Annotated in this window: 42 protein-coding genes and 1 pseudogene (1 of these 43 cut by a window edge); 18 read left to right on the forward strand and 25 right to left on the reverse strand. The window is 71.0% G+C overall.

Annotated features, from left to right (window positions below; genetic code table 11):
• Both ACWGDB_RS23355 and ACWGDB_RS23360 read right to left on the reverse strand, forming a co-directional pair.
• Positions 1-710 carry the 5' portion of a pyridoxal-phosphate dependent enzyme gene (locus ACWGDB_RS23355; protein ID WP_453824166.1) on the reverse strand. The gene continues 634 nt to the left of window position 1, outside the view, so only the first 710 of its 1,344 coding nucleotides appear in the window; the start codon lies at positions 708-710; its stop codon lies beyond the left edge, outside the window.
• Complete coding sequence (locus tag ACWGDB_RS23360) at positions 707-2,191, reverse strand: Y4yA family PLP-dependent enzyme (protein ID WP_453824167.1); 1,485 nt, start codon at positions 2,189-2,191, stop codon at positions 707-709. Before ACWGDB_RS23360 ends, ACWGDB_RS23355 begins: the two co-directional genes overlap by 4 nt.
• Before the next feature lie 259 nt (positions 2,192-2,450).
• Here ACWGDB_RS23360 and ACWGDB_RS23365 point away from each other — a divergent pair, with 259 nt between their 5' ends.
• On the forward strand, positions 2,451-2,948 hold the full coding sequence (locus ACWGDB_RS23365; RefSeq protein ID WP_453824168.1) for a hypothetical protein: 498 nt from the start codon (positions 2,451-2,453) through the stop codon (positions 2,946-2,948).
• Positions 2,949-2,987: 39 nt separating this feature from the next.
• Here the strand turns inward: ACWGDB_RS23365 and ACWGDB_RS23370 are convergent, their stop codons facing one another.
• The 4 genes from ACWGDB_RS23370 to ACWGDB_RS23385 all read right to left on the reverse strand — a co-directional run bounded on the left by ACWGDB_RS23370 (position 2,988) and on the right by ACWGDB_RS23385 (position 7,281).
• Positions 2,988-3,398 (reverse strand): VOC family protein, encoded by a 411-nt coding sequence (locus ACWGDB_RS23370; protein ID WP_328429504.1) that lies wholly within the window; start codon positions 3,396-3,398, stop codon positions 2,988-2,990.
• Between the two features lie 100 nt (positions 3,399-3,498).
• Positions 3,499-5,424, reverse strand: a complete 1,926-nt coding sequence (htpG, locus tag ACWGDB_RS23375) for a molecular chaperone HtpG (protein WP_453824169.1) — start codon at positions 5,422-5,424, stop codon at positions 3,499-3,501.
• Positions 5,425-5,522: 98 nt separating this feature from the next.
• Entirely contained in the window at positions 5,523-6,263 is a 741-nt protein-coding gene (locus tag ACWGDB_RS23380) for a class F sortase (protein WP_453824170.1), read from the reverse strand.
• A gap of 139 nt (positions 6,264-6,402) precedes the next feature.
• A complete protein-coding gene (locus tag ACWGDB_RS23385; RefSeq protein ID WP_453824171.1) occupies positions 6,403-7,281 on the reverse strand; it encodes a hypothetical protein in 879 nt (292 codons plus the stop codon).
• A gap of 223 nt (positions 7,282-7,504) precedes the next feature.
• Between ACWGDB_RS23385 and ACWGDB_RS23390 the strand changes: the two genes are divergently transcribed.
• Positions 7,505-8,599: an acyltransferase family protein gene (locus ACWGDB_RS23390; protein WP_453824172.1), complete on the forward strand. Its 1,095-nt coding sequence runs from the start codon at positions 7,505-7,507 to the stop codon at positions 8,597-8,599.
• A 9-nt stretch (positions 8,600-8,608) separates the two neighbouring features.
• On the opposite strand, the gene ACWGDB_RS23395 is transcribed toward ACWGDB_RS23390, so the two are convergent.
• The 3 genes from ACWGDB_RS23395 to ACWGDB_RS23405 all read right to left on the reverse strand — a co-directional run bounded on the left by ACWGDB_RS23395 (position 8,609) and on the right by ACWGDB_RS23405 (position 12,200).
• On the reverse strand, positions 8,609-9,205 hold the full coding sequence (locus tag ACWGDB_RS23395; RefSeq protein WP_383598601.1) for a TetR/AcrR family transcriptional regulator: 597 nt from the start codon (positions 9,203-9,205) through the stop codon (positions 8,609-8,611).
• Positions 9,206-9,224: 19 nt separating this feature from the next.
• Positions 9,225-11,288, reverse strand: coding sequence for a galactose-binding domain-containing protein (locus ACWGDB_RS23400; RefSeq protein ID WP_453824173.1), 2,064 nt, complete (start codon positions 11,286-11,288; stop codon positions 9,225-9,227).
• Between the two features lie 135 nt (positions 11,289-11,423).
• Positions 11,424-12,200, reverse strand: a complete 777-nt coding sequence (locus tag ACWGDB_RS23405) for a class I SAM-dependent methyltransferase (protein ID WP_453824174.1) — start codon at positions 12,198-12,200, stop codon at positions 11,424-11,426.
• Positions 12,201-12,437: 237 nt separating this feature from the next.
• Here ACWGDB_RS23405 and ACWGDB_RS23410 point away from each other — a divergent pair, with 237 nt between their 5' ends.
• Positions 12,438-14,381, forward strand: coding sequence for a glycoside hydrolase family 5 protein (locus ACWGDB_RS23410; RefSeq protein ID WP_453824175.1), 1,944 nt, complete (start codon positions 12,438-12,440; stop codon positions 14,379-14,381).
• Between the two features lie 30 nt (positions 14,382-14,411).
• Positions 14,412-15,113, forward strand: a complete 702-nt coding sequence (locus ACWGDB_RS23415; protein ID WP_453824176.1) for a CPBP family intramembrane glutamic endopeptidase — start codon at positions 14,412-14,414, stop codon at positions 15,111-15,113.
• Positions 15,114-15,117: 4 nt separating this feature from the next.
• Here ACWGDB_RS23415 and lpdA read toward each other — a convergent pair whose 3' ends face one another.
• The 4 genes from lpdA to ACWGDB_RS23435 all read right to left on the reverse strand — a co-directional run bounded on the left by lpdA (position 15,118) and on the right by ACWGDB_RS23435 (position 21,657).
• Positions 15,118-16,530 carry a dihydrolipoyl dehydrogenase gene (lpdA, locus tag ACWGDB_RS23420; protein ID WP_453824177.1) on the reverse strand — a complete coding sequence of 471 codons (1,413 nt, stop codon included), beginning with the start codon at positions 16,528-16,530 and terminating at the stop codon, positions 15,118-15,120.
• A gap of 175 nt (positions 16,531-16,705) precedes the next feature.
• Positions 16,706-17,569: an SCO2400 family protein gene (locus tag ACWGDB_RS23425; protein WP_453824178.1), complete on the reverse strand. Its 864-nt coding sequence runs from the start codon at positions 17,567-17,569 to the stop codon at positions 16,706-16,708.
• Between the two features lie 173 nt (positions 17,570-17,742).
• Positions 17,743-20,931 (reverse strand): amidohydrolase family protein, encoded by a 3,189-nt coding sequence (locus ACWGDB_RS23430; protein WP_453824179.1) that lies wholly within the window; start codon positions 20,929-20,931, stop codon positions 17,743-17,745.
• Positions 20,932-21,066: 135 nt separating this feature from the next.
• Entirely contained in the window at positions 21,067-21,657 is a 591-nt protein-coding gene (locus tag ACWGDB_RS23435) for a hypothetical protein (protein ID WP_453824180.1), read from the reverse strand.
• A gap of 182 nt (positions 21,658-21,839) precedes the next feature.
• On the opposite strand from ACWGDB_RS23435, the gene ACWGDB_RS23440 reads away from it, so the two are divergent.
• Complete coding sequence (locus tag ACWGDB_RS23440) at positions 21,840-23,141, forward strand: sensor histidine kinase (protein ID WP_453824181.1); 1,302 nt, start codon at positions 21,840-21,842, stop codon at positions 23,139-23,141.
• The gene (locus tag ACWGDB_RS23445; RefSeq protein WP_453824182.1) at positions 23,138-23,740 is read left to right on the forward strand and encodes a response regulator transcription factor; all 603 of its coding nucleotides are present in this window, start codon (positions 23,138-23,140) and stop codon (positions 23,738-23,740) included. The genes ACWGDB_RS23440 and ACWGDB_RS23445 overlap by 4 nt, the downstream gene beginning before the upstream one ends.
• A 21-nt stretch (positions 23,741-23,761) precedes the next feature.
• Here the strand turns inward: ACWGDB_RS23445 and ACWGDB_RS23450 are convergent, their stop codons facing one another.
• Positions 23,762-24,193, reverse strand: coding sequence for a helix-turn-helix domain-containing protein (locus ACWGDB_RS23450; RefSeq protein WP_453824183.1), 432 nt, complete (start codon positions 24,191-24,193; stop codon positions 23,762-23,764).
• A 73-nt stretch (positions 24,194-24,266) separates the two neighbouring features.
• Between ACWGDB_RS23450 and ACWGDB_RS23455 the strand changes: the two genes are divergently transcribed.
• The 3 genes and pseudogenes from ACWGDB_RS23455 to ACWGDB_RS23465 all read left to right on the forward strand — a co-directional run bounded on the left by ACWGDB_RS23455 (position 24,267) and on the right by ACWGDB_RS23465 (position 27,050).
• Positions 24,267-25,157, forward strand: coding sequence for a class I SAM-dependent methyltransferase (locus ACWGDB_RS23455; RefSeq protein ID WP_453824184.1), 891 nt, complete (start codon positions 24,267-24,269; stop codon positions 25,155-25,157).
• 92 nt (positions 25,158-25,249) lie between these two features.
• Positions 25,250-25,962 (forward strand): annotated as a pseudogene (locus tag ACWGDB_RS23460) (ThuA domain-containing protein).
• On the forward strand, positions 25,932-27,050 hold the full coding sequence (locus tag ACWGDB_RS23465; protein WP_453824185.1) for a Gfo/Idh/MocA family protein: 1,119 nt from the start codon (positions 25,932-25,934) through the stop codon (positions 27,048-27,050). The pseudogene ACWGDB_RS23460 and the gene ACWGDB_RS23465 overlap by 31 nt, the downstream one beginning before the upstream one ends.
• Positions 27,051-27,076: 26 nt before the next feature.
• Here ACWGDB_RS23465 and ACWGDB_RS23470 read toward each other — a convergent pair whose 3' ends face one another.
• Entirely contained in the window at positions 27,077-28,555 is a 1,479-nt protein-coding gene (locus ACWGDB_RS23470; protein WP_453824186.1) for a glutamate--cysteine ligase, read from the reverse strand.
• A gap of 193 nt (positions 28,556-28,748) precedes the next feature.
• Between ACWGDB_RS23470 and ACWGDB_RS23475 the strand changes: the two genes are divergently transcribed.
• Positions 28,749-29,918, forward strand: a complete 1,170-nt coding sequence (locus ACWGDB_RS23475; protein WP_453824187.1) for an MFS transporter — start codon at positions 28,749-28,751, stop codon at positions 29,916-29,918.
• Positions 29,919-29,978: 60 nt separating this feature from the next.
• Positions 29,979-30,368 carry a VOC family protein gene (locus ACWGDB_RS23480; RefSeq protein WP_453824188.1) on the forward strand — a complete coding sequence of 130 codons (390 nt, stop codon included), beginning with the start codon at positions 29,979-29,981 and terminating at the stop codon, positions 30,366-30,368.
• 53 nt (positions 30,369-30,421) lie between these two features.
• On the opposite strand, the gene ACWGDB_RS23485 is transcribed toward ACWGDB_RS23480, so the two are convergent.
• Entirely contained in the window at positions 30,422-30,997 is a 576-nt protein-coding gene (locus ACWGDB_RS23485) for a DM13 domain-containing protein (RefSeq protein ID WP_453824189.1), read from the reverse strand.
• A 159-nt stretch (positions 30,998-31,156) separates the two neighbouring features.
• Between ACWGDB_RS23485 and ACWGDB_RS23490 the strand changes: the two genes are divergently transcribed.
• Entirely contained in the window at positions 31,157-31,897 is a 741-nt protein-coding gene (locus ACWGDB_RS23490) for a maleylpyruvate isomerase family mycothiol-dependent enzyme (protein ID WP_453824190.1), read from the forward strand.
• Between the two features lie 40 nt (positions 31,898-31,937).
• Here the strand turns inward: ACWGDB_RS23490 and ACWGDB_RS23495 are convergent, their stop codons facing one another.
• Positions 31,938-32,315, reverse strand: a complete 378-nt coding sequence (locus ACWGDB_RS23495) for a MarR family winged helix-turn-helix transcriptional regulator (RefSeq protein ID WP_369276089.1) — start codon at positions 32,313-32,315, stop codon at positions 31,938-31,940.
• An 85-nt stretch (positions 32,316-32,400) separates the two neighbouring features.
• Between ACWGDB_RS23495 and ACWGDB_RS23500 the strand changes: the two genes are divergently transcribed.
• A complete protein-coding gene (locus tag ACWGDB_RS23500; protein WP_383629827.1) occupies positions 32,401-33,879 on the forward strand; it encodes an MFS transporter in 1,479 nt (492 codons plus the stop codon).
• Here the strand turns inward: ACWGDB_RS23500 and ACWGDB_RS23505 are convergent.
• Positions 33,863-34,426 (reverse strand): GNAT family N-acetyltransferase, encoded by a 564-nt coding sequence (locus tag ACWGDB_RS23505; RefSeq protein ID WP_453824191.1) that lies wholly within the window; start codon positions 34,424-34,426, stop codon positions 33,863-33,865. The genes ACWGDB_RS23500 and ACWGDB_RS23505 overlap by 17 nt on opposite strands.
• Before the next feature lie 122 nt (positions 34,427-34,548).
• Between ACWGDB_RS23505 and ACWGDB_RS23510 the strand changes: the two genes are divergently transcribed.
• On the forward strand, positions 34,549-34,854 hold the full coding sequence (locus tag ACWGDB_RS23510; protein ID WP_453824192.1) for a DUF6332 family protein: 306 nt from the start codon (positions 34,549-34,551) through the stop codon (positions 34,852-34,854).
• On the opposite strand, the gene ACWGDB_RS23515 is transcribed toward ACWGDB_RS23510, so the two are convergent.
• From ACWGDB_RS23515 to ACWGDB_RS23525, 3 genes are all read right to left on the reverse strand, one after another.
• The gene (locus ACWGDB_RS23515) at positions 34,815-35,480 is read right to left on the reverse strand and encodes a response regulator (RefSeq protein ID WP_453824193.1); all 666 of its coding nucleotides are present in this window, start codon (positions 35,478-35,480) and stop codon (positions 34,815-34,817) included. The two genes, ACWGDB_RS23510 and ACWGDB_RS23515, sit on opposite strands and share 40 nt — an antisense overlap.
• Entirely contained in the window at positions 35,477-36,736 is a 1,260-nt protein-coding gene (locus ACWGDB_RS23520; protein ID WP_453824194.1) for a sensor histidine kinase, read from the reverse strand. Before ACWGDB_RS23520 ends, ACWGDB_RS23515 begins: the two co-directional genes overlap by 4 nt.
• 96 nt (positions 36,737-36,832) lie before the next feature.
• Positions 36,833-37,522 (reverse strand): TetR/AcrR family transcriptional regulator, encoded by a 690-nt coding sequence (locus tag ACWGDB_RS23525; protein ID WP_453824195.1) that lies wholly within the window; start codon positions 37,520-37,522, stop codon positions 36,833-36,835.
• A gap of 142 nt (positions 37,523-37,664) precedes the next feature.
• Here ACWGDB_RS23525 and ACWGDB_RS23530 point away from each other — a divergent pair, with 142 nt between their 5' ends.
• Positions 37,665-38,114, forward strand: coding sequence for a nitroreductase/quinone reductase family protein (locus ACWGDB_RS23530; RefSeq protein ID WP_453824196.1), 450 nt, complete (start codon positions 37,665-37,667; stop codon positions 38,112-38,114).
• A gap of 56 nt (positions 38,115-38,170) precedes the next feature.
• Here the strand turns inward: ACWGDB_RS23530 and ACWGDB_RS23535 are convergent, their stop codons facing one another.
• Positions 38,171-39,427 (reverse strand): geranylgeranyl reductase family protein, encoded by a 1,257-nt coding sequence (locus ACWGDB_RS23535; RefSeq protein ID WP_453824197.1) that lies wholly within the window; start codon positions 39,425-39,427, stop codon positions 38,171-38,173.
• Between the two features lie 133 nt (positions 39,428-39,560).
• Between ACWGDB_RS23535 and ACWGDB_RS23540 the strand changes: the two genes are divergently transcribed.
• Complete coding sequence (locus ACWGDB_RS23540) at positions 39,561-40,916, forward strand: M20/M25/M40 family metallo-hydrolase (protein ID WP_453824198.1); 1,356 nt, start codon at positions 39,561-39,563, stop codon at positions 40,914-40,916.
• 24 nt (positions 40,917-40,940) lie between these two features.
• The gene (locus ACWGDB_RS23545) at positions 40,941-41,999 is read left to right on the forward strand and encodes a protein kinase family protein (protein WP_453824199.1); all 1,059 of its coding nucleotides are present in this window, start codon (positions 40,941-40,943) and stop codon (positions 41,997-41,999) included.
• On the opposite strand, the gene ACWGDB_RS23550 is transcribed toward ACWGDB_RS23545, so the two are convergent.
• The 3 genes from ACWGDB_RS23550 to ACWGDB_RS23560 form a co-directional block, all read right to left on the reverse strand.
• Entirely contained in the window at positions 41,966-43,009 is a 1,044-nt protein-coding gene (locus tag ACWGDB_RS23550) for an NUDIX hydrolase (RefSeq protein ID WP_453824200.1), read from the reverse strand. The genes ACWGDB_RS23545 and ACWGDB_RS23550 overlap by 34 nt on opposite strands.
• A gap of 146 nt (positions 43,010-43,155) precedes the next feature.
• Entirely contained in the window at positions 43,156-43,434 is a 279-nt protein-coding gene (locus ACWGDB_RS23555) for a hypothetical protein (RefSeq protein WP_453824201.1), read from the reverse strand.
• 51 nt (positions 43,435-43,485) lie between these two features.
• Positions 43,486-44,472 carry a TIGR01777 family oxidoreductase gene (locus ACWGDB_RS23560; protein WP_453824202.1) on the reverse strand — a complete coding sequence of 329 codons (987 nt, stop codon included), beginning with the start codon at positions 44,470-44,472 and terminating at the stop codon, positions 43,486-43,488.
• A 215-nt stretch (positions 44,473-44,687) separates the two neighbouring features.
• Between ACWGDB_RS23560 and ACWGDB_RS23565 the strand changes: the two genes are divergently transcribed.
• On the forward strand, positions 44,688-46,661 hold the full coding sequence (locus ACWGDB_RS23565) for an NPCBM/NEW2 domain-containing protein (RefSeq protein ID WP_453824203.1): 1,974 nt from the start codon (positions 44,688-44,690) through the stop codon (positions 46,659-46,661).
• The last annotated feature ends 96 nt before the right edge of the window (positions 46,662-46,757 follow it).

A 46,757-nucleotide genomic window follows, 5' to 3' on the forward strand; every position in this document is an offset into this window, starting at 1 on the left:
TAGGTGCCGGGGTCGAACAGGCCCACCTCGTGCGCCTCGTCGATGGTGCGGATGCCGGGGATGAAGTCCGACTTGGCCGCGACCAGGCCGGCGACCCGTACGGCGGGGTCGTGCTCGCGCAGGGCGCGGGCGACGCCCGTGGAGGAACCGGCGGTGCCCACGCAGGCGATGAACCAGTCCGGGGCCCGGCCGTCGAGGTCCTTGACGATCTCCGGGCCGGTGCCGGTGAAGTGGGCCTCGGTGTTGCGCGGGTTGAAGTACTGGTCGGTGTGCAGATATGCGCTGTCCGGCTCGGAGAGGGTGCGGTGGAACAGGGTGAGCGGGTCGTCGGTCGCGGTCGGGTCCAGGCACTCGCTCTGGCCGGGCAGTTCCTCGATCTCCGCGCCCAGCAGCAGGAGCAGGTCCTTGATCTCGGGGATGCGCATCCGGTTGGTGACGCTCTTGAAGGTCAGGCCGTGCATGCCCGCGAGAACGGCCAAGGCCTTGGCGGTGTTGCCGCTGGACAGCTCGACGACCTGGCCGCCCTCCCCGGCCGCGGCGGCCAGGTGTGGACGCGCCATGTTCCAGGCGGCCCGGTCCTTCACCGATCCGAAGGGGTTGAGCAACTCCAGCTTGGCGTACAGGTCGATGTGCCTCAGGCCGTGCACGGCCGGGTCGATGCGCACCAGCGGTGTGTTGCCGATGGCCTCGGTGATGCTGTCGTACCTCACTGCGCTCCCCCCACGGGTGTGGTCGGCCAGTACTGGTCGTCCAGGCACCAGCGCCACGCGTCGCCCTCCTGCCAGGCGGCGACCTTGCGCGCGACGGGCTGGTGCTGGGCGCGGGTGGCGTGGAAGTCCATGCAGTAGCCGGCCGTGTTGGCGAAGGCCAGCAGGTCGCCCGGTTCGGGACGGCGGGGCAGGAAGACCGTGCGGCGGGTGATCAGATCGGACTCCAGACACAGGTTGCCGAAGAGGTGAACGGCGACGGATTCGGTACGGGTGCCGGCACCGGCGGCGCCGCTCGTCCCGTCCCGTGGCAGGACGACTGGGTCCATGAGCACCCCGTGCTCCTCCAGGGCCACGTCGTCGGCCTTCGCCGCCACCCGTACGGCAAGGGGGCCGCCGGTCTCCTGGTCGCGCACCTCCAGCACCCTGGTCAGGGTCAGTCCGCACTGGTCGAGCAGTGCTCGGCCGGGTTCGGTGTGCAGGTCGTAAAGGTGCTCGAGGAGCTGAGCGGCCAGGGGGCGGCCGCCGAGCGACGCGGCCGGGTGCGCGAGCAGTTCGTCGAGGTAGCGGGCGCCGGCGACCGGCCGGTGAGCGGGGTACAGACCCAGCGTGCCGCGCAGGGTGCCCGCTTCGTTGCGGAGGCCGTAGCCGTGGCCGCCGTACGTCAGCGGTGGGCGGGTGCCCAGGACGGCTTCGGTGAGTTCGGTGGTGTACCGGTCCCATTGGCCGCCGTCGGCGAGGTAGTTGGTGCCGAAGCCGCCGCCGAGGTCCACGGCCCGGGGCCGGAGCCCGCGGCTCCGGCATTCCTCCAGCACCCGCAGACAGCCCTCCAGCGCCGTGGCCTTCTCGGTGAGGCTCGTCGTGTCCAGGTGGTAGGCCACGCCGACCAGGTCGACGACATCGCCGTGCCGCTCGACTGCCTCCAGCAGCGGCTCCAACTCGCCCACGTCGGTACCGAATCGGCTCCGACGGCTCAACACCCTTACGCCGGACGCCTCGAATCCCGACAGCCGGAGCAGGACACGGGCCCTGGGCAGCGCGTGTTTGCGTACCAGGGTGGCGAGTTGCTCGAGCTCGCCTCGGGTGTCGAGGCTGACGGTGACCGACGTACGGGCCGCCAGCCACAGGAGTTCCGGGTTCTTCGGCCCCGTCGCCGTGATCCGGTCGGGGGTGAAGCCGGCGCCGAGGGCGTGCTGCAGTTCCCCGAGGGAAGCGACGTCCACACCGGCGTCCGTGGCGGCAAGCCGGCGCAGCAGGGCGCTGGACCGGTTGGCCTTGTGGGCGAAGTACACCTGGCCGGAGAGATGGTGGCTGCCGTACACCGAGCGGAACTGCTGGAGATTGTCGGCGAGTTGGTCGGGCACGACGACGTTCAACGGTGACCCGAGGCCCTCTGTGAGCGCGTGCAACAGGCCCGGTTCGTTCAGCAACGAGCGCAGCCGCGACTCCAGCCGCGGTTCGAGAAACAAGGGCTGCCCGCCCATGCCTGGCCCCTCCTCAGCGCTGCGGGCCCGACACTCCGGGCGCTGACGGACACTCCCCGCGGTTTGCCGTATAGCTCCTTTCCCTGGCCGCGCGTGGTCTACGCCCTGTACCTGCCCTGCTGGGCGTTACGTCAACAGGTGGGCTGAAAATCACCGTGCCCCTGACTGACCACGGGCCGGTCCCGGAGCCGCCCATTCCGTGGTAAGGACACTCCAGTTGACGTGACGGACGGGTGGGGGCGCTGTGTTCGGTGGACGTGTGGCAGTCGTCCTGGTCGTGGCGGGTGTACTGGGACTGGTCGGCTGCGACGCCTCGTCCGCACCGCCGCGGTCGGCATCAACCTCGCCGTCGCAGGCGCAGACCTCTCCCCCGCCCTCGCCTTCGGTGTCCCGGAGCCCTGCTCCGGTCCCCGTCACCGGACCGGATCAGGTGCTGGTGACCATGGTGGTCACCGGCGGCTACGCGGGCGTGCACAAGGAGGTGACCCTGCGGGGGGACGGCACCGTGCACACCGACGACAAGGGGGAACGCGCGGTCCGTCGCACCGGCGCTGCGGAGTTCACCGAGCTGCGGACGCTGCTCGGCGATCCGGCGCTGGACGAAGTCTCCGACTTCACGCGGGACATGGAGGGGGCGGACATGTTCCAGTACACGCTCCGCTTCGACGGCCGGACCGTCATGACGGATCGCTCCGTCGATGAACCGGCCCTCGACCGGCTCGTCGACGCGCTGAGCGAGTGGCTGCCGGAACGGTGACCCCGGCAGCCGCGCCGGAGCTGCCCCGGACGCTCGCGCTCAGCCGGCCTGCCCGGCGATGTTGACCATCCACGTGATGCCGAAGCGGTCGGTACACATACCGAAGACGTCGCCCCACATCTGCTTGTCCAGCGGCACGGTCACCGTGGCGCCGTCCGACAGCTTCTCCCAGTAGCCACGCAGTTCGGCGTCGTCGTCGCCGCTGAGGCTGACCGAGATGTTGTTGCCGGGCCGGTGGTCATCCGTCGGGGTGTCGGCGCCCATCAGGGTGAAGCCGTTGGGGGCCTCCAGCATGCCGTGCATGATCTTGTCGGCCATCGGGGTGTCCTTCTGACCGAACTCGCCGTAGCTGTTGAGCACGAGGGTGCCGCCGAAGACGTCCTTGTAGAACTCCATCGCCTGCCGGGCGTCGCCGGCGAAGGTGATGTAGGGGTTGAGACGAGAGGCCATGGATCCTCCAGGAATAGGGCCGGAAGCCGACTGCAAGGAAGGTAGCGCGGGCCACTGACAACGGCCCGCGCACACGACCACATGGCCTACGGCGCACCGCCTACAGGGTGCGCTCCAGCCGGTCCGCCACCAGCTTCACGAACCGCGCGGGGTCCTTCGGCTGACCGCCCTCGGCGAGCACCGCCAGCGTGTGGAGCAGGTCGGCGGACTCGGCGAGCTCGGTGCGGTCCTCGCGCTCCTTGTACGCCTGGTTCAGGCCCTTCACCAGCGGGTGGCCGGGGTTGAGCTCCAGGATCCGCTTGGTGCGCGGCACCTCCTGGCCCATCGCCCGGTACATGTTCTCCAGGGCCGGCGTCAGATCGTGCGCGTCCGAGACGACACAGGCCGCGGAGACGGTGAGCCGCGCGGACAGGCGCACCTCCTTGATGTCCTCGTCCAGTTGCTCCCGCATCCATCCGAGCAGAGCGGCGTAGTCCTCGGCCTGCTTCTCGCGCTCCTCGCCGGCCTTCTCGTCGCCCTCGGCCGCCAGGTCGATCTCGCCCTTGGTGACGGAGCGCAGCGGCTTGCCCTCGTACTCGCCCACGGCGTCGACCCACACCTCGTCGACGGGGTCGGTGAGCAGCAGGACCTCGATGCCCTTGTCGCGGAACGCCTCCATGTGCGGGGAGTTCTCGATGCTCTGCCGCGACTCGCCGGTGATGTAGTAGATGTCGTCCTGGCCGTCCTTCATCCGCTCGACGTACTGCGCCAGCGTGGTCGGCTCGTCGTCGGCGTGGGTGGTGGCGAAGGACGACACGGCGAGGATGGCGTCGCGGTTCTCGGTGTCGGTGAGCAGGCCCTCCTTCACGACGGTGCCGAACTCCCGCCAGAAGGTGGCGTAGCGGTCGGCGTCCTTGGTCATGAACTCCTTGACCGTGGACAGGACCTTCTTCGTCAGCCGGCGCTGCATCATCCGGATGTGCCGGTCCTGCTGGAGGATCTCGCGGGAGACGTTCAGCGAGAGGTCGGCCGCGTCGACGACGCCCTTGACGAAGCGGAGGTACGGCGGCAGCAGCGCCTCGCAGTCGTCCATGATGAAGACGCGCTTCACATAGAGCTGCACGCCGCGCTTGAAGTCACGCGTGAACAGGTCGTGCGGGGCGTGGGTGGGGACGAACAGCAGGGCCTGGTACTCGAAGGTGCCCTCCGCCTGCAGCCGGATCGTCTCCAGCGGCTCGCGCCAGTCGTGGCTGATGTGCTTGTACAGCTCGTGGTACTCGTCGTCGGAGACCTCGTTGCGTGAACGCGCCCACAGGGCCTTCATCGAGTTCAGCGTCTCGGGCTCGGGCGCGGTGTCCCCGTCACCTTCACCGTCGCCGTCGCCCGGGGCGGCAGCGTCCGGGACCATCCGGATCGGCCAGGTGATGAAGTCCGAGTACCGCTTGACGATCTCCCTGATCTTCCAGGGCGAGGTGTAGTCGTGGAGCTGGTTCTCGGGGTCGGCGGGCTTGAGGTGGAGCGTGACCGACGTGCCCTGCGGAGCGTCGGCGACCGTCTCCAGCGTGTACGTGGCCTCGCCGCGCGACGTCCAGCGGGTGCCCTGGCTCTCGCCGGCCCGCCGCGTCACCAGCGTCACTTCGTCCGCCGCCATGAAGCCGGAGTAGAAGCCGACGCCGAACTGGCCGATCAGCCCCTCCGCCCCGGCCGCGTCCTTGGCCTCCTTCAGCTCCTGGAGGAAAGTGGCCGTGCCCGAGTTGGCGATGGTGCCGATGAGCTTGCCCACCTCGTCGTACGACATCCCGATGCCGTTGTCCCGCACCGTGAGGGTGCGGTCCTCCTTGTCGACGTCGATCTCGATGTGCAGATCTGACACGTCGGCGTCGAGGGCGTCGTCCCGCAGTTTCTCCAGGCGCAGCTTGTCGAGCGCGTCGGATGCGTTGGAGACGAGCTCCCGCAGGAAGACATCCTTGTTCGAGTAGACCGAGTGGATCATCAGCTGGAGCAGCTGACGGGCCTCTACCTGGAACTCAAACGTCTCGGTCGGCATGGTTAGCGAGTACCTCACAGGATCTGTCACCGGAACTGGTCGCAGTCACTGTAAGACACGAGGTCAGCGCGGAGGGGCGTGATACGGAACGTGGTGGTTCAGACGAGGTGGGCGAAGACGACCAGGTTGGCGGTGTAGTCCTTGACCTGACGGTCGTAGTCCCCGGCGCAGGTGATGAGCCGGACCTGGGCCCGGGCGGTGTCGCGGTACACGCGCTCGCTGGGGAAGGTGTCCTTGTCGAAGGTCTCCGCGCTGTCGACCACGAAGGACGCCTTGCGGCCGTCGGCCCGCAGCACCTGGAAGCGGTCCCCCTTGCGCAGCTCGCTCAGGCTCGCGAAGACCGCGGGGGACGTGGCCGTGTCCACGTGGCCGGCGATGATCGACGTGCCCGTCTCACCCGGGGTCGCCCCCTTGGCGTACCAGCCGACGAGGTTGGTGTTGTGGGCCGGCGGGGGGTTGAGCCGGCCGGCACTGCCGACGGTGAGGTCGGTGAAGGGCGCGTCGACCGAGATCTTGGGGATGAGCAGCCGCACCGGCCGGGACCGCGCCAGGTGCTTGCCCACGGGGCGCCGCGCCGGTGAGTCGGACCGCGGCCGCGGTGAGGCATGGGATCCGGCTTCCCCCGGAGCGTGCGATCCGACCGCCGGCAGTGCCTTCTGTGCACGGCCGCCGTCGGAAGCGCCGTCCTGGGCTCCGGGAAGGGTCACCACCACAACCAAGGCGGCGACCACGGTCCAGAACGTCACCGCGGCCACGCGCCTTATCCGCCGCGAGGTCGCGGAACCGGTGTCGGAACGGGCCGGGTCGTTCTCGGGGGACGAGGGACAGCCGGCGGCCATGGGGCACCACCTCACTCGGGCACAGCAGCGGACACAGCAGGACGGAGGAATGCGGGGAGGACTTTGGGACGACCCGCGGGACCGCCGCGACGCACGGCGCACGTGCGGCGGCCACAGCGGTTATGTCATCGGGCATCGGTCACGCCACGGATCCGGCGGCCTTCTTGCGACGGAGCACGTACATGCCGGCGCCGGCGGCACCGAGGACGGCCAGACCACCCGCGGTGACACCCGGCGAGGCGAGACCGCCACCGCCCGTGTGCATACCGCCGCGCGGCCCGTCGTCGTCGCCACCACCCCACGACTCCTTGTCGTGGTCGCCGCCGTACGAGTCCTTCTCGTGGTCGCCCTTCCACGAGTCGTCGCCGTGGTCCTCTTCCTTCCACGAGCCCTTGTCGTGGTCGCCGTGTCCCTCGTCCTTGCTGCGGTAGCTGTCAGGGTCGTGCTTCGGGTCCTTGTCGCCGCCCCAGTCGTCACCGTTGGTCACGGCCGCAAGCGCTCCGCCACCGGTGTGCACCCCACCGTGCGGCTTGTCGTGCTTGCTCTCCTCGTCGTACTTGCCCTCCTCGTCGTGCTTGCTTCCCTCGTCGTGCTTCCCCTCCTTGTCGTGCTTGCCCTCCTCGTCCTTCTCCTTGTAGCCGTCCGACTCGTCCTTCTCCTTGTAGCCGTCCGACTCGTCCTTCTCCTTGTAGCCGTCGGAGTTCTCCTTCTCCTTGTCCCCGCCCCAGTCATCGCCCTTGAACAGGGCCGCAAGCGCTCCACCACCCGTGTGGACCCCGCCACGCGGCTCGTCGTGCTTGCTCTCCTTGTCGTGCTCCTTGCTGTAGGAGTTGTCCTCGTGCTTCTTTCCGGAGGACTCCTCCTCGTGGTCCTTGCTGTGGGAGTCGCTGTCGTGGTCCTTGCTGTGGGAGGTTTCTTCCTGGTCCCAGTCCCCCGTCGTGATGGCGTAGGCGGTGGGCGCGATCGCCAGAGCGGCCGTGGCCGTCGCGGTGGCGAGCAGCATGCGGACAGAGCGCATAGTGAGTCCTTCCGTCACGGCCTGGGCGGCTGACGCTTCATCACCACTGGAGCCAGGCCTGACGTGATCCACCGTCAGCCAATCCCTCGGGTCGCACCATTCGGAGCGATCACACGGGTTACGACCACACCCCTTACGGCCCTATGCGCCGTCCCCCCGGGGCCTCGGAGCCTGTGGCCGCCTGCGGAGGTTTGCCGGGGCCATAAGTGGTGAGACGCGTGGGATGCCGAATCACACCGTCACGGCTCCCGCGCCTGCCACAGCCCCGTCACCTGCGCCTTCGAAACAGCGGGACGCCTTCTTCGACAACGCCAAGTACGCGGCGATCGTCCTGGTGGCGGTCGGCCATGCGTGGGAACCGCTGCGGGACGGCAGCCGGACGGTCAGCGCGGTGTACATGCTGGTGTACGCCTTCCACATGCCGGCGTTCATCGTGATCTCCGGATACTTCTCCCGCAGCTTCGACGGCCGCCCGCAGCAGCTCAGACGGCTGGTGACCGGTCTCGTCGTCCCGTACGTCGTCTTCGAGACGGCGTACACCCTGTTCACCAGGTGGACGGACCAGGAACCGGACCGCCCGATCAGCCTGCTGGACCCGCTGTATCTGACGTGGTTCCTCGCGTCCCTGTTCCTGTGGCGGCTGAGCGCACCGCTGTGGCGGCGGGTGCGCATGCCGCTGCCGCTGGCGCTCGCCGTGGCGATGCTGGCCACCCTCTCGCCGTCCATCGGCAACGACCTCGATCTGCAGCGCACCCTGCAGTTCCTGCCGTACTTCGTGCTGGGTCTGCTGCTGCGCCCGGAGCACTTCCGGATGGTGCGCCGCCGCGCGGTGCGGATCGCGGCCGTGCCCGTGTTCGCGGCCGCGTTCGTGGTGGCGTACTGGGCGGTGCCGCGGATGGCCGGGGCCTGGTTCTACCACCGCGACAGCGCCGAGGAGCTGGGCGCACCCCAGTGGTACGGGGCCGTGATGACGCCGGTCCTGTTCGCCTGCTCGCTGGTCCTGGTGGCCTGCTTCCTCGCCTGGGTGCCCGGGCGGCGGATGTGGTGCACGGTGCTGGGCGTGGGCACCCTGTACGGCTATCTGCTGCACGGGTTCGTCGCCCAGAGCGCGAACTACTTCGGCTGGTACGACCCCGCCTGGATGCAGCAGCCGCTCGGCCCGGTCGTCGTCGCCGTCGTCGCCGCGGTGGTCGTGACCGTGCTGTGCACATCCCCGGTGCGGCGGGCGCTGCGGTTCGTGGTGGAGCCGGAGATGCGGTGGCTCTTCCGGCGGGACGCGACTCAGGAGGCCCGTGATCGGGCAGCCGTACCGGGGTGAGCGCCCCCGTCAGCTCTCGCACACCAGCCCGGCGATGTGCGCGGTGACCGTGTCGAGGATGCCGGTCCAGGCCGCGTCGTCGCCGAGGACGAGGTAGTTGAGCGTGAGGCCGTCGGTCATGGCGGCCAGATAGCGGGCCAGTACCGGGACGGGTACGCGGAGCCGGACGCCCATGGTCTGCCGCAACTGCTCGATGAGCTCGGCGTACGTCTCGGCGTACAGCTCGTACTGGCGGCGTGCCAGGTGCTCGAAGCCGGGCTGGCGCAGGGCGTACTGCGCCAGCTCGTAGGTGAGCATGTGCTCGTCCGGGTGGGCGCGGACGTGGTCCCAGTACGCCTCGAAGCCGGCCCGGACGGTCTCCTCGAGGGTGGCCCGGGGCCGTAGGGCCTGCTTCACCACCGTCACGTAGTGCCCGGTGATGGTGGTGATGACGGACTCGATCAGCTCCTGCTTGGAGTCGAAGCAGTAGTGGAAGACGCTCAGCGAGACGCCCGCCTCGGCGGCGATGGACCGGGTGGTCGTCCTGGGGACGCCGTCCCGGGCCATCGCCCTGATCGCCGCTTCGGTGAGCTGTCGCCGCCGCTCGGCGGACGGCAACCGTGCCATGGAGCCCCTCTCGTGGGTGTCAGCCGCTGTGGACGCCGACCTCGTAGAGCGAGTAGCCCCAGTCGGTGCCTCGGTCCAGGCCCTGGACCCGAACGTACCTGGCCGGTGTGCCGCTGAACCGGGCCGTGTCCAGGCCGCCGTCACCGGCTGTCGTGGACCAGGCGGTCTGCCAGTTCACTCCATCGGTGGACAGCTCGATGCGGTACGACTTCGCGTACGCGCGCTCCCAGTCGAGCGTGACCCGCTTGACCACGCGGGTGGAGCCGAGGTCGACCTTGTACCACTGGTCGTCGCTCCAGTCGCTCGCCCAGCGGGTGCCGCCGTCGCCGTCGACGGCCCGCCCCGGCTTGTAGCTCGTGAACAGGCTCCACTCCGAGGAACTGGCCGACGTGCTCGCGCCGCGGGCGAGGTTGACGCCGGCCTCGTGGTTCTCGGAGGCCGCCCAGGTGTCCAGGTAGGACTCGGCGCCCCTGAACAGGTCGTCGACCACGTCCTGACCGCCGACGCGGCGGATGTCCTCGATCCAGTCGGGGACGAGGCCGTAGTGGGCGGCGCCGTCGGTGTTCAGGTCCCAGGTGCGCTGACCGGTGGTCTGCCGGTCGATGACGGAGCCGCCGTCGACGCTCTTGAAGGGGTACGTCACCTTGTTCGGGGCGTCCGCTCCGCGCGGGCCCGGCCAGCCGCCGACGCCGTTCATGTCGGTGCCGTAGCCGTAGCCGACGCCGTACTTGTCGCGCAGGGCCTCGGTGCGCTTGGCCTCGGCGATGAAGCCGTCGGAGCCGTGCATGTACTGGGCGATGAAGCCGCCGAGGCCGTAGACCCGCTCGGTCCAGTCCATGTCCATCCAGCTGTGCGAGGAGAGCACGCCGGGGTAGGACGCGGACTCGAAGATGTCGAGCACCCGGCCGGTGGCCTTGACGCTCATGTGGTCGATCTCCAGCATCATCCCGCGGTTCATCATGCCCCGTACGGCGTACTCGCCGAGATCGGTGAGACCTCTGACGTTGCACTGGGCGTCGGCGCTGTACGAGGGGACCTCCTCGCCCGCCGGGAGCTTCTTCTCGGCTGCGGCCGCCGCCGCGTTGCCGATGGGGTTGTCGTGCTGCGGACCCTTGCACGTCTCGGTCTTCCAGAAGGTGCCGGTCGACAGGAACTGGCCGACGTTGATGGCCGTTCCGAGTGAGCCGGAGTCGAAGCGGACCCCGCACAGGGCGTTGTCGAACTTGTGGCACAGGAACATGCTGCGCACACCCAGCGCATGCAGCTCGTCCAGGCCCTTGTCGATGTCCTCCTTGCTGCACTGCGCGATGTCGAGGATCTGCTTGCACCCGAAGGGCTCGGAGGTCTCGACGCCGAGGATGACGGCCAGCTTGCCCTGTTCGATGACCTCACGGGCCTGTGCGCTGTCGGTGACGACGCGGAACCAGCCCTTGCCGGTGCCGCCGTACATCTTGTCGACGAAGGCCTGCATGTCGTACGTCAGCTTGGCCTGCAGCCGGATGGACGTCATCTCGTCGCAGCTGCGGTCCTTGAAGAAGTAGACCGAGCAGATCACGCCGTTGGTGACGAGGTCGTTGACCAGCACGCGCTGGCCGCCGCGCCAGGCCCGCTCGACCCAGGCGTAGTAGTTCTGCTGGTGGGTCAGCGAGTCGTGCGCGGGCCAGTCCTTGAAGGTGGGCCAGCCGTTCGGGTCGTGCTTGCCGTCACCGCCGTTGGTGATGAAGTCGAAGATGGCGAGCGAACCGTCGGGGTAGTGCTCGGGGCAGTCCTTCAGGGCGTCGGCGACGCCGGCGTCGGAGAACGGCTTTCCGCAGATCAGACGCCCGCCGAAGGCCTCGTTGGAGAAGATGTGGTCGTGCGCGTCCACGAAGCCGCGCACCTCGCCCTGGGCGTTGGTCCCCTTGAAGGGCTCCCCCGTGACATTGACCTGGGAGTCCGGCGCCGGCCGTGCGGTCGGGTTCCACCAGTCGGTTCCGGCCGCCGAACTCGGCGTGGGGCCCAGCGCGATGGACAGAACGAAGAGGAGGAGCGACACCACGGTCACGTTCTTGCGTCGGCGGTACGGGCGTCCGGAACTGGTCACAGCCCACGTCCCTCGGTCGGCGGGATCGCGCGGTCGACTGGTTGTCATGACCTCGCAAGATGTGCGACGAGGATCGCCACTCCTGCTTTACGAGTCAAGAGTCCGGGACAGTTGACCTGATGACGGGGCGTCGGCTCACACGGGATGCGTGACCCGGATCTTGGACTGGCCGTGCGGGAGTTCCTCCCAGTCCGTCATGAAGCGGGCCTGCAGGCCGTGTTTCTCGGCCAGCGCCAGGAGGGTCTCGGTGCGGTAGTAGAAGTCCTCCCGCAGGACGTGGTGCTCCTCACCCTCGGTGCGGTCGAAGGTGAAGTCGAACCAGCCGCCGGGCGCGAGCACCCGGCCGACATGGGCCAGGCACTCCTCGATGACCGGGAGCGGTGAGTGCGAGAAGACGCTGTGGGCGTGCACCACGTCGAAGTGGGCGTCGGGCAGGAAGCGCAGCTTCAGGTCGCGCACCGGGGTCAGCGTGGGCAGCCGCCGCTGCAGCCCCATGGCCACGAGGGTGTCCTGTGCGGCGAAGAGGATGTCGGGCGAGATGTCGATGCCGTAGTAGTGGCCGGGCTCCAGATGGCGGATGAAGCGCCAGCCTCCGCGCAGGTTGCCGCAGCCGATCTCCAGCATCCGATGCTCGGGGCGCAGGCCGTGGCCGAGGAGGTAGTCGAACTGCATCTCCCCGAGCGCCAGCCATCGCTCGCGGTTGTGGCTGCCGACGGCCGCGTCCGGGTCGGCCCGGGTGTCGGAGCGCATGACGGCCCGGTAGTAGGAGACGTGGTCCGGGTGGCGGCGGCGCAGCCACATGTCCCGTGCGGTGCGGACGAGATGGCGGGGCACGCGGTCGGGGTGGCGCAGGGCGTAGGTGATGCGGTGGCCGAGGGCGGAGCGGTTGGCGGTGAGGTTCTTGGCCGGCATGGGTCTGCCTCCCTGGGACGCGGTACCACCGAGGATGCTCAACGGGGCCGCACGGCGCCACAGGTGCGGGCCATGAAGGGAGGTGGGCCCCATTCGGGTGGAGGAGGCGCGGGAGACCGCGTTCGTCGGGGAGGTGGCTGCGCACCGACCCCGTCGGGGGCCGGAACCCCGCGAAAGACTGGACCAATGTCACCCCATCCAGCATGATGACGCCGCCATGACAACTCAGCCGTCGGGATGGTGACCGTGCGCGGATCCTTGGCCAGGGCGACTCTCGCCGCCGTACTCCTCCTCGTCCCGCTCGCCTCGCTGCCCGAGGCCGCGGCCGAGCAGCAGCCGGCCGGTGCCGAGACGGTCGTCGCGGCCGCCGCCACGACCGGCGCGCAGGACTGGACGCCGCCGCTGAGCACCCGGGGCCGCTGGATCGTCGACGCGGAAGGGGACCGCTTCAAGCTGCGCTCCGGCAACTGGCACGGCGCCAGCGGCACTTGGAACGGCTCGGGCGACCAGGCCGACGACGCGAGCCATCACGCCGGCGAGAACTCCGGCCGGATACCGCTCGGCCTGGACCGCGCCCCGATGTCCGAGATCATCGCCGGGTTCCGCGAGATCGGGATCAACAGCGTCCGGCTGCCCTTCTCCAACGAGATGATCCGCGACAGCCGTCCGGTCACGGACGACTCCGTCGCCGCCAATCCCACACTGCGCGGCAGGACTCCGCTGGAGGTGTACGACGCGGTCGTGCGCGACCTCACGGCGGCCGGCCTCGCGGTGATCCTCAACAACCACACCAACACCACGCGTTGGTGCTGCGGAGTGGACGGCAACGAACGCTGGAACGCCGGCCAGTCCACCGGGACCTGGGAGAACGACTGGATTTTCATGGCCCGCCGCTACCGGGACAACCCACGCGTCGTCGGCGCCGACCTCTACAACGAGGTGCGCCGCAACGTGTGGGACGACCCCAACTGGGGTCTCGGCGACAACCATGACTGGTTCGCCGCCTCCCAACGCGTCGGCGACCGCATTCTGACGGAGGCCAACCCGAACCTGCTGATCGTTGTCGAGGGCATCAACTGGACCGGCATCCCCGTCGACGGCCTCCCGCACGAGCGCCCCACCCTGGAGCCCACCCGCCGCCTGTCGCACACGCTCGTCGACTCCGGCAAGCTGGTGTACTCCGCCCACTTCTACGACTACACCGGCCCCAATCACAGCGGCGCCACCGGAACGGGCGAGACCAGCGATCCCCGCTACCGAGACCTGAGCCCGACCGAACTGGTCGCGGTGCTGAACCGCCAGGCCTTCTTCGTGACCGGCGAGCAGGACCGGCACTTCACGGCACCCGTCTGGATCAGCGAGTTCGGCGTCGGGGGCCGCGACGAGACCGGCCAGAAGCCGCGGGCCTGGTTCGAGAACTTCGTGGACCAACTGATCCGCACCGACGCCGACTTCGCCTACTGGCCGCTCGTCGGCTGGCACCAGGACCGCAAGGGCAACGGCTGGGCGCTGCTGCACTGGGATGCCGAAGGCCGCCGTATGGGCGTGTACGACGGCGACGACTGGCGGGACGACGCCTGGAGGAGGCTCATCGGGGCCGACGGCCGCACCGGGCCGGTGGCGCCGGTCGCCGACTGGTCCATGCTCAGCCCCGACCACGGCGACTTCGTCCAGTCGCGGCGGATGCGCGCCCTGCCCGACTGGAACCCCGGCGCCCGCAAGGCCGTCTGCCCCGACGGACAGCGGCTGCTCGGTCTCGGCCACACCGGCAACCGGGGGCTGTGCTCGGACGTGACGGCCGGCGCCCTGTGGGACCCGGCCGACGGACACGAGGTGGTCGCGGACGAGCGGCATGTGGCCGCGGGACGGGACTGGGCGTCCGGATACACCAAACTCCAGTGCGCCGAGGGGCAGTTCCTGATCGGCTACAGCGTCCGCGGCGCGGCCGTCTCCGCCGCCCTGTGCGCGGCTGCCCCGGCCGGGAGGCTCGGCGCGAGTGGCCGTACGGTCTGGTTCGACCGGGGCGACAACCGGGGGCCGGCCGCCAAGGGCGGCGACTTCGCGCAGGGCCACTACAAGGGCCAGTGCGCGGACGACGAGTACGCGGCCGGCATCGCCTACACCGGTCGGGTGGGGTCGGCCCGGACGCCCGACGCGCTGTACTGCCGCAAACTGGGCTGATCGGCGCAGCCGGGGGATGCTGGAACCCGGATGCGGATCACCTGTGCTCTTGCCGTGCTCACCGCCGCGAACCTGCTGAACAACTGGCTCGCGCGGAGCCCGGCCATGTACGTGGTCATCTGCGTGGTCGCGACGGCCGTGCTGCTGATGATCGCCCGCTGGGACGGCCTCACCGCGGCCGACCTGGGGCTGGACGCGGCGGGGGTGCGCCGGGGGCTGCGCTGGGCTCCCGTACTGGTGGCGATCGTCCTGCTGGTGCTGCTGATCCTGCTCGCCGTTCCGGCCGGGCGCGAGGCCTTCCGGGACGGCAGGGCGGCGGATCTGTCCCTGGAGCGGATGCTGTGGGGAGCGCTGGTGCGGGTGCCCTTCGGGACCGTACTGCTGGAGGAGACCGCCTTCCGTGGCGTGCTGTGGGCCATGCTCCGGCGCCGGTACGGCACGGCGTGGGCCACGGGCGTGTCGTCGCTGCTGTTCGGGGTCTGGCACCTGATGCCGTCCCGTGGCATCAACCGCTCCAACGCCGCCGTCGGGTCCGTCTTCGGGGAAGGCCAGGCCGGCGTGGCACCGACGGTGGCCGCGGCGATCGTCGCCACGGCCGTCGCCGGGGTCGTCCTGTGCGAGCTGCGCCGCCGTTCCGGCAGTCTGCTGGCGCCGATGACCCTGCACTGGGCGGTCAACGGCTTCGGTTACGCGTTTGCCTGGGGGGCGGCCCGCTGGTGGCTCGACGGCTGAACGGTCAGAAGTTGATCATGTGTCCGGCGAGGCCGTGCACGGCCTCCTTGACCGCCTCGCCGAGCGTCGGGTGCGCGTGGACGTTGCGGGCGACCTCGTGGACCGTGAGGTCCCACTGCTGGGCCAGGGTCAGCTCGGGCAGCAGCTCGGTGACGTCCGGGCCGATGAGGTGGCCGCCGAGCAGCTCGCCGTACTTGGCGTCGCTGATCAGCTTCACGAAGCCGGTCGCGTCGCCGAGGCCGTGCGACTTGCCGTTCGCGGTGAAGGGAAACTTCGCCACCTTGACGTCGTGGCCGAGCTCGCGGGCCTGTGCCTCCGTGTAGCCGAAGCTGGCGATCTGCGGCTGGCAGTAGGTGGCTCGCGGGATCATCACATAGTCCAGCTCCATCGTCTCGGCGTCCGCGATGGTCTCGGCGGCGATGATGCCCATGGCCTCGGCGGCGTGCGCGAGCATCAGCTTCGCCGTCACGTCGCCGATGGCGAAGATGTGCGGGACCGACGTACGGCAGCGCCCGTCGACGTCGATCGCGCCGCGCTCGGTGACCCTCACGCCTGTCTTGTCCAGGCCGTAGCCCTCGACGTTCGGCTGGAAGCCGATCGCCTGCAGCACCTTGTCGGCCTCCAGGACCTGCCGGCTGCCGTCCTTGCCGGTGACCGTGACGCGCACCTGCTCGCCGGACTCGTCGACGGCGTCGACGCGGGTGGAGGTGAGTACGTCGATGCCCAACTTGCGGTACCGCTTGGCGAGTTCGGCGGAGACCTCGGCGTCCTCCAGCGGCGCCATCCGGTCCAGGAACTCGACGATCGTGACCTTCACGCCGTAGTTGTGGAGTACGTAGGCGAACTCGACACCGATCGCGCCGGCGCCCGCGATGATGATCGACTGCGGCAGTTCCTCGGCCAGGATCTGCTCCTCGAACGTCACCACGCGCGCGCTGCGCCGGGTGCCGGGAAGCAACTTGGGCGTGGCACCGGTGGCGATGATGCACTGGTCGAAGCCGATGGTGCGGGTCTCGCCGTCGTAGCCGGCCACCTGGAGGGTGTGCGGGTCGAGGAAGGTGCCGCGGCCGTCGATCTCGGTGATCTTGTTCTTCTTCATCAGGTAGTGGACGCCCTTGACCCGGCCGTCGGCGACCTTGCGGCTGCGGCGGAACGCCTCGCCGAAGTCGAAGCTGACCTGCCCGTCCACCTTGATGCCGAAGGTCTTCGCCTCGCGCGTGAAGATGTGCGCCAGTTCGGCGTTGCGCAGCAGCGCCTTGCTGGGGATACAGCCCACGTTCAGACAGACGCCGCCCCAGTACTTCTCCTCCACGACCGCCACCCGCTTGCCCAGCTGGGCGGCGCGGATCGCGGCGACGTAGCCGCCGGGGCCCGCTCCGAGGACCACGACATCGAAGCGCTCGTCCTGCTCGACCATGGAGAGTTCCTTCCTGAGTACGACGTCCTGCTCTGCTGGTGCCGGCCCTCGCCGGGCGATGGCGTACGGCTTCTTCCAGCATGACCGCATCCACGGGCTTGTGTGGCGATGCGGCAGGGTGACGACGATCTCAGGTGAGGTGCGCTCGGGCGGTCAGCTCACTTGCCCGGCACGGTCAGCCGACGCACAGGAGGTTGAGCACGCACAGCTGCGCCGGCGATGTGGCTTCCGGTGCCGGGCTCGTCGGTGACGTGGAGGTTCCGGAGTCGGAGCCGTCGGTGGGCGTCGGGGTCGGCGCCTGCTGGTCGGCCTCGGTTCCGCCACTGCCGCCACTGCCGCCACTGCCGCCGCTGCCGCCGGAGTTCCCTCCGCCGGGATTCGCGGAGGCGGTCTGCGACTGCGGGGCCGAGGTCGCCGTGGGACTCGGCGTGGTGGCCGCGTCCGGTCGGGTGAAGTCCCGCGTGGTGCGCGGGGCCGTGACGGACTCCCGGGCGGCGTTGGTCGGGGACGGCTTCGACGTGGACGTGTCGGTGCGCGGGGCGTCGGGGGTGTCCGGCGGAGTGGACGCCGGGCGGGTGAGCTCCGTGTGCTGCTGCTCCGGGAGGCCCACGTTCGGGCGTTCCGGCGCGGTGGCTGCCTGGGCCTTGTCGCCGGCCCCGCGGTCGAGCGCCGAGACGGTCAGGCCGCCGCCGACCAGCGCGACGGCCGTCGCGACCACGGCCCGGCGCTGGTTCTTCTTCCAGCGGGCCCGCTGCCGACGCCGCGCCGCCCGGCCCTCGGGGACGGCCGGTACGCCGTCCACACCACCGGACGGGGCTGCGGGCGTCGTCTCGTGCGCGTCGGCCGACGGTGCCTCGTCACGGAAGTAGCCGTCGTACCGGGTATCGGCCGCAGGCCGCTCCCGCGTCACCGCGCCCGGTGCCGCCGACACGGTGCGTCCCCCTGTCGTCGAGGGAGCGATGTCGGGGGCATAGGCGCCGCATCCGGGGCACACGAGGGCCCCGTTGAGATGCCGGCGGCACGAGGAGCAGTAGTCCATCTGCGGTCTTCCTGGGTTGACTGCGCCATCGGCTCTGCTCGGCCGCGGCCTGGTCACGTTTGCACGTGGGGTCGAACGGCCAGAACGCTAACGATCCTTTCAAAAGGCTGTGTGCATCCCGAGTGATACTCCTGCGCAGATCTTTCACGAAGTGTGTGTGTACCGTGACCTGCTCAGAGGTCACAGCACCCCTCGCGACGCATCTGGCGGCCCACCTCCAGCCAGTCGTCCGGCACCCGGCGCCCGGTGTCGGTGTCGGTGTCGAAGGCGTCGACCAGGTCCGCCTGCTCGAAGAGGACGCCGCCGCGCAGGGCCGCCACCGTGCGGATCAGCGTGGTGAAGTCGGTGAACGGGTCGCCGTCCACGAGGGTGAGATCGGCGAGCTTGCCCTCCTCCACGGTGCCCAGGTCGCCGTCGGCGCCGAAGACCCGCGCGGGCAGCAGGGTCGCGGTGCGCAGTGCCTCCGCCGGTGACAAGCCGGCGTTGTGCAGGGCGCGCAGGGCGAGGTGCAGATGCAGGCCGACCGGGACGATGGGTTGGTCGGTGCCGAGCGCGATCAGGCCGCCCTTCGCGAGGACGCGCCGGTAGATGTCCATCTCCCGCCCCAGCGTGGCCAGTTGGGCTTCGCTGGACGGCTGTCCGGCCTGCTGTCGGACGAGCGCGGTGTCCCAGGGCGGCATGAGGGCGGTGACACGTGGGTCGTCGGCCAGCGCGGCGTCGGCGCCGAGCAGTGCCAGTGCCGTGAACGGGGTGGCGACGAGGTGGAAGTCGGTCGCGGTGTAGATCTCCTCGACGTCCTGGTAGGCCCGCCCCGCCGCGGACGTCGCGTGGCCGAACTCCAGCCGCTGGGTCGCCTGCAAATGCGTCGTCAGGTCCTGGCCCAGCTGCACACCGGGACCGCACAGGTGGCTGCCGCTGCGCACCCCGAGCCGCTCGTGCCCGAAGTCCGCGGCCTCCTTCATCACCCACGCGGGAGCCCGTACGTACGTCTTCACGAAGTCCCAGTCCAGCGCGGCACCCCGCGCCAGCGACCGCTGCAGGCCCTCGCGGGTGCGATGGGCGCGGCCCATGCTGTAGGCGACGCGCGGCCCGTCGAGCAGCTCACCGGTGGTCAGCAGCCGGGGCCCGGCGAGGACACCGGCGGCGACCGCCTCCCGGATGCGGGCCTGTTCGTAGGCGAAGCCGCCCAGCGAGACGGCCGTCGTGATGCCGTAAGCGAGTTGCAGCGCGGTCTGCCGGCCACCGTACGTGGTCTGCCAGGGGTGGGTGTGGGCGTCCCACAGGCCCGGGATCACGGTGCGGTCGCTCGCGTCGACGCGGCGTTCGGCCGGGCGGTCGGCGCGGTGCGGGGACACGTCCGTGACACGGCCGTCGCGGATCACGACATCGACGTTCTCGCGGACGTCCCCTCCGGTTCCGTCCCAGAGGCGGCCCGCGTGCACCACGGTGTCCGCCGGGCGCGGTCTGCGGTAGTCGAGCGGGACGCGGACGGTACGGGTTCTGCCGCTGCGCAGGTCGGTCAGGCGCAGGGTGCCCGCGGAGAGGTGGAGCAGGGTGGCGCCGTCGGCGGACCAGGAGGGGTGGTCGGCCGGTTCGGTGGTGAGTCTGCGTGGCTCGCCGTCGGGGGTGCCGTCGGCGCGGACCGGCAGCAGCCACAGCGCCGACTCCGCCACCACGGCCATCCAGCGGCCGTCCGGCGACCAGACCGGCCCGGAGTCGTAGCGGTCGGAGAGCGAGGTGTGCGGGGCGAGTGCGTGCAGGGCTGCCGTTCCGGTGGCCGTGTCGACGACGCGGATCAGGTTGTAGCCCTCGCGGAACCGCTGGTTGAGACGGTTCCGGTCGCACAGCGCCACATACCGGCCGTCGGGCGACCAGCTGGGTCGGCCGGGCAGCCCGCCCGCTCCCAGCGGGGCGGCGAGGACGCGTTCGACCCCCTCGGGCAGGTCGCGCACCAGGAGGTTGCCGGACATGTCCAGGCAGGCCAGCCGCGTTCCGTCGGGCGAGAGGGCGGGGAAGACGCGTCCGCCCGCCGCGAGGACTGTCTCCGCACCGGAGCGGAGGTCCCGGCGTCGTACGGCGAAGAGTCCGTCACGGTCGTCGGTGTACACCAGCGCCGTGCCGTCGGGCGTCCAGGTCGGCGCCAGTACATAGCGGGTGGCGGGGACCTGCAGGACCTTGCGCGGTGCTCGGCCGCCGGTCGTCCCGGCGGTCCACAGCGCGTTGAGCGCGGCGAAGGCGACGCTACGGCCGTCCGGCGACAGGGCGGGCAGGTGCAGTGCGCGGACGGGACGGGCGCCGGCGCCCTCGAAGTCGTACGCCTTGCCCCGGAAGCGGGGCCGCTCCACGGGCAGCGTGGCCGTGAACGGGATCTCCTCGCCGTCACCCGGCGCGTCCGGGTCGACCAGGCGGAAGTGTCCGCCGACGTTGAGGAGCAGTCGGTCCGCGTCCGTCCAGCGCGGCGGGGCGGGGAGGACGTCGCCCTGCACGGCGACGGGTGTGCCGTCCACGACGAGCGTGCAGGACGCGGCAGGCGAGGCCGTGGTGCGCAGGTGGGCCAGACGCCCGGTGGACGACACCGCGGGGGTCATGAGCTGGGCGCCTGAGCCGTCGGTGTGCTCGGTGGTGACCGGGCCCGTGCCGTCGGCGGCCACCGACGCGATCGTGGTCGCGCGGAGGGTGCCGGTGGCGGTGACGACGGCCCGCACGAACAGCACCCGTTTCCCGTCGGGCGACCACGTGGGGTCGAAGTCCTCCCAGCGGGCGTCCTGCCCCGGCCCCTGCTGGCCGGGGCGCCCGGTGAGCCGGGTCGGCGTGCCCGTGCGCGCGTCCACGGTCCAGATGCGGTACGGGGAGCCGGTCACGGTGTCGCCGCCGCGCTCGGAGGCGAACGCGATCCGGGAGCCGTCCGGCGACCAGGCGGGGCCCCGGTCGTCCCAGGGCCCGTCGGTGAGTTGCCGCAGCCCCGTGCCGTCGGGCCGCAGCGTCCAGAGGTGAAAGCCGCCACCGCGGTAGGCGCAGACGACGAGGCGGCTGCCGTCGGGCGAGAACTGCGGGCGCGTGGGTTCGAGGCAGGGCGGGGTGAGCGGGACGGCGGTGCCGCCCTTCCTCGGGATGGACCAGAGCACGTTCTGCACCTCGGCGACCAGCCGGTCACCGGTAGGGGCGAGGGTCGCGGAGCCGCCCGTGGCGGCGGTGAAGGAGAGGGTGGTCGCGGCGGAGGCGGCGACGGCCGGCGTGCTCACGGTGGAGAGCGTAGATCCGGTGACGGCTGCGGCTGCGGTGGCGGTGGCGGTGGCCTGGAGGAATCTGCGGCGGGAGAGCGGGCCGAGGCGGAGGGCGGCTGCGGTGTCGTCGGGGTCCAAGAGAGCTCCCGGGGAGCGGAGTTGGGGTACCGGACAGGAGAGACCACTGGTGGCAACGTACGGGGAGGTTCCCGGTTACGCGTCCGCCCCGGCGTTTCGCGGCCGTTTCCGGCAACTCGGGGCACCCGTTCTCGGCTAGACCAGAAAGAGCAGCTGGACGGCGACGAGTACGTCGATGACGCCGCACCACTCGGCGAACGTACGCGAGACGACCTTGTCGAGCCGCAGGTGCACGAAGTCCCAGACGCCATGGCAGAACCAGCCGGCCGCCACTAGATACCGGCCCAGGTCCGCATCCACCGCGAGCCCCGCCGGCGCGAGCCCGCAGAAGACGACGGCGCCCACGGCCTGCACCCCGAACGTGGCCCGCCCGTGCGGAGTGCCACGGACGGCGCCCCACACCAGGACGGCCGCCGCGAGGGCGACCAGGACCGTGGACGGGGCGACCACATCCTGGGCGGCGAGGGCGAATACGGCCACCAGTCCGGCCCCGAGCACCGGCCAGGTGGCCTGCGGCCTGCCGATCTGGTGGACGACCAGATAGATCAGGGGCAGCAACGGCAGGGTCTCGGCGAACCCTCCGACGGCGTCGGCCACGTCCTGCGAGCCGGATGCGATCACGTTGAGGACGACGACCGCGACGGCCAGCGCGGTCGGCCAACGCCGCCTGAGCGCGGCACTCGGGTGCGGCCGTACGGCCGTCGGGTGAGTGGGGCGTGCCTGCATGACGGGCTCTCCTTCGGTACGGGGTCGGGGTATCGGCTGCGTCTGCCGCCGCTGTTGCCGACGCCCTCACCCTCCGCCGCGACGAGGCCCGCCAGTAGTGCCGGATCCCCCTGCGCACGCGTGGCGTTGTCACGTCCGCGCATGACATGTGTCATGCGGCCCGGCTGGGCCACAATGACCGGGTGGGGGACGGGGAGATCGAGCGCGAGGCGGCGGGGCTGACGGGCTTCCGTCGCTACACGTGGTGGACCGTGCCGGGCATGACCGCGTGCGTCCTGGTCCTCTTCGTCGGCGAGTGGGTCCTCGACGGCGACGTCCCGCTGTGGGCACGTGCGTCGGCGGCCGCCGCGCTCGTGGTCGAGGTGTGGGCGAGCGTCGCCCTGCTGAGCCGACGGCTTGCGCTCCTGCCGGTCAGCGACGCACAGCCCGGCGGACCGCCCGTGGGCCTGCTCACCTCCGCGGTCGGGGCGGGCGTCGTACTCGCGGCGCTCCCCTTGGCCCAGCGCAACTACGGGCTGTGGGCGGTGACGCCCGCGCTGGTGGTCGCGATCGTCGCCACGTACCTCCCACCACACCACAGGCGACTGCTGGTCGGCGGCGCCGTGGTCCTCGCCCTGCTCCCCGGCGGCGTCGTCAGCCTTGCAGCGGAAGACGGGGAGTCGGCGTACGCGGCCCTGTTCCCGGCGGGGCTGGTCGCCTTCACGGCCTGGGTGACGCTCGGCCCGCTGTGGGCCTGGGACACGGCATGGCGGCTGGACCAGGCACGTCGGCTGGAGGCGGAGCTGGCGGTCAGGGAGGAACGGCTGCGGTTCGCGGCCGACCTGCACGACATCCAGGGCCACCATCTCCAAGTGATCGCCCTGAAGAGCGAGTTGGCGGAGCGGCTCGTCAAGCGGGATCCGGCGCGGGCCGCCGCGGAGATGAAGGAGATACGGCAGCTGTCGGCGGACGCCCTCAGCGACACCCGGGCGGTGGTGCGGGGGTACCGTCGTACGACGCTGGATGACGAGATCGGCAACGCGACCCGGGTGCTGGCCGCAGCCGGCATCGACGCGAGGATGACGCTCGACCCGGATGCCGTGGCCGCCGATCTCACGGACTCCGCCCGGCACCTCCTCGGTCTCGTGATGCGCGAGGCCACCACCAACGTGCTGCGGCACAGCCGGGCCGGACACGCCGAGGTCGACTACCGCATCGCCGACGGCCACGCCCGCCTGCGCGTACGCAACGACGGTGCCGAGGAGCATCCGGCCGCCCTGGACGGCACGGGGCTGCGCGGCCTCGCCGAGCGGCTGGAGGCGGCCGGTGGCGAGCTGAACTGGCAGCACGAGGGCGATCGCTTCGTGGTCGAGGCCGCGCTGCCGACGTGTGCGTCGGGGGCGCCGAGGTCGCCGGGGGCATCGGGGTCGCCGGAGCCCTCGGCGTCGCACGACTCGCCGGGGGCAGCGCACTCGCCGAACCCCGTGGACGGAGCCCCCCGATGATCCGCCTTCTGATCGCGGACGACGAGGACATGCTCAGGAGCGCCCTGGCCGCCCTGCTCGCGCTGGAGCAGGACCTCACCGTGGTCGCCGAGGCGTCCACCTCCACCGAGGCGGTGCGGCTGGCCCGCGAGCAGCGCCCCGACATCGCCGTACTCGACCTGGAGATGCCGCCCACCGACGGGCTCCGGGCCGCCGAGGAGATCCGGGCCGAACTGCCCACGCAGATCGTCCTGGTGACACGGCACGCCCGGCCGGCCGTGCTGCGCCGGGCCCTGGCCGCCGGTGTCCGCGGCTTCGTCCCCAAGACGACCCCGGCGGCCCGGCTTGCCGAGATCATCCGGGACATCGCCGCCGGCCGCCGCTACGTGGACCCGGACATCGCAGCCTCCGCGCTGTCCGAGGACGACTGCCCCCTCACCGGCCGCGAACTGGAGGTCCTGCGCGCGACCCGCACCGGCGCATCGATCGCCGAGATCGCCGACGCCGTCCACCTGGCCCCCGGCACGGTCCGCAACTACCTCTCCGCGGCCATGTCCAAGCTGGGCACCCCGACCCGCCATGCGGCCGCGCACCGCGCCTGGGAACAGGGCTGGATCTGACCCTCCGACCCCGGAAAGTCTTCACGGCACTCCCGGCGTCCGCTTTCTCGGCACCGCGACAGTGCCGGACTCGGCGGCCGCGAGGAGGCGGCGGAAGGTGGGGCATTCCATATGGCTCGGCGCGGGGCAGGACGCCGCGTGCCGCAGGGAGTCCCGCAGGACGCCCAGTTCGCGGATCCTTGAGTCCAGCTCCGCCGCCTTCGCCGAGAGCATCTGCCGGTCGATACGCGGCTGCCCGTCCGGCGCGAACATGCGTGCGATCTCATCGAGCGAGAACCCGGCGGTGCGCCCCAGCGCGATCAGCGCCAGGCGTTCCAGTACGCCAGAATCGTACTGTCGGCGCAGGCCCCGCCTGCCGGTCGAGGCGATCAGCCCCTTTTCCTCGTAGAACCGCAGCGTCGAGGCGGGAACCCCGGCGCGCTGCGCCACCTCGGCGATGTCCAGGTCCGTCATCCGCTTGACCTCAAGTCGACTTGAAGTAGCACGCTGTCACCCCGGCCCGATGAACGCAAGCGCAGGAGGCGATATGGACGGCAGGCGCAGGACCGATGACGAACAGGCGGCCCGTTGGAGCGGACGCAGTGGCAACGCCTGGGTCGACACACAGGCGTTGCTGGACGACATGCTCCGGCCGTTCGAAGAGCTGCTCATCGAGGCGATGCCCGCCGGACGGACGGGGCAGGTGCTGGACGTCGGCTGCGGTACGGGCGGCACGACGGTGACCGTGGCCCGGCGGCTCGGTCCGGAGGGGCACTGCGTCGGCATCGACATCTCCGAACCGATGATCACCGCCGCCCGGGCGCGCGCCGAGCGCGAGGACACGCCGGTGTCCTTCATCCACGCCGACGCGCAGGAGCATGTCTTCGAGCCCGCCACCTTCGACGCCGTCGTCTCCCGCTTCGGCGTCATGTTCTTCAGCGACCCCGTCCGGGCCTTCGCGAACCTGCGGGGCGCCGCCAGGGACGGGGCCGCGCTCCGGTTCATCGTCTGGCGCGGCCCCGCCGAGAATCCGTTCATGACGACGGCCGAGCGCGCCGCGGCGCCGTTCCTGCCGAACCTCCCCGTCCGCCGGCCGGACGAGCCGGGACAGTTCGCCTTCGCCGACTCGGACAGGGTCCGTCGCATCCTGACGGAGAGCGGGTGGTCCGACATCGACATCCGGCCGGTCGAAGTGCCCTGCACGCTGCCCGAGCAGGAGTTGGTCCGGTACTTCACCCGTCTCGGTCCGGTCGGGCAGGTACTGCCCGAAGCGGACGAGCAGACCCGCGCAAAGGTCGTCGAGACCGTCCGCGCCGCCTTCGACGGCTTTGTGCAGGGCACGGAGGTCCGCTTCACGTCGGCCTGTTGGATGGTCGGCGCCCGAGCCACGTCCGCGTCAGCCCCGTCGGCCTCGCCCACCTCACCCACATCGCCGTAACGAAACTTTCGCAGAATCCTGCGACTCTTTCCGAGGGGCAGGACCCCGGCGCATAGTGATGACGCGGTTCTCCGGCCTCGCGAAGGGACGAGATGACGCGGAAGAAGGCCCTGGTGGTGCGGGGCGGCTGGGAGGGGCACGACCCGGTCCTGGCCACGGAGTTGTTCCTGCCCTTCCTGCGGAGTAACGGCTATGCCGTCCGGATCGAGGAGTCGACCGATGTCTACGCGGACGCCGATGAGATGTCCGGCACCGATCTCGTCGTGCAGTGCGTCACGATGTCGCAGATCGGTGCCGAGCAGCTGACGGGACTGAGCGCGGCGGTCGAGGCCGGCACCGGCTTCACCGGCTGGCACGGCGGCATCGCCGACTCGTTCCGCGCCTCCTCCGACTATCTCCATCTGGTGGGCGGGCAGTTCGCGACCCATCCGGGCAAGGAGCCGTGTGAGCGCGCCGGGGAGTTCAGGAGGACAACTACCTGCCGCACGTCGTCAGCATCACGGAGCTGGGCCGCGAGCACCCCGTCACGGCGGGCATCGAGGACTTCGAACTGCACACCGAGCAGTACTGGGTGCTCCACGACGACCTGATCGACGTCCTGGCCACCACCACCCACCCCGTCCGGCCGTGGCAGCCGTGGCACCGCCCCGTCACCTCGCCGGCGGTCTGGACCCGGCAGTGGGGTGCCGGGCGGGTCCTGGTGACGACACCGGGGCACAGCCTCGACGTGCTGGAGAACCCGAACGTCCGCACCGTCATCGAGGGGGGCATGCTGTGGGCGACGCGCACCGCGTCGGCGTCGTAGGTCTCGGCGTCATCTCCCGCGCCTACCTGGACACGCTCGTCGGCCATCCGGCCGTGCGCGTCACCGCGGTCGCCGACCTCGACGCCGCCCGGTCCACGACGGTCGCCGCCGAGGTCCCCGGCGTGGCGGCGCTGACCGTCGAGGAGTTGCTGAGCAGCCCCGACGTGGACACCGTGCTGAACCTCACCGTCCCCGCGGCGCACGCCGAGATCGCCCTCGGCGCCATCGGCCACGGGAAGAATGTCTACGTGGAGAAGCCGCTGGCCGCCGGCCTCACGGACGCGCACGCCGTGATGGCGGCCGCCGTGACAGCGGGGGTCGGTGTGGGGTGCGCGCCGGACACCGTCCTGGGCACCGGCGTCCAGACGGCGCGCGCGGCCGTCGCGGCGGGCCGCATCGGACGCCCCCAGTTCGCCACCGCGGTCATGGTCACGCCGGGGCACGAACGCTGGCATCCGCACCCCGACTTCTACTACAGGGCCGGGGGTGGCCCCCTGCTGGACATGGGGCCGTACTACCTCTCGTCCCTGGTCCATCTGCTGGGCCCCGTCCGGGCCGTGATCGGGGCGGCCGGCCGGCTGCGTGCCGAGCGCGTCATCGGTTCGGGCCCGCGCGCGGGCGAGCGGATACCGGTGGAGGTGGACAGTCATGTCTCCGGTGTGCTGGAGCACGTCGGCGGGACCCTGACGACGATCACGACGAGCTTCGACGGGGTGGCCACGACCGCGGCTCCGATCGAGGTCCACGGCGGGACGGGGACCCTCGCGGTTCCGGACCCGAACCGCTTCGACGGTGAGGTGCGGCTCTTCGAACTCGGCGACACACAGTGGCGCACCCTCCCGCCCTCGGCGGGCTACGTCGACGGCGCCCGGGGCGTCGGCCTGCTCGACTTCGTCGCCACGGAGGGGCAGCGGGCTCCCCGCGCGAACGGTGAACTCGCCCTGCACGTGCTGGAGACGATGACCGCCCTGCTCCGTTCGTCGGCCGAGGGGCGCCGCATCGAGCTGACGACCTCGGCGGAGCCGCCGGTTCCCGTCCCGCTGAGGACTGCGCGGGAGTGGAGGGGCACAGTGAGGGACGCCCGCTGACCCGAGTCGCGGTGCGCGGGCGGGGGTCAGTCCACGGGCCAGGTGTGCGCGGCGGCGTTGAGGTGCATGTAGTCCATGTACGCCGTGGTCATCTGCCGCAGGGCCTCCCTCCGGTCGGAGACGCCGGCCTTCTCCAGCTGGTGGACCGTCTCCGCCTGCCACAGAGCGCCGTTGCGTGCGGTGATGCAGCGCTGCTCGATGATGCCCAGCAGGGGTTCGCGCCAGGCCGCGTCCAGCCCGGCCAGCTCCAGGCCACGATGGGCCAGGGGCAGAAGGCGCCGCAACACCAGTTCCGCGACCGGCACTTCGCCCATGCCGGGCCAGTACAGGCGGGCGTCGATGCCGTCGCGGGCCGCGGTGTGGAGGTTCTCCTCGGCGACCGAGAACGACATCCGCGTCCAGATCGGCCGGTCCTCGTCGACGAGGGCGCGGGTCAGGCCGTAGTAGAAGGCGCCGTTGGCGATGATGTCGGCCACCGTGGGCCCGGCCGGCAGGACGCGGTTCTCGATGCGCAGATGCGGACCGCTTTCGGTGACGGCGTAGATCGGGCGGTTCCAGCGGTAGATCGTGCCGTTGTGCAGGGTGAGTTCGCCCAGTTCCGGAGCACCGCCCTGGTTGTGGACGTCCTGCGGGTCCTCGTCGTCGCACAGCGGCAGGAGCGCCGGGAAGTAGCGCACGTTCTCCTCGAACAGGTCGAAGACGCTGGTGATCCAGCGCTCCCCGAACCACACCCGGGGTCGTACGCCTTGGGCCTTGATCTCCTGGGGGCGGGTGTCGGTGGCCTGCTCGAACAGGGGGATACGGGTCTCGCGCCACAGCTCCCGGCCGAAGAGGTAGGGGGAGTTCGCCGCCAGGGCGATCTGCACGCCGGCGACGGCCTGGGCCGCGTTCCAGTAGGCCGCGAACTCCTTCGGGGCGACCTGGAGGTGGAACTGGGTGCTGGTGCACGCGGCTTCGGGGGTGATGGTGTCGGCGTAGGTCGCCAGGCGCTCCACACCGTCCACCGTGATCCGCAGGTCCTCGCCGCGAGCCGCGAAGATCTGCTCGTTGAGCAGCTGGTACCGCGGATCACCGGACAGGGCCCGCTCGCCGACGTCCGTCTCCCCCAGGGTCGGCAGGATGCCGACCATGATCAGGTGGGCGCCCACGGCCGAGGCGCGGTCCTCGGCGTGGTTGAGCGCGTCACGGATCGCCTGCTCCCAGGCGCCGGGGCCACCGGTGGTCAGCTCCCTGGGCGGAATGTTGATCTCCAGATTGAAGCGGCCCAGCTCGCTCGACCAGGCGGGGTCGGCGATCGCCTGCAGCACGTCGGTGTTGCGCATCGCCGGCAGCCCGTCGTCGTCCACCAGGTTGAGCTCGATCTCCAGCCCTACCTGGGGCCGCTCGCTCTCGAAGGTCGACTCGCGCAGCATCTGCGCCAGCACATCGAGGCAGGTGTGCATCTTCTCCCGGTACCGACGGCGATCCTCCCGCGTGAACACCAGGGCCGGCACGTCACGTCCCATGCGCCCTCCCGAGTCCCCTCGGCGGATAGCTCTGGTCTTAGCGTCGCACTTCGGGCGGCAGTGGGACAGTCAGGGCACCTACGTGGTCCGCTCCCGTCCCGGCCTCCCCTCCCCGGCTCCCCTTGTCGTCACCCCCGGCCCCGCTTAGCCTGAGTTTGTGCCGCAAATAAACAAAGCCCGATCGCACAACGCCGTGCCGGGCACCACGAACGACCTCTCCCGCCTCCGTATCGCCCTGACCACCTTCTTCGCCCTGGACGGCTTCCTCTTCGCCGGCTGGGTCGTCCGCATTCCCGCCATCAAGGAGCAGACCGGTGCGTCGGCCGGCGACCTCGGCCTGGCCCTGCTCGGTGTCTCCGCCGGTGCGGTGCTCACCATGACGCTCACCGGCCGGCTCTGCCGCCGTTTCGGCACCCACGAGGTCACCGTGGTCTGCGCCGTCCTGCTCTCCCTCAGCGTGGCGCTGCCCCCGCTCACGCACTCGACGCTCGCGCTCGGTGCCGTCCTGTTGATCTTCGGCGCCGCCTACGGTGGCATCAACGTCGCCTTCAACAGCGCCGCGGTGGACCTGGTCGCGGCCCTGCGCCGGCCCATCATGCCCAGCTTCCATGCGGCCTTCAGCCTGGGCGGCATGGTCGGCGCGGGCCTGGGTGGGCTGGTCGCGGGGACCCTCTCCCCCACCCGGCATCTGCTGAGCCTCACCGTCATCGGGCTGCTGGTGACGGCAGTGGCGGGACGTACGCTGCTGCGCCACGAGCCGCCGACTCCCACGAGCCCCGGACGCCCCCCGAAGGACGCCCCGCGCCGCCTGGATCCCCGAACGCGCGGACTGGTGATCGTCTTCGGCCTGATCGCCCTGTGCACGGCCTACGGGGAGGGCGCCATGGCCGACTGGGGCGCCCTGCACCTCGAACAGGACCTGGACGCCACACCCGGCGTCGCAGCCATCGGCTACGCGTGCTTCGCCCTGGCCATGACCATCGGCCGGCTCTCCGGTACGGCCCTGCTCGAACGGCTCGGCCACGGCCGTACCGTCGTCGCGGGCGGCGCCACGGCGGCGGCCGGAATGCTCCTCGGCTCGCTCGCGCCCTCCCTGTGGGCGGCGCTGCTCGGATTCGCGGTGACCGGGCTGGGTCTCGCCAACCTCTTTCCCGTCGCCGTCGAACGCGCGGGCACCCTCGCAGGACCGAGCGGAGTCGCGACCGCCTCCACCCTCGGCTACGGCGGCATGCTCCTCGGACCACCCGCCATCGGCTTCATGGCGGACTGGTTCTCCCTGCCCGTCGCCCTCACCAGCGTGGCCGTACTGGCGGCGATCGCCACACTCATCGGCGTCGCGACCCGGCGCACGGTCCCCAACTGACCGAGGTCGCACGCCGCCCAGGACGTTGTCGCGCCCACTCCCCGGCCTCATCATGACCGGATGGCACGCCTCCACGACCTCGTCATCGACTGTGCCCATCCGGCCGCCACGGCCCGCTTCTGGGCCGCCGCCCTCGACGACTACGACGTCGCCCCGTACGACGACGCCGAGCTGGCGCGGCTGCGCGCGCAGGGCATCCCGGGCCCGGAGGACGACCCGACCGTGCTCGTCGAGCCCCGTGGCGGCGGCCCTCGGCTGTGGTGTCAGCTCGTTCCGGAGCCCAAGCGCGTGAAGAACCGCCTGCACCTGGACCTGGTCGCCACCGACCCCGAGTCCGAGCTCGGCCGGCTCACCGCCCTCGGGGCGACCCTCGTGACCCGCCACGAGGACCACTGGGTCCTGGCCGACCCCGAGGGCAACGAGTTCTGCCTGTTTCCCAGCCGGTCCTGAGAGCCCCGCGCCATGTCCGGACGCCCTGTCGGCGCCCGCCGCCCTGCCGCCACTCAGGCCCGCGCGAGCTCGGCCGCCCCGAACGACACGTCGAAACGGTCGCACCAGATGCTGACGCTGCTGTAGCGGGACAGGTCGACGTCCTGCGGCACCACATAGTTCTGGCTGCCCTTGTTGCCCTTGAGCTTGCCGAGGCTGACGTGCGCGCCGTCGTCGAAGACGCGCCAGCCGGCCGTGCCCTCCTTCACGGGCGCGTCCGTCAGCAGCACGCGCAGGTCCGGCCCGTTACTGGTCTCCAGCTTCTCCAGGCGTACGACATGGGAGCCGTCGGCCAGCCGCACGAGCTTCACCGTGCCCGATGTCGTGTGCTCGTGGCTGATCAGCTCACCGCCGGCCAGCGTCTTCGGGCCGGGCGCCGAAGAGGCCGCCCCCTCCGGGGAGGACGCACCCGTCGAGGAGGTCGCTCCTGCGGGCGTCTGTGCCGCCGCGGGCAGGGCCTCCTCCACGGTCCGGTCCTGCCACAGCTTCCACGGCTGGAACCAGTACAGCCCGAAGCCGCCCACGGCCACCGTCAGCACCAGGACCCCGATGCCCCACGGCCCGAACAACTTCCTGCGCACCCGCCCCATGACCGCCCCGCTTCCTGAGAGTCGTCCGTCGACCGTCCGTCGACGTCCATTCAACGGAACTCGAGGCCCGGCGTGCATACCGAGGGTGATGACGAAACCCTTACGTCCCGACGCACGTGCCGCCAGGACTGGAGGCGTCCCGTCCGGCACACTCGCCCCATGGAGACCGCCGACTTCGTCAGAACCCTGGACCGCGAGGGTCAGCTGCTGGCAGCGGCAGCCGAGACGGCCGGGTCCGAGGCCAAGGTGCCGACCTGTCCGGACTGGCAGGTGCGGGATCTACTGCGGCACACGGGCATGGTGCACCGCTGGGCGGCGGCGTTCGTGGCCGAGGGCCACACCTCGGCCCGCCCCGACGGCGGCCTGCCCGACCTCGACGGCGCCGCGCTGCTCGCCTGGTTCCGGGAGGGGCACCGCCATCTGGTCGACACGCTTGCCGGCGCCCCGGCCGACGTGCAGTGCTGGCAGTTCCTTCCCGCTCCCTCGCCCCTCGCGTTCTGGGCCCGCAGGCAGGCGCACGAGACGACGGTGCACCGCTTCGACGCGGAGTCGGCACGCGGCGCCACCCCGAGCGGGACCGACCCCGCCTTCGCGGCGGACGGCATCGACGAGTTGCTGCTGGCCTTCCACTCCCGGCGCAGGAGCCGGGTCCGCAGCGCCGAGCCCCGGGCGCTGCGGGTGCGGGCGACGGACATGAGCGGCGCGGTGTGGACCGTACGGCTGTCGCAGGAACCGCCGGTGGCCGCGAGGGGCGATACCGCCCTGGCCGACTGCGAGATCTCCGGGCCGGTCGCACGGCTCTATCTGGCGCTGTGGAACCGGCTGCCCTTCCCGCACGTGACCGGCGACGCAGCCGTCGCCACCTTGTGGCGGGAGAACTCCGCCGTCACCTGGAGCTGAACGGCGCCATCGCGCGGCCCAACCCTGCCCGGTACGCCCGTCAGTTCGCCAGCATCCTCGTCAGCACCGCGCGCTGCACCGGCAGCACCTCGCCGTGCAGCGTGCGCCCTTTCGCCGTGAGTGCCACCTGGACACCCCGCCGGTCCTCCGCGCACATACCGCGCTCGACGAGTCCGTCCTTCTCCAGCCGGGCGATCAGCCGCGACAGGGCACTCTGGCTCAGATGGACGCGCTCGGAGATCTCCTGGACCCGGTACGAACAGGCGCCGTCCGCCAGCACGTCCAAGACCTCGAAGTCGCTGGCGCACAGGCCGTGTTGATGCAGCGCCCGGTCGAGTTCGCACTGGGTGCGCGCATGCAGCGCCAGGATGTCCCGCCACTGGTCCACGAGCGCCCGCTCGGCCTTCGTCGCCGCCATGGCCGCACCGTAGCAGAAATCGCGTTTTGTTGCACCGGAATTAAATGCACTTGCATTCGATGCATGCGCATGTAGTGTTCCGGCCATGACCTCTCCGCTCATCTCCCCCGCGTCCGACGGACGTTGGACCCCCCGGCTGTGGGGCACCTTGCTGGTGCTGTGCGCCGCGATGTTCCTGGACGCACTCGACGTGTCGATGGTCGGCGTCGCCCTGCCGTCCATCGGCGCCGACCTGGGCCTGTCCACCTCGACCCTGCAGTGGATCGTCAGCGGCTACATCCTCGGCTACGGCGGCCTGCTCCTCCTCGGCGGACGGGCCGCCGACCTGCTGGGCCGACGCCAGGTCTTCCTGGTGGCCCTCGCCGTCTTCGCGCTCGCCTCGCTGCTCGGCGGGCTCGTCGACTCCGGACCGCTGCTGATCGCGAGCCGCTTCATCAAGGGCCTCGCCGCCGCGTTCACCGCGCCCGCCGGCTTGTCCATCATCACCACGACCTTCGCCGAGGGCCCCGTACGCAACCGGGCACTGGCGATCTACACCACCTGCGGCGCCACCGGCTACTCGATGGGACTGGTCTTCTCCGGCCTGCTCACCGAGGCCAGTTGGCGCCTGACCATGCTGCTCCCGGCGCCCGTCGCGCTGATCGCCCTGGCCGTCGGCCTGAAGCTGCTGCCGCGCACCGAGCGCGAGAAGAACACCGGCGGCTACGACATCCCCGGCGCCGTCCTCGGCACCGCCTCGATGCTGCTGCTCGTCTTCACCGTCGTCGAAGCGCCGGAAGCCGGCTGGGGCTCCGCGCGCACGGTCCTGTCCTTCGTCGCCGTCGTCGCCCTGCTGACGGCCTTCGTCCGCGTCGAGCGGCGCAGCCCCAGTCCGCTGATCCGGCTCGGCGTGCTGCGCTCCGGGGCCCAAGTGCGGGCGCAGCTGGGCGCGTTGACGTTCGTCGGCAGCTACATCGGCTTCCAGTTCCTGGTCACGCTGTACATGCAGGAGCTGCTCGGCTGGTCGGCGCTGCACACGGCTCTGGCGTTCCTGCCTGCGGGCGCGCTCGTGGCGCTGTCGGCGACGAAGGTCGGTGCGATCATCGACCGGTTCGGCACGGCACGACTGATCGCGATCGGCTTCGCCCTGATGGTCGCCGGCTACGTCCTGTTCCTGCGCATCGACCTCGACCCGGTGTACGCGGCGGTGATCCTGCCCACCATGCTGCTGGTCGGCTCGGCCTTCGCGCTGACCTTCCCCTCACTGAACGTCCAGGCCACCAACGGCGTCGACGAACACGAGCAGGGCATGGTCTCGGGCCTGCTCAACACCTCGGTCCAGGTGGGCGGCGCGCTCTTCCTTGCCGTGGTGACGGCGGTGCTGACCGCGAACACGCCCGAGGAGTCCGCGTCCCCGCAGGCGCACCTCGACAGCTACATGCCCGCTCTGGTCGTGATCACGGGCATCGCGGTCGTGGGTCTGCTGATCGCCCTCACCGGAGTGCGCACGCGTCGCGAGCAGCAGACCGTGGTGGTCGCCAAGTCCGCTTCGCAGGAGGCGGAACGCGTCACCGTCCGCGACTAGGGACCGGGCCCGGTGTCGGACTCCGCACGCCGAACCACTGCTCGGCGCCGTACTCCTCGAACCGCTCCACCTCGGTGAACCCGAGCTTCCGCGCGAGGCGCATCGCGCGGTCGTTGGCGGCCTGGGTGCAGAGCACCACCGGGTGGCCGGGAAGCGCTCCGGCGCACCAGTCGAGTGCCGCGTCGCACGCCTCGGCGGCGTACCCGCATCCCCACGCCTCCGGCAGGAACAGGTAGCCGAGTTCGGTCGCTCCGGCATCGGGAAGGTCGTGACCCGGCCGCTCCGCGTCGCGTCGATCGAGCGTGATCATGCCGATCATCGCTCCGTCGAGATCGATCACGAACAGGCCGGGCCTACGCCCGGGCACCTCGGGCACCGCACGCTCGAGCTCGTCACGCGGTCGAGGCCCACCGATGTAGGTGCCCACCTCCGGCGAGGCGAACAGCTCGATGAACGCCGCACGGTCCCGGGCCTCGGACTCGCGGAGCACCAGCCGCTCGGTCCTGATCGGGGCAGGTGGCCAGGCAACGGGTCCAAGGGCGGTCATGTCGGGCAACTTAGCGCACGTCCGCGAGAGTGATCCGGATGAGGCGACCCAGGGAGTTTCCTCAACGTGCGCCCGGCGGCGCCTGCTTGCTCCGCCGGGCGCACGCCTGCGAAAATCCCCGTATGACCATGTATGGGGGACGGCGCAGTCAGGCCGAGCGGGACGCGGTCACCGTCGAGATCGGATACGCCCTGTGCAGTGCGGCGTTCGCCGCGGCCGTACTGTTCGGGGCCGTGGCCGGACCGGCGTTCGCCTTCGATGTGTCGGCCGGGACGCGCAGCACGCTCGTCGCGGCGGGGACGACCGCGGCGGCCGTGCTGTTCGTCGCCCGGGTCGTCAGCGTGCTGGTCCGCTTCGGGCAGCGGAAGGCCGCCGCAGGCGAGGCCGGTCAGCCCAGCCAGCCCGGCCGCACCAACCCGGACTCGTAGGCCAGCACCACGAGTTGGGCCCGGTCCCGGGCGCCGAGCTTCACCATCGTGCGGCTGACGTGGGTCTTCGCGGTGAGCGGGCTGACGACCAGGCGCCGGGCGATCTCCTCGTTGGACAGTCCGATGCCGACCAGCGCCATCACCTCCCGCTCGCGCTCGGTGAGTTCGGCGAGGGTGTCGGCGGCCGCGGGCTCCTTGGAGCGGGCGGCGAACTCGGCGATGAGACGGCGGGTCACACCCGGCGACAGCAGCGCGTCACCCTCGACCACCGCCCTTACGGCGCGCAGGAGTTCGTCGGGCTCGGTGTCCTTGACCAGGAAGCCGGAGGCGCCCGAGCGGATGGCTTCGAAGACGTACTCGTCGAGCTCGAAGGTGGTGAGCATGACCACCTTGACGCCCGTGAGGTCGCCGTCGTCGGTGACCCGGCGGGTCGCGGCGAGACCGTCGAGGAGCGGCATGCGGATGTCCATCAGGACCACGTCGGGCCGCAGTTCGCGGACCTTGCGCACCGCTTCCTCGCCGTCGGACGCCTCTCCCGCCACCTCGATGTCGGGCTGTGCGTCGAGCAGCGCGCGGAAGCCGGCCCGCACCAGTGACTGGTCGTCGGCGAGCAGTACACGGATCACCGGTCCTCCTTGACGTGGTCGCCCGGCTCGTCGGCGGGAGCCTTCAACGGCAGTACGGCGAGCACCCGGAACCCGCCGTCGGCACGCGGGCCCGCCTCGATCGTGCCACCGAGCGCGGCCGCCCGCTCCCGCATTCCGGCGAGTCCGTTGCCGCTGCCGCCCGCGTCGGTGCCGGTCGCCGGACCGTCGTCGTCGATGCGCAGCCGTAGCGTCGCCGTGTCGGAGTGATCGAGGTGCACGCGTGCGTGCCGCGATTCCGAGTGGCGTACGACGTTGGTGAGGGCCTCCTGGATGATCCGGAAGGCGGCGAGGTCCGTGCCGGGTGCCAGGCGGGGCGGATCGCCCTCGACCTCGACGGTGAGGCCCGCGCCCGCCGCCTGCTCCACCAGTTCGGGCAGCCGGTCGAGGCCGGGGGCCGGGGCGCGGGGCGCGTCGCCGGGGGTGCGCAGGGTGTCGAGGACCTGGCGGACCTCGCCGAGCGCTTCCTTGCTCTGGGCCTTGATGGTGGTGAGGGCCGTCCGGGCCTGCTCGGGGTCGGTGTCGAGAAGGGCGAGTCCGACACCCGCCTGCACATTGATCACGGAGATGCTGTGCGCGAGGACGTCGTGCAGTTCGCGCGCGATCCGCAGCCGCTCCTCGTCGGCGCGCCGCCGCGCCGCCTGCGCCCGCTCGGCGCGTTCCCGCACCCACTGCTCGCGCCGTGTCCTGGCCAGCTCCGACACCGCCACGATCGCGGCCACCCAGGCGGCGATCACGCCCTCCTGCCCCCAGGGGGCGGCCGAGTCACCGGACGGCGGAAGCCACCGGTACAGCCAGTGGGCGACCAGGGCGTGCCCGATCCAGAACACCCCCACCGCGGCCCAGGTGGCCCTGCGGTGTCCGGTGACGATGGCGTTGAAGCAGGCCACGGCGACAGACAGGAAGACCGGGCCGTACGGGTATCCGGCACCGAGGTAGAGCGTGGCGGCGATCGCGGTCCCGAAGACGACGGCCACCGGGTACCGCTTGCGCCACAGCAGCAGGGCCGACGCCACGAACAGCAGGGCGCGTGCGAAGGGGTCGAGCGGGGCCCGGTAGTCCGGCTGCCCCTCGGCGGCGAAGTTCGAGCCGGCCATCACGAAGACGGTGATCAGCAGCGTGGAGCGCCACGGCCAGCGAGCGGCGTGCTCCTCGTCCTCCCAGCGGTTCCACCACGGCGGCCCCTGCCGCCACCACATCGGCGGACCGCCGCGCCGGCGTACCTGCTGCTCATCCATGTCCGCCACGCTAGACGCGATGACCGCCGGGCGGCGTCAGCCGGGCGTGGTGATCACGGATACTCCCCGCGAAGTACGCCCCTCCTCCTCGGCGGCTCACGCCAGTCCCACCTCGTGGGCGAGCCGGCCCACCGCATGCCGGAAGAAGGTCTCCCGGTCCTCCACCACCCGGTGGAACTGTCCGAACAGCTCGAACCCGACGAGCCCGAAGAGCTGGGCCCAGGCGGCGATCAGGGCCGCGACCGCCGCAGCGGGGAGGTCGGGGGCCAGGTCGGCGGCCATGCGCTCGGCCTCGGGGCGCAGTTCGGCGGACAGAGGCGGCTCGGTGAGGCCGGAGTGCCGGTGGGCGTCGCGGAGGATGCCGATGAAGAGGAGGCCGACGCGGGAGGCGGGCGGAACCGTGGTGTCGGGCGCGGTGTAGCCGGGCACGGGCGAGCCGTAGATCAGCGCGTACTCGTGCGGATGCCGCAGCGCCCAGTCGCGTACGGCCTCCCCCACCGCCGTCCAGCGCCCCACGGGCCCGGCGTCGGCGGACTTGCGGTGCGCGGCCTCCGCACACTCGCCGAGAGAGTCGTAGGCGTCGATGATGAGAGCGGTCAGCAGGTCGTCCCGGCTGGGGAAGTACCGGTAGAGCGCGGAGGAGACCATGCCGAGTTCGCGGGCCACGGCGCGCAGCGAGAGCTTCGCGGCGCCCTCGGCCGCGAGCTGTCTGCGCGCCTCGTCCTTGATGGCCGCCGTGACTTCCAGCCTGGCCCGGGCACGTGCGCCCTGTGTGGTGTTGCTCATGTGAGCCACTCTCCCACGGATCACGGAGCAGTGCCCACATTCGAGAGCACTGCTCTTGCTCCGGATCGGCAATCTCGTGCACACTGCTCTCAAGCGAGAGCACCGCTCTCTCAATCTCAAGATCAAACTCCGGGAGTCACCGATGTCATCGCCGTACTACCTCAAGGGCAGCCCGCTGAACGTCCGTTTCAACAGCGTCGTCGGCTGGCTGGCCCGGCACGGGTTCAGCATCGCGGGCACGGCGGAGATGTCCGTGCGCGGGCGCAAGAGCGGCACCATGCAGCGCATCCCGGTCAACCCGCACACCTACGACGGCACGCAGTACCTCGTCTCGGCCCGCGGCCACTCCCAGTGGGTGCGCAACATGCGCGCCGCCGGCGGTGGGGAACTGCGCGTCGGGCGCAAGGTACGTCAGTTCTCCGCGGTGGAGATTCCCGACGCGACGAAGCTCCCGATCCTGCGGGCCTACCTGGAGAAGTGGGGCTGGGAGGTCAACCAGTACTTCAACGGGGTCACCGCGAAGTCCTCCGACCAGGAGATCATCGCGGCCGCCCCGGACCACCCCGTCTTCCGGATCACCGTCGACCAGTGACCGGGGCGTCGTACGGAAGTGCCCCGGTCCTCGTCACGCAGTGACCCGGATCATCGTCAGGAATGGGCCTCGTCGGCCGCCGGCGCCGGAGTCGGGTTCGCCGACTGACGGTTGTCCAGCGCGGTCAGGGCGCGCTGGGCCATGGGGTGCGTACGGACCATCTCGCCCAGTGACGTGGCGCCGCGGGTGATGTCCATGAATGCCTTCCAGGCCGGCCGGAGACCGGTCAGCGCCATGTGGAAGAGCCCGGGACGGCGCTCGAACGCCGTCAGCAGCCGCTTGCCGACGCTCATTTCGACGCCGAGTCCCGCCTTGATCGCGAAGGCGTAGTTCAGAGCCTGGCGCCGGGTGTCCACGGCGTCGTGCGCCTCGGCGATCCGCACCGCCCACTCCCCCGCGAGCCGCCCCGACCGCAGCGCGAACGAGATGCCCTCGCGTGTCCACGGCTCCAGCAGGCCCGCCGCGTCACCGCACACCAGCACCCGCCCGCGCGACAGCGGCGAGTCGTCGGCGCGGCAGCGCGTCAAGTGGCCGGAGGAGATGCTCGGTTCGAACCCGGCGAGCCCGAGCCGCCCGATGAACTCCTCCAAGTACCGCTTGGTCGCGGCGCCTTCACCGCGCGCCGAGATCACCCCGACCGTGAGCGTGTCGCCCTTGGGGAACACCCAGCCGTAACTGCCGGGAATCGGCCCCCAGTCGATGAGCACCCGCCCCTGCCAGTCCTCGGCGACCGTCTCCGGCACCGGGATCTCCACCTCCAGGCCGAGGTCCACCTGGTCGAGCTTCACCCCGACGTGGGCTCCTATCCGGCTGGCGCTGCCGTCCGCGCCGACGACGGCCCGCGCCAGCAGCGTCTCACCGCCCTGCAGGACCACGGCGACGCTGCGCCGGTCCGGCACCGCCGAGCCGTGCTGCTCGACGCGCTGCACGGTCACGCCCGTGCGCAGCTCGGCACCCGCCTTCTGGGCGTGCTCGACCAGTTGCTGGTCGAACTCGGGCCGGTTGATCAGCCCGAACAGCATGTGCTTGGAGCGGCGGGTGCGGGTGAAGCGGCCGTTGTTGGAGAACGTGACCGCGTGCACCCGGTCGCGGAAGGGCAGCTCGAAGCCGGGTGGGAGCGAGTCGCGCGAGGGACCGATGATGCCGCCGCCGCATGTCTTGTAGCGCGGCAGCTCCGCTTTCTCCAGCACCAGCACGCTCCGCCCGGCGACGGCCGCCGCATACGCGGCCGAAGCTCCTGCGGGTCCCGCGCCCACCACGACGACGTCCCACACCTGCTGCACGTCGTCCGCCGAAGAGTTCTCGCTGCTCACGATGGTCTACTGCTCCCGATCAAGCCGCCTACGCCTGCTGTCCCCCGCATCCTACGGCGGGCATCGTCGCAGGCCGCTGTGGGAGGATCACAGCACTCACTGGTACAACGTCGCACCCACAAGGAGCGTGCCCATGTCGTCGAATCCGGTCGCCGAGACCGTCGCCTCGCTGATGCCAAGGGCGAAGGCGGAGCTCACCGAACTGGTGGCATTCAAGTCGGTGGCGGACTTCGACCAGTTCCCGCGGAGCGAGAGCGAGGGCGCCGCCCGCTGGGTCGCCGACGCCCTGCGCGCGGAGGGCTTCGAGGACGTGGCCCTGCTGGACACCCCCGACGGCACGCAGTCGGTGTACGGCTACCTGCCCGGCCCCGCGGGCGCGAAGACGGTCCTGCTGTACGCCCACTACGACGTGCAGCCCCCGCTGGACGAGGCCGCCTGGCACACCCCGCCCTTCGAGCTGGCCGAGCGCGACGGCCGCTGGTACGGGCGCGGCGCCGCCGACTGCAAGGGCGGCCTGATCATGCACCTGCTGGCGCTGCGCGCACTCAAGGCCGACGGTGGCGTGCCGGTGCACGTGAAGGTGATCGCCGAGGGCTCGGAGGAGATGGGCACGGGCGGTCTGGAGCGGTACGCCGAGGCGCACCCGGACCTGCTGGCGGCCGACACCATCGTGATCGGCGACGCGGGCAACTTCCGCGTCGGCCTGCCGACGGTCACCTCGACGCTGCGCGGCATGACCCTCATGCGCGTGCAGATCGACACACTCGAAGGCAACCTGCACTCCGGCCAGTTCGGCGGGGCCGCTCCGGACGCGCTCGGCGCGCTGGTCCGCGTCCTGGACTCGCTGCGCGCCGAGGACGGTTCGACGACGGTGGACGGGCTGACCGACGAATCGGCGTGGCAGGGGCTGCAGTACGACGAGGCGCAGTTCCGCAAGGACGCCAAGGTCCTCGACGGCGTCGAGCTGATCGGCTCCGGCACGGTCGCCGACCGTATCTGGTCACGCCCCGCCGTCACCGTCCTGGGCATCGACTGCCCGCCGGTCGTCGGCGCCACCCCGTCCGTGCAGGCGAGCGCCCGGGCACTGATCAGCCTGCGGGTGCCGCCGGGCGTCGACGCCGCCGACGCGACCAAGCTGCTCCAGGCCCACCTGGAGACGCACACCCCGTGGGGTGCCCGGGTGCGCACCGAGCAGATGGGCCAGGGCCAGGCGTTCCGCGCCGACACGAGCAGCCCTGCGTACCAGGCCATGGCGGACGCGATGGCGGTCGCGTACCCGGACCAGGAGATGCAGTACGCCGGTCAGGGCGGCTCGATCCCGCTGTGCAACACCCTCGCCTCCCTCTACCCGCACGCGGAGATCCTCCTCATCGGCCTGAGCGAGCCGGAGGCCCAGATCCACGCCGTGAACGAGAGCGTGTCCCCGCAGGAGCTGGAGCGCCTGTCGGTCGCCGAGGCACTGTTCCTGCGCAACTACGCGGCGAGCTGAGGCACTTGCGGTGAGGATGGGGTCATGACCCGCTCCGCGCGCCTCACCGCCCACACCGACATCGGCACGTCCCTGGCGCTCCTCTCCGACCACGAGCTCGCGGACCTCGTGGCGGAGGGGATGCCGCTCGGCACGGGGATCGGCGGACGGTCGACGCTGATCGAGGTCGGCGGCAGACACGTGTTCGTGAAGCGAGTCCCGCTCACCGACGTCGAGTTGCGGCCGCAGAACGCCCGCTCCACGGCAAACGTCCTGGACCTGCCGGCCTACTTCCACTACGGCATCGGCAGTCCGGGCTTCGGCGCCTGGCGCGAACTCGCCGTGCACACGATGACCACGAACTGGGTGCTGGCCGACCGGTTCAGGGGCTTCCCGCTGACCCACCACTGGCGGATCCTGCCGCAGCCGCCGCAGCCCCTCCCCGCCGAACTGGCCGACGTGGAGCGGGCCGTCGCCTACTGGGGCGGCTGCCCGCAGGCGCGCGAGCGCATCGAGGGACTACGGACGGCGACCGCGAGCCTGGCGCTGTTCCTGGAGTACATCCCGCACACCCTGCACGACTGGCTGGACGCCCGGCTTCGCACGGACGAGGCCGATACCGCATGCGCCTTCGTGGAACGGGAGCTCACGGCCACCACCGACTTCCTCCGCGAGGGCTGGCTGCTGCACTTCGACGCCCACTTCCGGAACATCCTCACCGACGGGCGCCGGCTCTACCTCGCCGACTACGGCCTCGCTCTCTCCGCCCGCTTCCGCCTCACCCCGCAGGAGCGCGACTTCTTCGAGCGGCACCGGCACTACGACAGCGTCTACACCGCCTGCCACTTCGTGAATTGGCTCGCGACCGCCCTGTACGGCCATGACCGGGACGACCGCGAGACCTTCGTGCGTGCCTGCTCCGAGGGACTCAGGCCCCAGGGGATCCCGCGGGTCGCCGCCGGCATCATCGAGCGGTACGCGCCGCTCGCCGTCGTGATGGGTGACTTCGCCCGGCGGCTCCAGAACGAGAGCAGACTGACGCCGTACCCGTACGAAGCACTGGAGCTCTCTCAGGAAGGCGCCGGTATGCCCGCCTCCAGGTAGAGCGCCGCCCCGCGTTCCCGCGCCCGCAGCGCCCAGCGCAGCCGCTCGTACCGCACCGGCGGCAGCAGATCGGCGGCCTCCGCCTCGGTGACGAAGCGCCAGTCGCGCAGTTCGGGCCCGGGCAGCAGGAGCTGTTCGGCCTCCGCCGAGTCGAGCCGGCCGCCGTCGAACAGGAGGCGCAGCCCTCCGTATCCGGGGGGCGAGGGCCGCTCCCAGTCGACCACGAGCAGGCTCGGTACGTCGTCCAGCCGTATCCCCGTCTCCTCGGCGACCTCGCGGATGCCCGCGCGCGCGGGCGCCTCGCCGGGTTCGACGACACCACCGGGGAACTCCCAGCCGGCCTTGTAGGTGGGGTCGACGAGCAGCACGCGGTCCTCCTCGTCGAAGAGCAGGACGCCCGAGGCGAGGGTCTCGGCGGTGGGCTCGGGCGTCTGCACGATGTCGCAGACGGGGACCGAACCGCTGCCGACGGCCTCGGCGATACGCGCAGCGGTCTCGTACGGGGTCAGGCCGCCGTTGTCGACGAGATAGGCGTCGGCGGTGAGCCAGGAAGCGAGCGCGGCGCGATACGGCTCTATGCGGTCGTACGACCACTGCCGGACCCGCATCTCGCCGTCGGGCAGGTCGGACGGAACCTCCCGCCCGGCTATTCGCTCCCGCAGGATCGTTTCCGCCGGGGTGAGGAGCACATGCTGGACGGTGATGCGCCGGGCGGCGAGGCCACCGAAGATCTCGTCGCGGTACTCCTGGCGCAGCAGCGTCATCGGAATGACGAGGGTCCCGCCGAGCTCGGCGAGCAGCGCGGCCGCCGTGTCGATCACGAGACGTCGCCAGATCGGCAGGTCCTGGAAGTCACCGACCTCGGTGAGGTGTTTGGGCGGAAGCAGGTGACCGAGCGCTCCGCCGATGACCTCGGGGTCGAAGAGCGTGCTGTTCGGGATCAGCTCGATCAGTTCCCGTGCGGTGGTGGTCTTCCCCGCACCGAACGCACCGTTGATCCAAACGATCACGTTTCCCCCTCTTCTGTTGGCCCCCTGTGGCTTGCCCGCTCCACCCTGCCACGGAAACCAGCTCCCGTAGAGAGCGCATGGCAACGGCGCCGGAGTCCCCTCGGATTCGGGGGCTCCGGCGCCGTGCGGTCGTACCGGTGGGCTCGTCAGCCCTTCTTGCCGTTCTTGGTCTTCTTGTGCGGAGCGTCGTTCACGGCCCTGTCCGTCTCCCGGTTGATGGCCCGGCCGACCGTGTCCAGGGCGTCGTTCACATTCACGCCGGCGACCTTCGTCTGAGCGCCGCTGACAGGGATCCCGGCGTCCGGCAGCCCGGTGGCGGGGGTACCACCGGTGGCGGGGGTTTCGGCGGCGTGGGACGGAGTGACCGCCGCGACGACGAATCCGGTGGCCAGGGAGGCGATGGCGAGCATGCTGCGCTTCTTCATGGTGGGTTCAACTGCTGAACGGGCCGGGAGTCACGCTCGCCCTTCGGGCGATCAGGTCAGTGACGGAACTCCGGCCCCGGTCCGGCCCCCGTGGAGCCTGCGCTGCCGTACACGACGTACGAGGTCGTCGGCCGCCTCCGGCCAGCGGGCGTACTCGAAGGCGAACCCCTCGTCGAGCAGCCGGCCAGGGACGACACGGCGGCTCTTGAGCAGCAGCTCGGTGTCCGAGCGCAGGGCGAACGCGCCGATCTCCGCCATCCACCTCGTCGCGGGCAGGCCCACGGGGACGCGCGAGGCGGTGCGGAGGTCCCGCATGAACGTGCGTTGCGGCAGGGGCTCGGGGGCGGCGATGTTCACCGGCCCGACGACCTCGTCCCGCTCGATCAGGAACTCGACCGCGCGGACGAAGTCGCGGTCGTGGATCCAGGAGATGTACTGGCCGCCGCCCGCGACGGGGCCGCCGAGGCCCAGCCGCGCGAGGCGCAGCAGCATGTCGAGGACGCCGCCGCGATCGGGGCTCATCACCATGGCGGACCGCAGGGCGACCTTCCGGGTGTGCGGCGTGTCGGCCTCTTCCTGCGCCCGCTCCCAGGACCTGGCGATGTCGATGCTGTAGGACCAGTAGTCCGGCACATCGGGCTCGCTGCCGCCGATGATGCCCGTCGCCTCGTCGTTGGGCGCGTCGAAGCGGTGGGCGTAGATGGTGGCCGTGCTCATCTGCAGCCAGACCCGCGGCGGCCGGGCCGCGCTCGCGATCGCCTCGCCGACGATCTGGGTGGAGTGCACCCGCGAATCCATCATGGCCTGCAAATTGGGCGCGGTGTAGCGGCAGCTGACGCTGCGCCCCGCCAGGTTGATCACGACGTCGCTGCCGTCGATCTCCGTGGCCCAGGGCCCCAGAGTCTCCCCGTCCCAGTGCACCTCGCCGTCGCGCGTGGGCCGCCTCGTCAGCACGACGACCTCGTGGCCCGCGCTGCTCAGCACACGGTTCAGAACCGCGCCCACCTGCCCGGTTCCCCCGGGAATCACTATCTTCATGGCTCCCCCTCTCGTTGGGAACGACCTTACCCCAGAACATTGAACATGTTCAAAAAACCCTCTCGGCTCGCCATTCCGGCCTCCGACGACTTCCAACACACTCCGACAGGTTCTACCGTGAACGCACTATGACGCGTACATGCCGTCACCCGTCTTCGCAGGTACGGAGGAACGTAACGGTGCGTAACCTTCACACCCGCACAACCCGCGCAAGAGTGGTCGGAGCACTCGCCGCAGGCGTGCTCTGCGCGGCGGGACTCGCCGCCCCCGCCGCCGCGGCCCCCACGGCTCCCGCCCCGGCGGAGCGCCTCGCCCTCACCCCGCCCATGGGCTTCAACAACTGGAACTCCACGCACTGCCGTGCCGAGTTCGACGAGTCCATGGTCAAGGGGATCGCGGACATCTTCGTCGAGAAGGGCCTCAAGGACGCCGGATACGAGTACGTCAACCTCGACGACTGCTGGGCCCTGCCGTCCAGGGACGCGAACGGAAAGCTCGTACCCGACCCGGTCCGCTTCCCGAACGGCATCAAGGCGGTCGCCGACTACGTCCACTCCAAGGGCCTGAAGTTCGGCATCTACACGAGCGCGGGCACGAAGACCTGCAACACCGCCGGCTTCCCGGGCTCGCTCGGCCATGAGTACAGCGACGCCCAGCAGTTCGCGGACTGGGGCGTGGACTACCTCAAGTACGACAACTGCAACAACCAGGGTGTGGACGCAAGGCTGCGCTACACGACCATGCGCGACGCGCTCCTGGCCACGGGTCGTCCCATCGTCCACAGCATCTGCGAGTGGGGCGAGAACAAGCCCTGGGAGTGGGCGGGCGACGTCGGCCAGCTGTGGCGCACGACCGGCGACATCAGCGACAACTGGGGCTCGATGCTGTCGATCCTCAAGCAGAACCTGCCGCTCGCACCGCACGCCGGGCCCGGCCACTGGAACGACCCCGACATGCTGGAGGTCGGCAACGGCGGCATGACGGACACCGAGTACCGCTCGCACTTCTCGATGTGGGCGATCATGGCCGCGCCGCTCCTCATCGGCTCCGACCTCCGCTCGGCCACCGAGGAGACCTTCGAGATCCTCGGCAACCGCGAGGTCATCGCGGTCGACCAGGACCCCCTGGGCAAGCAGGGCACGGTGATCTCCTCGCAGGGCGGGCGCTGGGTCGTCGCCAAGGAGATGCGGGACGGCAGCCGCGCGGTGGCCCTCTTCAACGAGTCCGGCACCGCCCAGCGCATCACCACGACCGCCGACGCGGTCGGCCTGCCCCCCGCCGACGCCTACGCCCTGCGCGACCTGTGGCAGCACCGGAGCCACAACACCGCCGGCACGATCTCCGCGACCGTCCCGGCGCACGGCACCGTCCTGCTGCGCGTCGCCGCCGATCCCAGGTCGGTCCAGCACCCGCCCGCCGTCGAACTCGGCCTGGACGGCAGCCCGCTGGTCGAGGCGGGCAAGCAGGCAGGCCTCACGTCGACGGTCACCGACCTCGGGCGTACGACGGCCAAGCGCGTGTCCGTCTCGCTGACCGGCCCCGAGGGGTGGTCCGTCAAGGCGACGTCACCCACCACCTCGCCCGCGCTCTCCACGGGCCGCTCCCTGCGGACCAGGTGGGCCGTCACCGCACCGCAGGGGACGCCGCCGGGTTCGTACGGCCTCACTCTCAGGGCGAGTTACCGGTCCTCCTCCGGTGTCCGCGTCGACAGCGCGCTGCCGCTGACGGCGACCGTGGTGGTGGCGCCGCCTTCGGGGACGTCCGGGCTCGGTGACCTTCCGTGGCTCTCGGCCACCAACGGGTGGGGCCCGGTCGAGCGCAACACCAGCAACGGCGAGAGCGACGCCGGCGACGGGAATCCGATCACGATCGGCGGGGTGGCGTACGGCACGGGGCTCGGAGTCCACGCCGACAGCACCGTCGAGTACTACGGCGGCGGAGCCTGCGAGACGGTCACCGCGCAGGTCGGCATGGACGACGAGGAGGCCGCCGACGGCACCGTCGCCTTCGAGATCTGGGCGGACGACACCCGGGCCGCCTCGACCGGCGTCCTCACCAACGCGATGCCGGCCCAGTCGCTCACGGCCGATGTGACCGGCGCCCAGGTGGTCCGGCTCGTCGTCACCGACGGCGGGGACGGCGTCACCTCGGACCACGGCGACTGGGCGGAGGCGCGCCTGACCTGCTGAGCGGTCCGCCCGCCCCCACCCGATGGCTGAACGTTCCTGCCAGCCGGGGTGCTCAGACCCCCGCGGCCGCGCCCGCCTTCCCGGCTGTCTCTTATA

The organism is Streptomyces sp. NPDC055013, assembly GCF_053608645.1.

Coding starts and splice junctions, on each gene's coding strand:
- ACWGDB_RS23360 (WP_453824167.1), bottom strand. CDS start 2,191: ATGGGCGGGCAGCCCTTGTTTCTCGAACCGCGGCTGGAGTCGCGGCTG.
- ACWGDB_RS23370 (WP_328429504.1), bottom strand. CDS start 3,398: ATGGCCTCTCGTCTCAACCCCTACATCACCTTCGCCGGCGACGCCCGG.
- htpG (WP_453824169.1), bottom strand. CDS start 5,424: ATGCCGACCGAGACGTTTGAGTTCCAGGTAGAGGCCCGTCAGCTGCTC.
- ACWGDB_RS23380 (WP_453824170.1), bottom strand. CDS start 6,263: ATGGCCGCCGGCTGTCCCTCGTCCCCCGAGAACGACCCGGCCCGTTCC.
- ACWGDB_RS23385 (WP_453824171.1), bottom strand. CDS start 7,281: ATGCGCTCTGTCCGCATGCTGCTCGCCACCGCGACGGCCACGGCCGCT.
- ACWGDB_RS23390 (WP_453824172.1), top strand. CDS start 7,505: ATGCCGAATCACACCGTCACGGCTCCCGCGCCTGCCACAGCCCCGTCA.
- ACWGDB_RS23395 (WP_383598601.1), bottom strand. CDS start 9,205: ATGGCACGGTTGCCGTCCGCCGAGCGGCGGCGACAGCTCACCGAAGCG.
- ACWGDB_RS23405 (WP_453824174.1), bottom strand. CDS start 12,200: ATGCCGGCCAAGAACCTCACCGCCAACCGCTCCGCCCTCGGCCACCGC.
- ACWGDB_RS23410 (WP_453824175.1), top strand. CDS start 12,438: ATGGTGACCGTGCGCGGATCCTTGGCCAGGGCGACTCTCGCCGCCGTA.
- ACWGDB_RS23415 (WP_453824176.1), top strand. CDS start 14,412: ATGCGGATCACCTGTGCTCTTGCCGTGCTCACCGCCGCGAACCTGCTG.
- lpdA (WP_453824177.1), bottom strand. CDS start 16,530: ATGGTCGAGCAGGACGAGCGCTTCGATGTCGTGGTCCTCGGAGCGGGC.
- ACWGDB_RS23425 (WP_453824178.1), bottom strand. CDS start 17,569: ATGGACTACTGCTCCTCGTGCCGCCGGCATCTCAACGGGGCCCTCGTG.
- ACWGDB_RS23435 (WP_453824180.1), bottom strand. CDS start 21,657: ATGCAGGCACGCCCCACTCACCCGACGGCCGTACGGCCGCACCCGAGT.
- ACWGDB_RS23445 (WP_453824182.1), top strand. CDS start 23,138: ATGATCCGCCTTCTGATCGCGGACGACGAGGACATGCTCAGGAGCGCC.
- ACWGDB_RS23450 (WP_453824183.1), bottom strand. CDS start 24,193: ATGACGGACCTGGACATCGCCGAGGTGGCGCAGCGCGCCGGGGTTCCC.
- ACWGDB_RS23455 (WP_453824184.1), top strand. CDS start 24,267: ATGGACGGCAGGCGCAGGACCGATGACGAACAGGCGGCCCGTTGGAGC.
- ACWGDB_RS23470 (WP_453824186.1), bottom strand. CDS start 28,555: ATGGGACGTGACGTGCCGGCCCTGGTGTTCACGCGGGAGGATCGCCGT.
- ACWGDB_RS23480 (WP_453824188.1), top strand. CDS start 29,979: ATGGCACGCCTCCACGACCTCGTCATCGACTGTGCCCATCCGGCCGCC.
- ACWGDB_RS23485 (WP_453824189.1), bottom strand. CDS start 30,997: ATGGGGCGGGTGCGCAGGAAGTTGTTCGGGCCGTGGGGCATCGGGGTC.
- ACWGDB_RS23490 (WP_453824190.1), top strand. CDS start 31,157: ATGGAGACCGCCGACTTCGTCAGAACCCTGGACCGCGAGGGTCAGCTG.
- ACWGDB_RS23495 (WP_369276089.1), bottom strand. CDS start 32,315: ATGGCGGCGACGAAGGCCGAGCGGGCGCTCGTGGACCAGTGGCGGGAC.
- ACWGDB_RS23500 (WP_383629827.1), top strand. CDS start 32,401: ATGACCTCTCCGCTCATCTCCCCCGCGTCCGACGGACGTTGGACCCCC.
- ACWGDB_RS23505 (WP_453824191.1), bottom strand. CDS start 34,426: ATGACCGCCCTTGGACCCGTTGCCTGGCCACCTGCCCCGATCAGGACC.
- ACWGDB_RS23510 (WP_453824192.1), top strand. CDS start 34,549: ATGACCATGTATGGGGGACGGCGCAGTCAGGCCGAGCGGGACGCGGTC.
- ACWGDB_RS23520 (WP_453824194.1), bottom strand. CDS start 36,736: ATGGATGAGCAGCAGGTACGCCGGCGCGGCGGTCCGCCGATGTGGTGG.
- ACWGDB_RS23525 (WP_453824195.1), bottom strand. CDS start 37,522: ATGAGCAACACCACACAGGGCGCACGTGCCCGGGCCAGGCTGGAAGTC.
- ACWGDB_RS23530 (WP_453824196.1), top strand. CDS start 37,665: ATGTCATCGCCGTACTACCTCAAGGGCAGCCCGCTGAACGTCCGTTTC.
- ACWGDB_RS23540 (WP_453824198.1), top strand. CDS start 39,561: ATGTCGTCGAATCCGGTCGCCGAGACCGTCGCCTCGCTGATGCCAAGG.
- ACWGDB_RS23545 (WP_453824199.1), top strand. CDS start 40,941: ATGACCCGCTCCGCGCGCCTCACCGCCCACACCGACATCGGCACGTCC.
- ACWGDB_RS23555 (WP_453824201.1), bottom strand. CDS start 43,434: ATGAAGAAGCGCAGCATGCTCGCCATCGCCTCCCTGGCCACCGGATTC.
- ACWGDB_RS23560 (WP_453824202.1), bottom strand. CDS start 44,472: ATGAAGATAGTGATTCCCGGGGGAACCGGGCAGGTGGGCGCGGTTCTG.